Source organism: Accumulibacter sp., assembly GCF_029255125.1.
In the GTDB taxonomy this organism is placed as follows: domain Bacteria; phylum Pseudomonadota; class Gammaproteobacteria; order Burkholderiales; family Rhodocyclaceae; genus Accumulibacter.
Window position 1 is genome coordinate 1 of sequence record NZ_JAPUVR010000130.1, and the last position, 44,949, is coordinate 44,949.

Consider the following 44,949-nt stretch of genomic DNA (forward strand, 5'->3'; position numbering starts at 1 on the left):
CAAGAACCTCGTCCGCATAAAACCCGATCGCTCATTCCCAAGACAATTCACAGAAAAGCCACATCTATCACATGCTTACAAGAACGGTGTATGACTTTGTTCTGATACGTTGAGAGCATTGGTCTGGGAGCGGGTCGCGACAGCGCTGTCGGGGGAGGTCGGCCAGGAGCAATGGTGCATCGAATCGAGCATCGTCTGCGCCTGCCCGTCCTCTCGTCGGGGGCGGTTCAGGAAAGGCGTTTGCCGCACGGGCTCCTCAGTTCGATCCCTTTTTCGGCTTGCCGCGCATTGCTCCGACTCCCCAGCCGGTAAGGACGAGTGCGAGCAGCGCCAGGCTGGTCGGTTCGGGCAGCCGGCTATCGCCATCGGGTCGGGCAATCCAGTCGAGGAAACTGGTCGCACCCGCAGTCGGGTCGGTTCCGAAACCCAGGTTGTATGCATAGATCGTTCCGGCGCCGGTTCCACCGCCGTCGCGCGCGTAGAAGTCACCCCAAACCGGGGCCTGGGTCGTCGTGAATTGGACTACCGTTTCAGTCAGCGCGGTGTCCCGGGTGAATCTTACTCCCCACAGGGCGCTCGGCATGCCGACGTTCGACGCTCCGGTAGCGGGGCCGACATCGCCGGCAGTGACTGGGGCGATTCCAATATCGGAATAGTCTCCTTGTGTGTTGCTGACGAAAACACTTTCCCAATAACTTTCCAATGAGTTTCCATTGGCGTCGGTCGGCGACAATTCGAGAAGCCAGTGGCTCAATTGTGCACTTCCGCTGAGCGGTGTGTCGATGGTGTATCGGTAGGTGTAGTCGGCACCGTTATTGGTGATTTGCCAACTGATGCTGAAACCCCCGTCGCTCCATATTCCCGCCGCCGGGTTCCACTGCAGTCCGCCGCCACTGCCGCTTGTTCCGACGGTCGCTCGGCTGCCGACGTAGTTCGCTGAATCAACAAATACCGACGCCTGTGCGGCAGTGCACACGAGGAGAGCGGTGAAGCCCCAGCAAGTGACAGCCGCCATTCTCTTCATAATCATGAGCATTCTCCCTGAGAAAATATAGGCAAAAGCCTTGCCATCACTGTCCATAGACATGCTGATTGCGCTTCAACAGCAACTACTGGTGATCGTCAGTGGCTCCATTTTCGTTTCGTACTCCTCATGCCCGCGCAGAAGGAGGCGCGCTGCGGCGTGTTGGAAAACCCCTAACAACACAAGATACGGCGGTAGACGATGTCCGAGGGCAGAGCGCCGGACATCGTTGGTCGGTGAATGGATTTCTTATCGGCGAACGGATGGTAGCCCTCGGCCGATTCGCCGAAGAACAACTGTTCGTTATGTTTTACAGTGATAAAGCAGTCTGCTCGGAAGCCTTGACGGAGCGTCGGAAGCTATTAGAATGACGAGTCATGGAGAAGAAACTTTTTCGGTTTTTGACATTTTTTGGCGTAACGGCGGCATTTGTCGTGGCTTTGTGCGCTTGTGTCGATAACTATCAGGAATCGATTGCCAGCGCGCGTGCCGATTTGGCCAATGGCAATGCCGGGGCGGCTGCCGTACGCCTGCGCGGGTTGCTGCAGCGCGAGCCTGGCTACCGTGAGGCGCTCGTTCTGTTGGGGCAGATTCTGCTTGACAGTGGCAACGCGGCAGGCGCCGAGAAGGAACTGCGCAAGGCCTTGGAGATCGGCGCCGATCAGGAAATCGTCAAACCTTTGCTCGCCCGGGCGCTGGTCGACAGCGGTGACGGCAAGCGGGTGCTGAGCGAATTCGTGGCGTCGCAGCTCCGCTTGCCCGAGGCGCAGGTGGACATTCTGGTCAGCCAGGCGCATGCCCATCTGCTCGAGGGCGAGGTCGAGAACGCCAGATGGGTGGTGCGGCAAGTGGCTGCACTCGGCCCCCCTGGTGCGCGCCTGGCGATCGTCCAGGCCATGCTGAGTGCGGCCGAGAAGAAACACGATGTGGCGCTGTCGACGATCGACCAGGTCCTCGCCGAGCAACCGAATTCGATTGAAGCGCTGCGCGCGAAGGCGAATATTGCGTTGGGTGGCGGCAATCTCGCGCAGGCGATTGCGGCGCTGCAGGCCTTGACGCTGGCCATGCCGTCCGATGTCGGCGCGCAGTATGCGGCGAGTGTCCTGCTCTGGCAGGCGGGCCGCATCCCCGAGGCCAGGATTCAGCTCGAGCGACTGCGCGGGGTGGCTCCCACGCACCCGCGAACGGCGCACCTGGATGCGTTGTTTGCGTTGCATGGGAGGGACTTGCGGGCGGCGCGCGAGCATGTGGCGCAGGCGCTGAAGGCCGATCCCGCCTTCCTGCCGACGCTGCTGTTGGCAGCCAACATCGACGCCGAACTGGGCGAGTTCGAACGCGCGGAGAATGGGCTGAACGCGGTGATCGCCCAGGAGCCGGACAACATTCCGGCGCGCCGTGCGCTGCTCGCGCTGTTGCTCAAGACGCAGCGCAAGGAGAAGGCTTTGAGCGTTGCGCAGGATTTGCTGACGCGTGCTCCGGAACAGTCGGCGGTGCTCAAGCTGGCAGCCGCAGCGCACTTGCTGGCCGGCGATGCGAAAACCTCGCAAGCGTTGTTCGCCAAAGCGCTGGCGCTGGCGGCGCCCGATGCGCAGGTCCTGATGGGGCTTGGTCTCGCCCACATGGCGGGCGGCGCGACCGAGCAGGGAGTCAAAGCGCTGCTCCAGGCGTCGGCGGTCGACGAATCGAGCGTTTCCGCCGATCTGTTTCTGGTCCGGCATTACATCGACAGCAAGCAGTTTGACAAGGGCCTGCAGATCATCGCCGCGCGGTCTGAGCGGCATCCGCCGGATGGCCGCTTCGCGCTGCTCGAAGGCGAGCTTCTCGCCGCTGCCGGGCGCAAGCCCGAGGCGCTTGCCGCTTTCGACAGGGCGATTGCACTTGGTCCCGAGGTCGTCGCCGCGCTGCGCGAGCTGGTCCGTCTGGAGCGCCCCGAGGGCAAGGCTGAGCACGTGCGCCAGCGTTTTGTCGAAGCGCTGGCGCGGCGACCCAAGGACGCCGATCTCTTGCTGCTCTACGCGAATTGGCTCGACGAAAGGCCGGCCGAGCGCGCCAAGGTGCGCGCGACAATCGAGCAGGCGGTGGCCGTTGCGCCGGAGAGCGTCGAGGCGAGGATAGCCCTTGCCGCCTACTACGCCAGCCGCAAGGACCTGGACATTGCCCTGGACGTCGCCGAGGAAGCGGTCAAGGCAATTCCGGGCAATGTCCGCCTGCTGAGCGCGCTGGCCGAGCTCTACCAGCGCGCCGGCAAGCCCGAGGTGGCGGCGATGCGGCAGGCCGAGGCAGTCGCCGCGGCGCCCGCTTCGCCGGAACTGCTCGTTCGCCTGGCCGACTTCCAATCGACGGGCGGCGCGAAGGATGCCGCCGCCGCATCGTTGCACAAGGCTTTGGGCTTGCGCCCAGGCTACGAGCCGGCGATCGTGCGCGTCGTGGCCATGGAACTCGAGGCGGCTCGACCGGAGGCGGCGCTGGCCGCCGCACGCGACCTGCAAAGGTCCAGTCCGCTTGCTCCAATAGGCTACTCATTGGAAAGCAAGGTGCTGATTCAGAATGACCAGTGGCCGGAAGCCATGCGCGTGCTGAAGAGCGGGATCGAGCGCACGCAGAGCGCGCAACTGGTCATTGATGTCCACCGGACGCTGACCAAGGCAGGCCGCCAGCAGGAAGCCGCGGGCGCGCTGGCCGACTGGCTGCAGCGGCACCCGAAGGACTTCGCCGTGCGCAGTTACCTCGCCGATTCCGCCCTCGAAAACAAGGATTATTCGCGCGCGCTGCGGCTTTACAAGGAAATCGTACGCGACTTTCCGCGCAGTTTCCGTACGCTCAACAACCTGGCCTGGACCGCGCGCGTGCTGGGTGACGCGCGGGCGCTCGACTATGCGCAACAAGCCGGGCGGCTGGCACCCGACGACCCGGCGGTGCTCGATACGCTCGGTCTTCTGCTCGTCGAACGTGGGGATCTGGCGCGCGGCATCGAGATTCTCAGGCGAGCCACCGCCCTCGCGCCGGATCTTCCCGACGCACGCCGCAACCTGGCGCGCGCGCTGGCCCAGTCCGGCGACCGGAGCGGCGCGCAGCGCGAACTCGAAGTCCTTGCCAGGTTGGGCAAAGCGGACGCGGAGTTGAAGGACATCCAGTGAATCGGCGCTCGCTTGTCGCCGCGGTTGGCCGCCGGCTGCTCGGATCGTCGCCAGGCGAGCGCGACGAACACCGCCGGCCGGACGCAGGCACTGGGTGAACTGTCACCGGGCGACCGGCAAGCGCACGACGGTTTCCCGAATAGCCACAGGCAAGCGTAGAATCTCCTGACGGTTTCGTCGGTAAGAGCGCGCGTCATGACGTCCCTCGGTTTGCTGCTCTGGATTGTCCTCGGCATTGCGGTGCAGTTGGGGCTGTTCCTTGGCGTCAGCTTCTGGCGGCACTGGCAGGACTACCGACGGCTTGTGCAAGGGATGCCGGAAGCCGCCGAATTGGCGCCGGTGGCGGGTCTGCCCGACGAAGACAGGGCGGGCTGGTCAGGTTTTCGCAGCTTTCGGGTTGCCCGACGCGAGAGCGAAGACGCTGGCGGACAGATTTGCTCGTTCTATCTCGAGCCGGCAGACGGCCAGCCGCTGCCGTCATATCTGCCCGGTCAGTTCCTGACTTTTCGTCTGGAGCTGGGCAAGGCGGAGGGTCGCGGCAGCGCGTCGATCACCCGCTGCTACTCGCTCTCCGATGCCCCTGCGAGCGGCTACTACCGCATTTCCATCAAGCGCGTGCCGGCGCCGCCGGGGAGCGCTTATCCGGCCGGGCGCTCGTCGAATTTTTTCCACGACGATGTGCAGGTCGGCGCGACATTGCAGGTGCGTGCTCCGTCGGGGCACTTCTACCTTGCTGCGGGTAGTGCTCCGGTCGTTCTGGTTTCTGGTGGAATCGGGATCACGCCGCTGCTCAGCATGCTCAATTGGTGTCGGATACACCAGCCCGAGCGCGAGATCCGGTTTTTCCATGGGCTGCGCAACAGTCGGGAAGGCGCTTTCCTGGCCGACCTGCGTGCTGCGGCGGCGGCTGCGCCAAGTGTTCATCTGTACCTGTGTTTCAGCGATCCGCTGCCCGAGGATCAACTCGGGAGAGACTTTCAGTACCACGGGCGGGTCGGGGTGAATCTGTTCCGCATGGAACTGCCGTTGAAGCCTTACCACTACTACATTTGCGGTCCCGCGCCGATGATGGAAACCTTGCTGCCGGCGCTGGCGGATTGGGGCGTGCCGGATTCGCGCATCCACTTCGAGGCTTTTGGCCCGGCTTCCGGCCTGCGGCGTCGGGCGGAACCCGCCGCGCTGGCCGAGCATGCCTTGCCCGACCCGGCGAACGAAATCACCGTCACCTTCGCCAAGTCGGGCAAGAAGGCGCAGTGGTCGGCGCAGTCGGGCAATCTGCTGGATTTTACGGAAGCGCAGGGCGTCGCCGTCGACTCGGGCTGCCGCGCCGGAGGTTGCGGCACCTGCCAGACGACCATCGTCTCCGGTGAAGTCTCGTATCGGCAAACTCCCGACTACGATCCGCTAGCCGGCACTTGTCTGCTCTGCGTCTGCACGCCGAAGACGCATCTGACGCTGGAGGCTTGAATGGGTACAGCGGCGAGCGGCTCGCTCTGGCGCAAGCATATTCTTCCGTTCACGCTGCTGGTTACCCTGCTCGGGGTGGCGACGGTTGCCGGCGACTATCTGCTGCACCGCCTCGATCTGGTCTGGGTGGGGCGCTATCTCGGCATTCCTGGCACCCTGCTGATCATCGTGTCGCTGATCTACTCGCTGCGTAAGCGGAAGGTGATCAACGCGGGTAACGTCAGGGCGTGGCTGAGCATGCACGAGGCCGGCACCTGGTTGGGTTCGCTGATGGTCCTGATTCACGCCGGCATCCATTTCAACGCCATTCTGCCGTGGCTGGCCACCATCGCCATGGGCATCAACGTGATCAGCGGCATGGTCGGCAAGATGCTGCTGCGCCGCGCGCGCGAGCACGTTCAGGCGCAACGCGAGCATTACCAGTTGCGCGGTTTGTCGAAGACCGAGGTCGAGCAGGCGATGTTCTGGGAGTCGGTGACCTTCGACGCGATGACCCGCTGGCGCAAGGTGCACATTCCGATCTTCGTCGTCTTCGTCGTGCTGGCGCTCGGACACATCGTCAGCATTTTCCTGTTCTGGGGGTGGCGATGAGCAAGACCCTCAAGTTCGTTCTGGCGGCCAATCTCATCGCCCTGGCCGTCCTCGCCTTCGTCTATCCGCACCTGATGCTGGCCCCGGGCAAGCTGATTCCCGGTCACAGCAAGCTCGAAGCCGACTGTTTTGCCTGCCACGTACCGCTTCTTGGCGCGACGACCGAGCGCTGCACGGTCTGTCACAAGCCGGCCGAGATCGGCCGTGTCACGACGCTTGGCCAGCCGATTCAGCAGCCGCTGACCAGCGTCGCGTTTCATCAGAAGCTGATGCAGCAGGATTGCCTGGCGTGCCATGGCGACCATGCAGGGGTGAAACGCCTGCCCGGCGCCGGCCGCTTCAAGCACGCCTTGCTGCGCGCAGACGCGCGTCAGGAATGTCAGGCCTGCCATAAGTCGCCGAAGGACGCGCTGCATCAGCAGATCACCGGCAATTGCAGCCAGTGCCATAGCGACGAGAAGTGGGTTCCCGCCTCGTTCGATCACAACAAGTATTTCGTTCTCGATCGCGATCACAATGTGCAATGCGTCACCTGCCACCTGCGCAACGACCATGCCCGCTATACCTGCTATGGCTGCCACGAGCATACTCCCGAGAAGATTCGGCGTGAGCACATCGAAGAGGGAATCCGCGACTTCAGGAACTGCGTCGAATGCCATCGCAGCGCTGACGAGCACGACATCCGGATGCCGGGACGCGAGCGCGAACGCGAACGCGACCGAAAACACGGCCGCAAGCATGACGACGACTGAGCCTCGCGCCACTTGGGGCGGGGTGCTGCTGGCGCTGCCGGCCTTGCTGGCCCTGCTGGCGTTGACTCGCCTGGCGGCAGCACAGCCGCTGGCGAGCGACGGCGAAGTCGTCGCTGCGCTGCGTGCGCATGCCATTCCCGTCGTTCAGGCAGCGGCCGATTACGATCCGCTGCTTGCCTCGATCGGCGACGCGCAGGTGGTGATGCTGGGCGAAGCGACGCATGGCAGCGCCGAGTTCTACGACGAGCGCGCGCGTCTGACGCAGCGCTTGATCACCGAAAAGGGCTTTCGCGCGCTGATTCTGGAGGCGGGATGGGCGTCGGCGACTCGCCTGGACGATTTCGTCCAGGGAAAGCTGGGCGATCTGCCGCCGGCTGAGGCGTTCAGCCGGATGCAGAGTTTTCCGCGCTGGGTCTGGCGCAACCGCGAGTTCGCCGCTTTCCTCGCACGCCTGAAGGCGATCAACGACGCTGCGCCGGCCGGCGAGCCGCGCGTCTCGATTCATGGCATGGACCTGTACGGCGTTCCGGAAGCGGTCGCCGAAGTCGTGCACCACCTGCAACGGCGCGATCCCGCCGAGGCCAGGCGGGCGCGACGCGATTACCGCTGTTTTGCGCCGTACTCGCGCGCGCAGCTCGACCCGCAGCTCTACGGCCGCGATCTGGCGCGCGCGGCGATTCCTTCGTGTGCCCGCCAGGTGGAGCGTCGGCGCGCCGCGATGGAGCGCCGCGCCGAAGGCGATCCGGCGGCTTTCTCGGCGATGATGAGCGCGCGTTCGCTGGTCGCGGCCGAGGCCTACTACCGCCTGCTCTATAGCGAAGGCGCCCTGGTGAGCTGGAATTCGCGCGAGCGCTTTCTCGCCGAAACGCTTCGCCGCCTGCGCGAGCGGCACGGCAAAGTTGTCGTCTGGGCGCACAACACGCATCAGGGCGATGCGCGCGCCAGCGCTCAGGCCGACGTCGGCGAGCTTTCGCTGGGGCAACTGATGCGCGAGGAGTACGGCGAGGGCGCGTATCTGGTCGGTCTGACGACCTACCGCGGCAGCGTGCGCGCGGCGACCGGCTGGGCGACGCCGGATCGTCGGCGGAAGCTGCGGCCAGCCGTCGCCGGAAGCTGGTCGCACCTCTTGCAGCAAACCGGCATGGCGAATTTTCTGCTCATCTTCCGGCAGAACGAAGAATTGATCGACCAGCTCGACGTGCGCCGGCTCGATCGTGCGGTCGGCGTCAGCTATCTGCCGGAAGCCGAAATCGAAAACCACTATTCGCTGTCCTTGCCTGCGCGCCGCTTCGACGCGCTGATCCACCTGGGGGTGACCCAGGCGGTGACGCCGCTCCCCTGATCGCGCGCCGCGTGCCGGCATGCGGCGCGCTGGTGTCGGCGCTGCGTTCTCGTCCGGCTCGACGGCGGGCGGCAAGCGGTCAGGCGGATTGCCGGTCGGCTATAATCGTCGGCGCTCGTTCGCGCTGTCTTCCTCTCTTCGTCAACGCAGGCTTCGCCGCCCTTTCCCGCCGCCCATCATGGCCTACCTTCTCTTTCTCCGCGGCGCTTCAGCGCTCTCATCGTTCCGTTTGCAGCGCCTGCAGGGTAATGTGCAGGCGGTGGTCGCCCGGGCGCAGGTGGTCAGCGCCGTCCATTGGCACTTCGTCGCTACCCGTCGCCCGCTCGACGATGGTGAGCGCGCACAACTCGGCGCGCTGCTCGACGAGACCGCCGCGCCGGCGGACGAGCCGGGCGAGCTGTTTCTCGTCACGCCGCGCCTGGGGACGATCTCGCCCTGGTCGTCGAAGGCGACCGACATCGCCTGGAACAGCGGCTTGTCGGCTGTCGAGCGGATCGAGCGTGGCGTTGCGTATCGCATCGACGGCGGCCGGCGGACGCTGTCGGCCGAAGAGCGCGCGGCGATCTCCGGCGTACTGCACGACCGCATGGTGGACAGCGTTCTCGCCACCTTCGCGCAGACCAGCCAGTTGTTCGAGCATTTCCCGGCCAAGCCGCTGAGCACCGTCGACCTGATGGCCGGCGGGCGCGCTGCGCTTGCCCAGGCCAATCTGCGTCTCGGCCTGGCGCTGTCGGAGGACGAGGTCGATTACCTGAACGAGGTCTTCGGAAAGGCGCGACGCAACCCGACCGATGTCGAGCTGATGATGTTCGCGCAGGCCAATTCCGAGCACTGCCGGCACAAGATTTTCAATGCCTCATGGGTGATCGACGGCGAGGCGCGCAGCGAAACGCTGTTTGGCATGATCCGCGAAACGCATCAGGCCAATCCGGCGGGCACCGTCGTGGCCTATGCGGACAACTCGGCGGTGCTCGAAGGTGCACTCGTCGAGCGCTTCTACCCGGACGCCGCCGGCGCCTATGCCTATCATCAGGAAGCGACGCACATTCTGGCCAAGGTCGAGACGCACAATCATCCGACGGCGATTTCGCCTTTTCCGGGTGCGGCGACCGGCTCGGGCGGCGAGATTCGCGACGAGGGGGCGACCGGTCGCGGCTCGAAACCCAAGGCCGGCCTGTGCGGCTTTTCGGTTTCCAACCTCAACCTGCCAGCCGCGCCGCAGCCCTGGGAGGCGGCGACGGCGGCTTACGGACGCCCGCCGCGCATCGCTTCGCCGCTGGCCATCATGCTCGAAGGGCCGATCGGCGCGGCGGCGTTCAACAACGAGTTCGGTCGTCCCAACCTGGCCGGCTATTTCCGCACCTACGAGCAGTTCACCGGCGCCGGTGACGAGCGCCTGCTGCGCGGCTACCACAAGCCGATCATGCTCGCCGGTGGTCTGGGCAATATTGCTGCCGGCCAGTCGTTGAAGGCTGAGCGCCTGCCGCCGGGCACGCTGCTGATTCAGATCGGCGGGCCGGGGATGCTGATCGGTCTCGGCGGCGGCGCGGCGAGTTCGATGAATACCGGCAGCAACAACGAAGACCTCGACTTCGCCTCGGTACAACGGGGCAACCCGGAGATCCAGCGGCGCGCCCAGGAAGTCATCGACCGCTGCTGGCAGATGGGCGTTCCGCGCGGCGATGGCTCGACGGTCGGCGACGGCAATCCGATTCTCTCGCTGCACGATGTCGGCGCCGGCGGCATCTCGAATGCGCTGCCCGAACTGGCGCATGGCGCCGGCAGTGGGGCGCGCTTCGACCTGCGCGCGGTGCCGATCGAGGAACCGGGCATGTCGCCGGCCGAGATCTGGTGCAACGAAGCGCAGGAGCGCTACGTTCTGGCGATTGCTCCTGCCCGGTTGGCCGAGTTTACGGCGATCTGCCAGCGCGAGCGCTGTCCTTTCGCGGTCGTCGGCGAAACGACGGCGGAAGCACGGCTGCTCGTCGAGGATGCCCATTTCGCCAACCGGCCGGTCGACATGGAGATGGCGGCGCTGCTCGGCAAGCCGCCGCGCATGACGCGTCTGGCGGCGCATACCGCAGCTCTCGGCGTGCCGTTCGACGCCACCGCGGTCGATCTGCGCAGCGCCGCGTACCGTGTGCTGCGCCTGCCGGCAGTGGCCGACAAGACCTTCCTGATCACGATCGGCGACCGCAGCGTCGGCGGGCTGACCGCACGTGACCAGATGGTCGGTCCGTGGCAGGTGCCTTGCGCCGACGTTGCGGTAACCCTGATGAGCTTTCAGGGCTATCGCGGCGAAGCGATGGCGATTGGCGAACGGGCGCCGGTGGCGGTGATCGATGCTCCAGCCGCGGGCCGCATGGCGGTCGGCGAGGCGCTGACCAACATCGTCGCGGCCGACATTGCCACGCTCGCCGAGGTCAAGCTGTCGGCCAACTGGATGGCCGCAGCCGGCTGGCCAGGCGAGGACGCCAGGCTGTTCGATACGGTGCGCGCGGTGGTCGATCTTTGCCGGCAGATCGGCGTCGCGATTCCGGTCGGCAAGGACTCGCTGTCGATGCGTACGCTCTGGCGCGAGCCGGCCATTGCCGGCGAGGGATCGGCGAAACAGGTCGTCGCACCGCTCTCGCTGATCGTCAGCGCCTTTGCCCGCGTACAGGATGCGCGGCGCACGCTGACGCCGCAACTGGTGCTCGACGCCGGTGAGACCGACCTCTTGCTGATCGACCTCGGCGGCGGGCGCGATCGCCTGGGCGGGTCGGCGCTGGCGCAGGTGTTCAATGCCACCGGCAGCGAGGCGCCCGACCTCGACGAAGCCGCGCGCCTGCCTGCCTTCTTCGCGGCGGTGCGTCGGCTGGCCGCCGACGGTCTGCTCCTCGCGTATCACGACCGCGCCGACGGCGGACTCTTCGCGACCGTTTGTGAGATGGCTTTTGCCGCGCGTTGCGGCGTCTCGATCGACACCGACGGCTTGTGTTACGACGCGCTGATCAATGACGTCGACGGCAACGAGAAGCGGCCGAACCTGCTCGGCGGTCGTTCATTCGAAAAGCTGATACGCGCCCTGTTCAACGAGGAACTCGGCGCCGTCGTGCAGATTCGCCGGGCTGAACGTAGTCAGGTGATGGGCGTCCTGCGCGCCTGCGGACTCGGTGCGTGCACGCATTTCATCGGCGCGCCGAACGCGACTGATCACGTCCGCCTGATCCGCAACGCGCGCGCGGTGTTCGACGAGGCCCGGGTTGAACTGCAGCGCGCCTGGTCGGAAACCAGTTTTCGCATGCAGCAACTGCGCGACGATCCCGCCTGCGCGCAGGAGGAATACGACCGCATTCTCGATACCGCCGATCCCGGACTGTCGGTCAGCCTGCGCTTCGATCCGGCAGACGACGTGGCGGCGCCCTTGCTCAATCGCGGCGCGCGTCCGCGCGTGGCCATCCTGCGCGAACAGGGCGTGAACGGGCACGTCGAAATGGCGGCGGCTTTCGAGCGCGCCGGTTTCGCCGCAATCGACGTGCACATGAGCGACATTCTGGCCGGGCGCGTGGCGCTCGCCGACTTTGCCGGCCTGGCGGCTTGCGGTGGCTTTTCCTATGGCGACGTGCTCGGTGCCGGGCGCGGCTGGGCGAAGACCATCCTCTTCAACGAGCGCGCGCGCAGCGCTTTCGGCGAATTCTTTGCCCGTCCGGATACCTTTGCCCTGGGCGTCTGCAACGGTTGCCAGATGCTCAGCGCGCTCAAGGATCTGATCCCCGGCGCCGCCGCGTGGCCGGCTTTCGCGCGCAATCGCAGCGAACAGTTCGAGGCGCGCTTCTCGCTCGTCGAGGTGCTCGATTCGCCGTCGCTCTTCCTTTCCGGGATGGCCGGCAGCCGCCTGCCGGTCGTTGTTTCGCACGGCGAGGGCAGGGCGGTGTTCTCGCCGGGCGGGCAGGGCGAGGGGGCGCTCGTCGCCTTGCGCTACATCGATCACCAGGGCGCGGCGAGCGAAGTCTACCCGTACAACCCGAACGGTTCGCCCGGCGGCATCACCGGTGTAACGACGTCCGACGGTCGCTGCACGATCATGATGCCGCACCCGGAAAGGGTCTTCCGCAGCGTCCAGATGTCGTGGCACCCGGCCGACTGGCAGGCGCGCGGCTGGCACGATTCGCCCTGGCTGCGCATGTTCCGCAACGCGCGCGCCTGGCTCGGCTGACGCCTGCCGCCGGGTGCACCAAGCGACGTTCCCGGCGGGTCCGGCCGGGTGCCAGGGTGGGCATGGTAGAATAGCTTTTTGTTAGCTTGTGAGGCGTGCGATGTTTTCGGCTAAGGATACGCTGGCGAAAGTGGACCCCGAGATCTGGGGGGTGATCGAGAAGGAAAATCGCCGCCAGGAAGACCATCTCGAACTGATTGCTTCGGAGAACTACGTCAGCCACGCGGTAATGGCGGCGCAGGGTTCGCAATTGACCAACAAATACGCCGAAGGCTATCCCGGAAAGCGCTACTACGGCGGCTGCGAATACGTCGACGTCGCCGAGCAATTAGCCATTGATCGGCTGAAAAGGCTGTTCTCGGCCGACGCGGCGAACGTTCAGCCGAACTCGGGATCGCAGGCGAATCAGGCCGTGCTGATGGCTTTTGCCAAACCCGGCGACACGATCATGGGTATGAGCCTGGCGGAAGGCGGCCATCTGACGCACGGCATGCCGCTCAACATGTCGGGCAAGTGGTTCAATGTGGTCGCCTATGGGCTCGACAGCAAGGAAGCGATCGATTACGCGCGCATGGAAGCACTGGCGCACGAGCACAAGCCGCGCATCCTGATTGCTGGCGCTTCGGCCTACGCGCTGCGCATCGATTTCGAGCGCTTTGCCCAGGTTGCGCGCGACATCGGCGCCATTTTCATGGTCGACATGGCGCACTACGCCGGCCTGATTGCCGCCGGTTGCTACCCCAACCCGGTGCCGCACGCCGACGTGGTCACTTCCACGACGCACAAGACGCTGCGTGGTCCGCGTGGTGGCGTCATCCTGATGAAGGCGGAACACGAAAAGGCGATCAATTCGGCGGTCTTCCCGGGTTTGCAGGGCGGCCCGCTGATGCACGTCATCGCCGCCAAAGCGGTGTCCTTCAAGGAAGCGCTGTCGCCGGGTTTTCGCAAGTACCAGGAACAGGTGGTCGCCAACGCGCGTGTTCTGGCGCGCGTCCTGACCGAGCAGCGCGGCCTGCGCGTCGTTTCCGGGCGTACCGAGTCGCACGTCTTCCTGCTCGACCTGCGCAGCAAGCAACTGACCGGCAAGGAGGCGGAAGCGGCTTTGGGCGCCGCTCACATCACGGTCAACAAGAACTCGATTCCGAACGATCCGCAGAAGCCTTTCGTCACTTCCGGCATCCGCATCGGATCGCCGGCGATGACGACGCGCGGTTTCAGCGAGATCGAGTCCGAACTGGTGGCGCACCTGATTGCCGACGTGCTCGACGCGCCGAACGACGCCGAAGTACTCAGTCGCGTGCGCAACGAGGTCTCCGCGCTCTGTCGGCGCTTCCCGGTCTATGGCGGAGAACGCAGCGGATGAGGTGTCCGTTCTGCGGCGCGGACGATACGACAGTCGCTGATACGCGCATCAACGACGATGGGGACCTCGTCCGCCGCCGGCGCCGCTGCCTGAGTTGTGACAAGCGTTTTACCACCTTCGAGCGGGCCGAAGTGCGCGTGCCGCAGGTGATCAAGAAGAACGGTTCGCGCGTCGAGTTCGACCGTGAAAAGTTGACCGCCAGCTTCCGGCTGGCGCTGCGCAAGCGGCCGATCGGCAGCCAGGCGGTTGACGCGGCAGTCGGGCGCATCGAAGAAGCGCTGCGCGCTCTCGGCGAGCGCGAAGTGGCCTCGGAAGTCATCGGCGAAATGGTCATGCGCGAGTTGCAGAAACTCGACAAGATTGCCTACGTTCGCTTCGCCTCGGTCTATCGCAACTTCGAGGACGTCGACGAGTTTTCCCAGGTCGTGCGCGAAGTTTCCCACCCGCCGCAAGCGCTTGGTCATTGATGCAGGTGGAGTTCACCGCCGCTGACCATGACTTCATGGCGCGCGCGCTGCGCCTTGCCGAACGCGGTCTGCAGACGACGACCCCCAACCCGCGTGTCGGCTGCGTCCTGGTGCGCGCCGGACAGGTCGTTGGCGAAGGCTGGCATGTGCGCGCCGGCGAACCGCATGCCGAAGCGCTTGCGCTGGCGGCAGCCGGCGGCGCAGCACGCGCGGCGACCGCCTACGTCACGCTCGAACCCTGTGCGCATCATGGTCGTACGCCGCCGTGCGCGGAAGCCTTGCTGGCGGCCGGCGTCGAGCGCGTCGTCGCGGCGATGCAAGACCCCAACCCGCTGGTCGCCGGACGCGGCCTGGCGCGTCTGCAGGCGGCCGGCGTGCGTACTGAATGTGGCTTGCTGGCCAATCAGGCGACCGAGTTGAACGTCGGCTTCGTCGCCCGCATGCAGCGTTCGCGCCCATGGGTGCGTCTCAAGCTGGCGGCCAGCCTGGATGGCAAAACGGCTTTGCGCAATGGCAGCAGCCAGTGGCTGACCGGTGCCGAGGCGCGGCGCGATGGCCATCGCTGGCGCGCGCGCGCCTGTGCGATCCTGACCGGGATCGGTACGGTACGCGCGGATGATCCGCAGCTTACCGTACGCGCGCTCGCGCCGGCGACGGAAGCGCTTCGCCAGCCGTTGAAAGTCGTCGTCGACAGTCGGCTGCAATTTCCCCTGAGCGCCAGGCTCTTGCGCCAGGGGCGCCTGCTGCTGGCCGTGGCGGTTGCCGATCAGCAGCGGGTTGCCGCGGTCGAGCAGGCCGGCGTCGAGGTCGTCGTACTGCCCGGGCTAGACGGCCGGGTCGACCTGCCGCGGCTGCTCGGCGAACTTGCGCGGCGCGAAATCAACGAGCTTCACGTCGAAGCAGGCAGCCGGCTGAGTGGCGCTCTGCTGCACGCCGGTCTGGTCGATGAACTGCTGCTTTATCTGGCGCCGTGTCTGGTCGGCGATGCGGCGTACGGCATGTTCGACCTGCCGCCGCTCGTTTCCTTGCTCGACAAGCGCAAGCTGATCGTGCGCGACCTGCGCCAGATCGGCGACGATCTGCGGCTTATCGCTCGCCTGGCCTGAGCGCGCTGCCCGCGCAGACGGCGCACAGAGGGTCACGCGCGAACCTGACGCTGCGCCAGTCGAGCGTCAGCGCATCGAACAGGAGCAGGCGGCCGACCGCCGGGTCGCCGCTGGCGGTGAGCAGCTTCAGCGCCTCGGCCGCCTGCAGCGCGCCGATGATTCCGGTCAAGGGGGCGAACACACCGGTGACTGCGCAACGCAGCTCGTCGACGTCGTCGCCTTCGGGGAACAGGCAGTTGTAGCACGGCGCATCGTCGCGCCGGCTGTCGAAGACGCTGAGCTGCCCGGCAAAGCGGACGGCGGCGCCGGAAACCAGCGGGGTTCTTTGCCGCACGCAGGCCTGATTGACCGCGTGCCGCGTGGCGAAGTTGTCGCAGCAGTCGAGAACGACATCGGCGCGGTCGACCAGCCGCGTGAGCTGCTCGCCGCCGAGGCGGGCAACGACGGCTTCAACTTCGACCTCGGGGTTGATCGTGGCCAGTGTTTTCTTGCCGGAGGTCGCTTTCGCGGCGCCGATACTCTCCTGGCGATGAAGGATCTGGCGCTGCAGATTGCTCAGGTCTACGCTGTCGCTGTCCGCCAGGATGATTGTGCCGACGCCAGCCGACGCCAGATAGAGCGCAGCCGGCGAGCCCAGGCCGCCGGCCCCGACGACCAGCGCGGTCGCCGCGAGCAGCCGCTGCTGGCCCTCGATGCCGATCTCGTCGAGCAGAATGTGCCGACTGTAGCGCAGCAGTTGATGATCATTCATTCGTCGGCACTCCGCCTGGATAATGACCGGCAAACCGCGCGACCAGCAAACCGCGCGTCCGGCAAACCGCGTCGGGCCGCCCCGGGCAGGCGCATACCTTGGCTGGCAACTACTTGTATTCGCGCCACTCCGGCGGAGTATCGTCGTGATCGCCGTGCGGATGCCGCTCCCAGGCGTGCGTGTAGGCTTCCGATTGTGATCGCTTCAGCGGCCGATGCGGCGTGTCGAGATTGTGCAACTGAGTCTCTTCGACGTAATAGATCAGCGCCCGCATCATCTTGCTCATCAGCGTGTTGTCGAGGTGGTAACCCTGGTCTTCGAGGGCGCCTTCGATCTCTTCCAGCGTGTGGTCGCGCAGGTCGTAGGCGACGCCGACGACGCGGTCCTGGGACGGCGCGTCGACGGCCAGGCGGTCGATCGTGCTGAGGAAGTCGCGCGCCTCGGGAACCTGCCCGGGCGGAAATCGGGTGAACAGGATGGCCCTCTGTTTGCGGATCGGCGCCACTTCGGGGACGCGTGTTGCCGCTCGTTTCACGTCTTTTCTCCCGGCGCCGAACGCTAGCGGGGACCTTGCATGATCTGCATGCCCTTGAGCAGGTTGAGCGCCTGTGTCAGTTGATAGTCCTTCTTCGAAGCAAGCTCGCGGCTCGGCAGTTCGGCTGCTTCCTCCGCGTCGTCCTTCTGGCTGCTGGGCTTCGGTTTGGCGGTGCTCTTCGCCGGAGCCGCTTTGGCCGGCGCTTCCTTGGCCGGCTGGGGCGTATCCTTGCTTGCGTCCAGGTGATGTTCGAGATTGGCTTCGCGTACGCGTTGCGCCGATCCGCCGTTGGCCGTCTCTTCGACGACGATGTCGGGAACGATTCCCTTGGCCTGGATCGAACGGCCCGAGGGCGTGAAATAGCGGGCCGTCGTCAGCTTGATGGCGGTATTTCCGGGCAGGGGCAGTACGGTCTGCACCGAGCCTTTGCCGAAAGTCGTCGTACCGAGGACGATGGCGCGCTTGTGATCCTGCAGCGCGCCGGCGACGATCTCGGACGCCGAGGCCGAACCGCCGTTGACCAGGACGACCATCGACACCTTGCGCGCTTCCGGCGGCAAAGCCTTCAGGTAATCGTCGCGGCCGCCGCGCAGATAGTCGGTCGGCGATGCGTAATAGCGATGCTTGGCGTCCGGCGTGCGCCCGTCGGTCGAGGTGACCAGCGTATCCGGTGGCAGGAAAGCAGCCGATACGCCGACGGCGTTGTTCAGCAGGCCACCCGGGTCGTTGCGCAGGTCGAGCACCAGGCCTTTCAGCGGACCCGGTTTGAACAGGTCGCCCAGGTGCTTGACGACGGCCGCGCCGGTGTTCTCCTGAAAGGACGTGATGCGCAGATAGCCATAGCCGTCTTCGACCAGTTTCGACTTGACGCTCTGCACCTTGATGACTTCGCGCGTCAGCGTCACCTCGATCGGCTTGGCTTCGCCCTTGCGCATGATCGACAGCCTGATCTGCGACCTCGGCTTGCCGCGCATGCGCTTGACCGCCTCGTTCAAGGTCAGGCCCTTGACCAGCGTATCGTCGATCTTGAAGATCAGGTCACCACTCTTGACGCCGGCGCGATAGGCCGGCGTGTCCTCGATTGGCGAGACGACCTTGACCAGGCCATCTTCCATGCCGACCTCGATGCCGATGCCGCCAAATTCGCCTTGCGTGCCGACCTGCAAATCCTTGAAGGCGTCGGCGTCGAGGTAGCTCGAGTGCGGGTCGAGATTTGAAACCATTCCGCTGATCGCGTGCGTGATCAGCTTCTTGTCTTCGACCGGCTCGACGTAGCCGGTCTTGATCGCATTGAAGACTTCGGCAAAGGTGCGAAGCTCTTCGACGGGCAGTACGGCGCGGGTTTCCTTTTCGGCGAGCGCCGAAAACTGCAGGCTGATCAGCACACCGCCGACCACTCCGGCGCACACCAGTCCGGCCTGTTTCAACTTGCCCATTGGTCTCACTCCATTGCGTCCGCTACTTCAGGTTGACCCAGCTCAGCGGGTCGAGCGGCTTTCCCTGATGACGAAGCTCAAAGTATAAACCGGATTCCGGGTTGCCACCGCTGTTGCCGACGGTCGCGATCGCCTCGCCCGGACGCACGTTGTCGCCCACCTGCTTGAGCAAGGCGTCGTTGTTGGCATAGACCGAAAGGTAGGTGCTGCCGTGGTCGACGATCAGCAGGTTGCCGAAACCGCGCATCCATTCGGCGAAAACGACGCGTCCGGCAGCGATGCTGCGTACCTCGCTGCCGCTGCCGGCGCGGATGAAGACGCCCTTCCAGGTGCTTCCTTCTTGTCGGCTGGCGCCGAATCGATTGATGACGACGCCACTGGCCGGCGCACGCAACCCGCCTTTCAAGCGCGTCAGGCCGCTACCAGTTGCCGGAACGGCTACTTCGGTGGCGCTTTCTCTCGCTTTTTGCGGCGCTGGCGCCTGCTCGGCTGCCGACTCTTCCGGTGTGCCTCGCTCGGCGGTCGGCGCCGGGTCGCGAGGCGGCGCGGCGTCTGCCGCTTGCCGGTTGGCTGCCGCCTCTGCCGGCGGGCGGCTCGTTGCAGCGTCTGCCGCCGGGCGGCTGGCTGTCGACTCGGTTGCCAAGCGCCGCTTGCCGGTGAGCGCTGCGGCCGCCTGCCGTCGCGTCGCCGCCTCTGCCGCTTGGCGACGCGCTGCCGCCTGGCGGGCCGCCATTTCCTCGGCCGCCTGCGCGGCAATGATCTTCGACAGACGATCGATCAGTTCGCTCATGCGCTTTTCGTCGCGCTGCAAATTGCCGAGCTCCTGCCGTTGCGCCGCCAATTGGTCGGCAATTCTGCTCAGAACGATACGCCGCTGCTCGCGCTGCGCGAGCAGGCGGTCATGCGCTTCCTGCTGCCGGCTGAGGGCGAGCGACAACTCGTCGGTCTGCTGGCGGGTGGCGTTGGCGAGCGCCTGTTTGTCGTGCAAGGTCGCTGCCATTGCGACGAGAAGTTGCGATCGGGCGCGACCGATGGCTTCCAGATAGAAGAGGTCGCGCGCCAGTTGATTCGGGTCGTCGCCGTTGAGCAGAAGGCGCAGGGGATCGGGATTGCCGCGTTGATACTGACGGTGAAGGAGCTTTTCGAGTTGCCCCTGTTGTCCCTTCAGGCGTCGTTCGAGCTCGCGCGAGTGCTCGTCGTGTTCCTTCAGTTCGCGCTTCAGTTCGTTGATTCGGGATGATAATTCGTGCAACCCACGCTGCGTTTGGGAGATCGTGCGATCGACGTCCTGCAGGTCGTCGGCCGAATTCCGATGCGACTGCTCGGCGCTGAGCAGCGTGCGACGCAGCTTCTCGATCTGCGCGCGCAGCGCGTTCAGCTCGTTCTGGCGACCGGCGACCTCGCTCGCCGTTGCGCCTGGCGCGTCCTTGCTCGCCGGGCTGGCGGCAGTGGTTACGCCCGCGTCAAGCACGAGGGCGCTCAACAGGCCGGCAAGCAGCCAGCGCGCGCCTCTTCGGGCAAGGGATATCATGCCGCTAGCACGCTGTCCGCCAACGCCCGGCGGCGCCATCGGTCGACGGTGAGAAGAGCGCCGGCAGGGGCGAACACGCATGCATCGAGAATCTGGTTTATAATCGACAATTATATGATAATCGGTAACTATCACCTAACGTGCCTATTCCGACCAGCATCATCGACAAGCAGGAGCATATCGAGCAGGCGGCGCGGGCGCTGAAATCGATTTCGCACCCGCTGCGTCTGAAGATCCTGTGCGTCGTTGGCGATCAGGATGTCTGCGTGCAGCAGATCGTCAGCGCGGTCGGTACTTCGCAGAGCAATATCTCGCAGCACTTGGCGATCTTGCGCGAAAAAGGCGTCTTGCTGGCCCGCAAGGAGGCCAACCGGGTCTATTACCGGGTCGGCGATGCCCGCACGCTGCAGTTGATCGGTATGATGCGCGAGGTCTTCTGCGGCGACAGCTAGGCCGGCCGAGGTCGCGCGGCGATCTTGTCGGAAATTTCTCGATGCCCGTCAGTTTCTGGAGTTGCGCTTGGAATTCATACAACAGAACATCCTCCTGATTGCCGTCGCCATGGTCAGCGGCTCCCTGCTTCTCGTGCTTTCGCTGCGCCGACCGGGCGGTGCGCGCGGCGTCACCCCGGCGCAGGCGACGATGTTGATCAACCGCGAGAACGCCGTGTTGATCGACGTGCGCGAGGCGAATGAATACGCTGGCGGGCACCTGTCGGCAGCGCGCAACATTCCTGCCGGGGCGCTGGCCGAACGGGGCGGCGAACTCGAACAGTTCAAGGACAAGCCGGTGATTCTTGTCTGCCAGACCGGTGCCCGTTCGTCGGCGGCGTGCTCTTCGTTGGTCAAGCTCGGCTTTTCGCGCGTCCACACGCTGGAAGGCGGGATCGGCGCATGGACCGAGGCTGGCCTGCCGTTGAAGAAGGGAGGCCGTCGATGAGCGAAAGGCCACGTGTTCTGATGTACGCGACTGCGGTATGTCCTTACTGTGTGCGCGCCGAACAGATTCTGCGCGCGCGTGGCGTCGGCGAGATCGATAAAGTGCGCATCGACCTCGACCCTGGCCGGCGCGACGAGATGATCGAACGTACTGCCCGGCGAACCGTGCCGCAGATTTTCATCGGCGATTTCCATGTCGGCGGCTGCGACGACCTGATTGCACTCGATCGAGCGGGCAGCTTGTTGCCCCTGCTGGCGGGCGACGGTGCGTGACGCGGCAAGCCCACAGCCACGGCCGCCCACGACGCTTGCGCCGGAATGTCCGGTTCTTACCGCCCACTCTCCACTCCCCACTCCCTAACCTGGTGAAATAGCCGACCATGAGCGAACAAGAAAACCCCGTATTTGCCATCGAGAAGATCTATATCAAGGACCTCTCGGTGGAAGTGCCGAACGCACCGCAGATCTATCTGGAACGCGAAGCGCCAAAGATCGGCATCCAGTTGCAGAGCAATGCCCAGGGCATAGGCGAGGGGCTTTTCGAGGTGACCCTGACGACCACGGTGACTTCCAAGATCGAAGAGAAGACGGTCTTCCTCGTCGAAGTCGGGCAAGCCGGCATCTTCCGCGTGCAAAATGTACCGGACGAGAACATGGAGCCGCTGCTGGCGATCGCTTGTCCGAATATCCTGTTTCCCTATGCGCGCGAAGTCGTCTCGGACGCGGTCACGCGCGCCGGTTTCGCGCCGGTGATGCTGCAGCCGGTGAATTTCGAGGCGCTTTACGTCGCCCGCCTGCAGCAGCAGGCCGGTGAGGCGGAGACCGACGGTGCAGCGACGGCGCAGTAGCGTACCGCCGGCGATGATCCGCCTGCTTGTCGTTCTCGCCTGGGCAGCAGCGGGCGGCTCCGCGCTGGCCGCCGAGTACCGCACGGTGGAGGCGGCTTCAGTGCTCTACGATGCGCCGTCGCAGAAGGGGACCAAGCTCTTCGTCATTCGCCGCGGAACGCCGGTCGAAGTCGTCGTCCGACTCGATGGATGGTCGAAAGTGCGCGACGCCGATGGCGGCTTGGCGTGGATCGAAGCCCGATCGCTGGCCAACCGGCGCAGCGTGCTGGTGACAGCGGCACGCGCCGTCGTCCGGCAAAACGCCGACGAATCGGCGCCGGTCGTTTTCGAGGCCGAGAAGAGCGTTGCGCTCGACTATCTTGATACGGCGCCGGGCGGCTGGGTGAAAGTGCGCCACCGTGACGGCCAGGTGGGCTACGTCCGGGCCAATCAGGTCTGGGGCGTCTGAATCATGCCATGAAGATTGCCGTTCTCGGTGCCGGCGCCTGGGGGACTGCGCTGGCCATCGCTTTCAGCCGTCAGCACACGGTCAGCCTGTGGGCGCGCCAGGCGAGCGAGCGACATGCTTTGCGCGCCGAGCGCGAGAACCGGCGCCGGTTGCCCGGCCACCGCTTGCCCGATGAGCTGGCGATTGCCGACGATTTCTCGGAGCTCGTCGCGAGCGCCGATCTGGTGCTGGTGGCGACGCCGCTGGCCGGCCTGCGACCGTGCCTGCGCCGCATGCGCGAGGATAGTCTGGCGCGACCCGTGGTCTGGGCGTGCAAGGGACTCGAGGCCGAGACCGGGCGTCTGCCGCATCAGATCGTGGCCGAAGAACTCGGCGCCGAGGCTTTGTGCGGTGCGCTGTCCGGACCCAGTTTTGCGGCCGAGGTCGCGTGCGGTTTACCGGCGGCGGTGACGCTGGCGGCCAACGACGTCGAGTTTGGTCATCGCATGGCGCGCGCGCTGCACAGTGCGCACTTTCGCGTTTATGCGAACGACGATCTGACCGGTGTCGAGGTCGGCGGTGGTGTCAAGAACATCATGGCAATTGCGACCGGCGTGTGCGATGGGCTCGGGCTGGGGCTGAACGCGCGCGCCGCGCTGATCACGCGCGGATTGGCCGAAATCGCCCGTTTCGGCGTGGCGCTGGGTGCACACCCGCAAACCTTCATGGGGCTGGCCGGGATGGGCGACCTGATTCTGACCTGTACCGGCGACCTGTCGCGTAATCGCAGCGTCGGTCTGGCGCTGGCAGCAGGGCGCCGGCTGCCGCAGATCCTGGACGATCTCGGACACGTCGCCGAGGGCGTCAGCACGACCCGGGAAGTGGCGCGGATGGCCGAGCGGCTGGGGATCGACATGCCGATCACGCGTGCGGTCGACGCCATCCTCTATCGTGACGAGCCGGCGGCGCAGGCGGTCGACAAACTCCTGCGGCGCGATCCGAAGATCGAAGCGAGTTGATCGTCGGCGCCTGTCTCAGGGCGTGCCGAGGAACAGGTAGAGATTGGCGTAACCGCCGCTCGATCCGGCGTTGGAATAGCCGTAGCCAAGGTAGATCGGGCCCAGCGGGGTTTCGCCGCCGATGTAGATGGCGCCCGAGGTGATCCAGCCGCGCAGATGGGTTTCAGTCGTCGGCCGGCCAACCTTGGCCGTCTCGATGGCGGCTCCCAGGCGCAGGTCGCCGCGCAGCCCCAGAGGCAGTTGGCCGACGATTCTTTCGGCGCGCAGGTGGCCGTAGCGGATATCGTCGCCCTTGAGTTGGCCGGGCGAGAACGCGGTCATGTTGAGCATTCCGCCGAGATTCCCGATGTCATGAAACGGGCGCTGCCCTTGCGGTGAACCCTGATACGACAGCCGGCTGCTCAGCACCCAGTCGGCGACCCGCGCGTGGCCGGTCGCGCCGGCGTCGAGCGTGCTGTAACTGTCGCTGCGCGAGGCGAAGTAGTGCAGGTGCGTCGACCAGCCGCTGGTCGGAAAGTACAGCCGGTCGGTCTGATCCATGTCGAGCGCCGCCGTCCAGCCGCCGTGGCGCAGCGACAGCTCAGGAAAGATGGGTAGTCCGGTGTCCCTTTCGGCGCTGTACCAGGTTTCCTTCCAGCCTGTCCGCACCTGGCCGAGCAGGCCGAGGTTGCGGCCGACGCCCAGGCGGAAAGTCTTCTCGGTGATCTTGTAGTCGGCAAGCCTTTGATCGTCGAGATAGATGCCGCTCAGGCGGCTGCCAATCTTCACGCTGCTTTCGGCGAAGTAGCGCTGCGCAGCGTCGATCGGCTGGTAGTAGTCGAGCGTGATGCCCGGCTGCGAACCGATTTCTGCCTGGCCGATGAATTCGCCGCCCAGGCTGTTGAGCCAGGTCTTGTGATAGGCGACGCGCAAGCCGTAGCTTGAATTGGCCGAGAAGTTGGTATCGAGGTTGATGCCGTAGCGCAGGTAGTCCGGTCCCCAGCTCTTTTCCAGCGGCGAGATACGCAGGATGTTTCTTCCGCGCAGACTACGGGTCAGCGCATAGTCGACCTGTTCGTAGTAGCCGTCGCCGTAGGCGCGCAGCAACTGCGAATTGACCGCCGCCGGGTCCATCCGGTCGCCCGGTCGGACTTCCAGGTGGCGCTCGACCGCCGCCGGGTTGACCAGCTTCAGTCCGGCGATTTCGATCTGATCGATGCGCGGAGCGTCGCGCCGGGCGATCTGCAAGCCTTGCGACCAGGCGGTGTAGCTGGCCTCGTCCACGGCCAGCGCGCGCAGGCGGTCGGCCGCCGCGCGAGCGGCCAGCGCGCCGCGATCCGCCGTTTCGCCGGTGCGCTGGAAGTCGGCGGCGGTGATTCCTTTGAGATCCGGTTTGAGGTAGATGTCGCCGGCGGTCAGTCTGGCCAGCGAGCGGGTGACGTTCTGCTCGGTCAACAGGTTGACCATCTGGGCCGAAACGCTGACCAGGCCGCTGATCTCTTCTGCGGTCAACAAGGGCGAGCCGACGTTGACGGCGATCACGACATCCGCCTGACAGCGTGCGCGTACCTCCTCGATCGGCACGTTGTCGACCAGACCGCCGTCGACGAGCTTCCTCCCGTCAACCGCGACCGGCGACATCAGGCCGGGAACCGACATGCTGGCGCGCATCGCCGAGGTCAGGCTGCCGCTGCGCATGACCACGCGCTCGCCCTTGACGATGTCGGTGGCGATGATCGATAGCGGCAGCGGCAGCGTTTCGATCATTCGTTCGCCCAGGTCGGAATGGACCAGTTGGTTGAAGAACAGCTTGATCTTCTGACCGGAAATGATTCCCGTCTGATACTTCACGCCGTGCGCGCCGACCCCCGTCTCCGACGCCGGGAGGAAGCGCCTGTCGGCGGCTTTGCGGCGATAGCTCTGCTCATAGAACGCGGGATCGTCGCGGAATAGATCGTTCCAATCGGCCTTGGCGAGTTCGGCGCGCATCTGTGCCGGCGTCAGGCCAGCGGCAAACGCGCCGGCGACGAGCGCTCCCATACTCGTTCCGGCGACGCAGTCAACGGGCACGCGCAGTTGTTCGAGCACTTCGAGGACGCCGATATGCGCCGCGCCGCGCGCGCCACCGCCGCCGAGGACGAGACCGACGCGCGGTCGCGGTGAATCGGCGGCGCTGGCGAGACCGGCGTCGGCCAGAAGGGCGACGAGTAAGAGGCGGAGGAACAGGCGCAGGACCAGGTTCGGTTTCATGTTGACCGTTCAGCCGGGGGGCGCAGCCTGCGCAGGGCGCCGACGAGCGGAGACCGGCTGGCCGGCCGGCCGCTCCAGCTGGCGCCGTCTGCGCACTTCAGGAACTGCACGAGAGCATCGAACACCCGGCGCGATGCCGCGCCCAATCGGGTCGTTTGGCGCTGAACGCCTGGCGTCCGGGCTGTTCGTCGTAGGGTTGGCGAAGAACCTCGAGCAACTCGTGGATCATCTGCTCGTCGCCCTGTTCGGCGCGGTCGATCGCCTGCTGCGCCAGGTAGTTACGCAGTACGTAGCGCGGGTTGACGCGATTCATCGCGGCCGCGCGCTGCGCTGCCGGCTGCCCATCCTGGCGTGCGCGCGCAGCGTAACGTGTGAGCCAGTGCGACAGATCGCCGGCGAAGCGTCGCGCCAGGTCGGCGCGATAGAACGCCGCCTGCAGCGTCGCGCTGTCCGGGCGCTCGAGGTCGACTTGCGCCAGGCCGCGGAAGAATTCGGTCATGTCGATCTCGGCCAGGCGCATCAGCTCGAACAGGTCTTCGAGCAGTTGCGCATCGTCATGCTGCCAGGCGCGCAGACCCAGCTTGGCGGCAAAGGCAGCGCAAAACTCGCCTGCATAGACCTGATCATAGCGTTCGAGGCCGGCCGCCAGATCGCTGGCGGCGGGCGTCAGCGTGCTCAGTGCGTCGGCCAGACGTTCGAGGTTCCAGTGTGCGATCGCCGGCTGACGGGCAAAGCAGTAGCGCCGGCTGGCGGCGTCGGTCGTATTCGGCGTCCAGCCGGGATCGAAATTGTCGACCCAACCGTACGGGCCATAGTCTATCGTCAGGCCGATGATCGACATGTTGTCGGTATTCATGACGCCATGCACGAAACCGACGCGCATCCAGTGCGCGAGCAGGCGCGCGGTGCGCTGGCAAATCTCGACAAACCACGCGGCGAGGCGCTCCTCCGGGCGTCCAGCGGACAACTCGGGGAAATCGCGGGCGATCGTGAAATCGACCAGGCGTTGCAGCAGTGCCTGATCGCCGCGTGCGGCAAGCAGCTCGAAGTGTCCGAAACGCGTGAACGACGGCGCTACCCGGCAGACGATGGCGCCCGGTTCGTCGACCGGGTGGCCGTCGTAGAACATGTCGCGGACGACTGTCTCGCCGGTGGCGACAAGGCTGAGAGCGCGCGTCGTCGGTATTCCGAGATGGTGCATCGCCTCGCTGCACAGGAATTCACGGATCGATGAACGGAGGACGGCGCGCCCGTCGGCGCGGCGCGAGTAGGGCGTTGGTCCGGCGCCCTTCAGTTGCAGTTCGAAGCGCTCGCCGCGTCGATTGATCGCTTCGCCCAGGAGAATCGCGCGGCCGTCGCCGAGCTGGCCGACCCAGTGGCCGAATTGGTGGCCGCCATAACAACTGGCGTACGTCGCCATGCCGGGCAGCAACGCATTGCCGGCGAGCGCGGCGACCAGCTCCGGCCGGCTGAGCAGGTCGTCGTTGAGGTCGAGGGCAGCGGCCACCTCGCGCGAATATGCGATCAGGCGCGGTGCGGCGACCGGCGTCGGGTCGACCGGCGACCAGCACGCGCCGTGCACCTGGCGCGGTTCGTTGCGCCGGTCGGCGTCGCCGGGCAGTTCGCGCAGGAAGCGATTGTCGAAAACCAGCATCCGGTTGTCAGTTCTGCCTGACCAACTGGACGATCTGCGCTGCATCGAGCGAACGCGCTCGCGTCTGCATTTCGGGCAGATAGCGCGCCTGCAGTCCGCGCGCCTCACCGAGCATGTCGTCGAACGATTGGCGCAGCATCTGCGTCGTCAGGCTCCGCCCGCCGGCGTAGTAGCGTCGTGCGACATGGCCCAGCGCATAGGTGCTGGCGAAGCTCATTCCCGAACTGACGGCCTGTTTGCCCAGGCCGCCAAGCAGTCCGCCGCCGAGCTTGCCGAGCAGGCCGCCGAGCAGTTTGCGGCCGGCCTGTTCGAGATACTGCGAGGTCAGACCGACGCCGAGCGTCGCCAGAAAGTCCTTGACATGCCCGCGGTCGAGCTCGAAGCCGTACGCCTGGCCAAGGCGGTAGACCAGCTTCATCTGCAGCGGGATGATCGCCATCGTGGACAGCGATTCGGGCAGCAGTTCAAGCGCGCCGTTGAGAATCGCCGCGTCGAGGATCAGTTTGTCGATCTCGGTCGGGCTCAGCGTCGCCGCGTGCATGACCGGCTGCTCGCCGGTCGCCGCCGCTGCACTGGCCGACGCGCCGGCGGCACCGGCAGGAGCCAGCGGCGCGCCAGCGATCGTCTCGGCCTGGCGGGCGTAGGCCGTCGACATCTCGGCATCGAGCCCCAGCGCCCGGCGCAGCTCGGCCAGGTAGGCTTGCTCCGGCGCCGACTGAACACCATCGGCGTTGCAGACGCAGACGGCCATTTCAAAGGCAAGCTGGCGCGTTTCGGGCGTGCTCAGGACGCTCGCTGCCGAGGCCAGCGAAACGCGCTTGAGCAGCACGTCCTGATAAAGCGCAGCCAGGTTGATCGTTCCTTCGCCCGCCAGTGCATCGGCGATGCGCTTGATTTCGGCACGTTCTGCTTCATCCTTGGCGCCGTCGGCAAAAGCCGCCATCAGGCTCAAGGTGAGAATGGCTTGCTGCTCGTTTTCGTTCATGCGTGTCTGTCTCCCGGTGGATGGGTCTCATGGCACAGGGGAGTATCCACGAGTTCCCGGTCGCCGGCAACTAAACTCGCCGTGCCGTCGGCGGGCGCGCCTACTCGCCGTGTCGGCCGGCGCCGCGCGCGGCGCGCTGCAGGCGATCGGCTATCGCCGCCCACGCTGGCGCTGCCGGCGGCGCCTCGACGATGATCAGATCGGCCGCCAGATTGTCGAGACGACGCAGCGCCGAATAAAGTCCCTCGGCGTACTCGGCGGGCTGGTCGGACAGGCGCTGGCTGATGCTTGCTGCCGCATTGTCGGGCAGGCGGCTGTGGCAAAGGATGGCGCAGCGCCGGCCGCCGGCGCGTGCTTCGTCGATCGCCTGCTGTACTTGCGGCGTCGGCACCACACGCAGCGGCGTGTGCGGCGCGTAGTGTGCGGCGAGCGATCCGGAAACCCGTGGCGGTGTGGCGCTGCCGGGCGCCACGGTGGGCAGCGCACCGCTCACCGCGGCGATCTGTTCCGGCGTGATGTGCCCGAGACGCAGCACGCGCGCGCCGACCGACGCCACGCACGAGAGGTCGAGAATGGTCGATTCGATGCCGATCGTGCAAGGTCCGCCGTCGAGGATCAAGGGTACGCGATCGCCCAGCTCGGCGCGCACGTGCGCCGCCTCGGTCGGGCTGATCCGCCCGAAGCGATTGGCCGAAGGCGCGGCAATTCCGCACTTTCCGCCGGCTCCGCCACCGGCGCGGGCAAAGGCGTGCAACAGCGCGAGCGCCAGCGGATGCGCCGGCACGCGCAGGCCGATCGTCGGCTGGCCGCCGGTGACGGCGAGCGGCACCCACGCTGCGCGCTTCAGGATCAGCGTCAGCGGGCCCGGCCAGAAGGCTGCAGCAAGCTTGTGGGCGAGTTCGGGAACCTCAACCGCCCATTGCTCGAGGTCGTCGGCGCTGGCCAGATGGACAATCAGCGGGTGATCGGCCGGCCGGCCTTTGGCCGCGAAGATCTTGCCGACGGCCGCCGGACTGGCGGCGTCGGCGCCCAGGCCGTAGACCGTCTCGGTCGGAAAAGCGACGATTTCGCCCGTCTGTAGCAGGCTTATCGCACGCGCCAGGGCGGCTGGCTCAATCGGCATCGCCGATACCGATTGCCGCGCGCGCCTGCATGGCGAGCCGGCCGGCGTTTTGTGGGTCGTCGTCAAGCAGCGTGAAGTGTCCCATCTTGCGCCCGGGCCGCGCGTGGTGCTTGCCGTAGAGGTGCAGCTTGAGCGTCGGAAAGGCATACAGCGCGGCCCAGTCGGGTTCGCGATAGCGGGTTCCGGCAGGTGTGCTTTCGTACCAGAGATCGCCGAGCAGATTGACCATTGCCGCCGCTGAATGTGCGCGGGTTGACGCAAGCGGCAGGCCGCACAAGGCGCGTACCTGTTGTTCAAATTGGCTGCCATGGCAGGCGTCGAGCGTGTAATGACCGCTGTTGTGCGGTCGCGGCGCCATTTCGTTGACCACCAGGCGGCCATCGACGACGAAGAACTCGACCGCCAGCGTGCCGATGTAAGTCAGGCGCTCGGCGATCGTGGCGGCGATCGCGGCCGCGTCGTGGCTCAGTTGCGGCGCGATTGCGGCGGGCGCCAGCGAAACGTCGAGTATGCCTTGCCGGTGGCGGTTGCCGGCCGCCGGAAAGCTTGCCACCAGCCCGTTCTCGTCGCGCACCAGGACGATCGACAGCTCGTCATCCAGGCGCAGTTTCTTTTCGAGCACGCAGCTTTCGCTGCGCAAGTGTTGAAACGCGGCAAGCGCCTGCTCGCGGTCGGCGACGACGGCCTGTCCCTTGCCATCGTAACCGAAGCGGGAGACCTTGAGAATGGCCGGGAAAAGCCCGGGATCTGCGGTGCGCAGGTCGTTCTCGCTGTGGATGGCGGCGAAAGGTCCGTGCGGTAGCTGATGCTCGCGCAGAAAGCTTTTTTCGGCGATGCGGTTCTGGCAGACGGCGACCGCCGCCGCCGAAGGGCGGACGACGACGAACTTGGCCAGGTAGTCCAGGGTTCCGGCCGGGACGTTCTCGAACTCGGTAGTGACTGCCGCGCAGGTTTCGGCCAACTGGTCGAGCGCGGCATAGTCATCGTAGGCAGCGACCAGATGGCGGTCGGCCAGCAGTCCGGCCGGGCTGTGCGGGTCAGGGTCGAGGACCCAGACGCGATAACCCATTTCGTGCGCGGCACCGACGAAGAAGCGGCCGAGCTGGCCGCCGCCGAGCATGCAGAGTGTGGCCGGGGGAAGAATCATCGGAGGCGACAGGGCTTGACGCGCAGCCTCACACTTCGGGCAGTTTCATCGCCATTACCTTGTCCGCCAGCGCGCGGCGAAAATCGCTCAGCCGCTGCGCCAGTTCGGCGTCGCCGCTGGCCAGCATGGCGACCGCGAAAAGTGCGGCATTGGCGGCACCGGCTTCGCCGATGGCAAAAGTGGCGACCGGAATTCCTTTCGGCATCTGGACGATCGACAGCAGCGAATCCTGTCCGGCGAGTGCTTTCGACTGCACCGGGACGCCGAGCACGGGAACGATACTTTTGGCGGCGAGCATTCCCGGCAAGTGCGCGGCACCGCCAGCGCCGGCGATGATCGCACGCAGGCCGCGTGGCGCGGCACTCGCGGCGTAGGCAAAGAGCAGGTCGGGCGTGCGGTGCGCCGAGACGACACGCGTCTCGAAAGGCACGCCGAATTCCTTGAGCAGCACGGCTGCCGCCTGCATGGTCGGCCAGTCGGAGTCGGAGCCCATGACGACGCCGACCAGGGGCGTTCCTTCAGCCATCGCGGCCAACCTTTCTTTCGGCCGCTTCCAGCGTGTTGGCGAGGAGCATCGTGATCGTCATCGGACCGACTCCGCCGGGTACCGGGGTGATCGCCGAAGCGATCTGACTCACCGCCGGAAAGTCGACGTCGCCGCACAGCTTTCCATCCGGCAGACGGTTGATTCCGACATCGATCACGACAGCGCCCGGCTTCACCATGTCGGCGGTGACAAAGCGCGCCTTGCCCAGCGCGGCGATCAGGATGTCGGCGCGGCGCGTATGGAAGGCGAGGTCGCGCGTCTGCGAATGGCAGACGGTGACCGTCGCGTTCGCCTGCATCAGGAGCATCGCCATCGGCTTGCCGACGATGTTCGAGCGCCCGAGAACGACGGCCTCCTTGCCCTTCAACTCGATTCCCGCTTCGCCAAAGAACTTCATCACGCCGTAGGGCGTGCAGGGAATGAAGCGCGCATGGCCCTGCATCAGTGCGCCGACGTTCTCGGCGTGAAAACCGTCGACGTCCTTATCCGGAGAAATGGCGGCAAGCACCGCGTCGCTGTCGAAGTGCCTGGGCAGCGGGAGCTGGACAAGGATGCCGTGAATGGTCGGGTCGGCGTTGAGTTCGGCGATACGCGTCAGGACGCGCTGCGGCTCGACATCCGCCGGGTAGGTGATTTTCTCCGAGCGCAGCCCGGCCTGCGCGCAGGCGTTGACCTTGTTGCGCACATAAACCTGCGAAGCGGCGTCTTCGCCGACCAGAATGACCGCCAGGCCAGGCTGCGCGCCGCGCGCGGTCAGCGCGTCGGCGCGTGTCTTGAAGTCGGCGCGCAGCTTCTGGGCCAGCGCGTTTCCGTCGAGGATCAGGGCGGTCATCTGGGCTATTCCTGAGACGAGAGAGGGAAGGGAGGGAAGGGAGCGGAGAGCGGGAAGCTGCAGCGGCGCCGGCTGCCGGCGCCGGCCGCAAGGGTGAAGATTCTTTTGGCGGGCATTTCCTGGCTGGCGATCAGGCCGGCGCGGCAGCTTTCTCGGCCTCTTCGGCCGCTTGCCGGCCGGCCGCGAAAGCCTTGCGGTTGAGTTCGACGAGGGCCGGCTTCTTGCTCGCAAAGCGTTGCAGAATGCAGCGTTCGAGGACCTCGGCGGGAAACGGCAGATGGTCGGAAATGGCTCCCAGCATGACCGTGTTGCCGAGCCGGATGTCGCCCAGCTCGAGCGCAATGGCCGAGGCGTCGAAGGAAACGACATGCGTGCCGGCGGCGCGGATTTCGCCGACCGGGTCGGCCGGATACGCGTAGAGCCCGAGTTCGACGATCGGTGGGACAAGACGGCCGGAATTCATCAGCACCAGCCCGCCCGGGCGCAGCATGTGGCGCCAGCGCATCGCCTCGGCTGCTTCAAAACCGAGGACGACATCGGCCGACCCCGGCGTGACCTGTGGCGAGAGCACCTTGCGGCCAAAGCGCAGGTGCGAGGAGACGACCCCGCCGCGCTGCGCCATGCCGGCGACTTCGGTCTTCTTGACGTCGTGGCCGAGCGCGATTGCCGCTTCGGCGAGGATTTCGGTCGCGGTCATCACGCCCTGACCACCGGTTCCGACGACGAGGATGTTGGTGGTCGCGAAGTGGCCTTCTTCAGACATCGGATTACACTCTCTTCCCACAAGGACAGGCGCGCCGAGCGTTACCGCAGCGTGCCGGGTTTCAGCTTGTCTTGACGATCTTGATCGGCATTGCCAGCGTGTCGACATGCACGATTGCGTCCGGTGCGCAGGGCTTCAGGCAGAGCCCGCAACCAGTGCACGCGGCGCTCTCGATGCGCACGAAAGCGAGGTCGACTTCGCGCCCGCTCGCCTTCCTGACCCGGTCGCGGCGCGTGACGTGGATCGCCGGGCAGCCGACATCAACGCAGTTGCCGCAACCGGTGCACTTGTCTTCGATCACCGTATAAGGCTTCAGCGCGTGGTAGTCCTTGATCAGCACACAGGGCTGACTGGTGATGATCACCGACGGCTCGGGGATCTTGGTTTCTTCGCGCAGCGTGCGCAGCAACACCGGCAATTCGTAGGCATTGACCAGGTGGACGCGCTCGTCGCGCACGCCGAGAGCCTTGACCAGGCGAACGAAATCGACTCGCGGCGCGTCCTCGCCGTGGATGTCGCGCCCGCTGCCCGGGTTGTCCTGGCCGCCGGTCATGCCGACCGCGCGGTTGTCGAGGAGCAGGACGGTGACGTTGCCGCGGTTGTAGACGATGTCGAGCAAACCCTGCATTCCCATATGCAGGAAAGTCGAGTCACCGATGACGGCGACGATCTTCTGGCCCTTTTCGGCGTCGCTACGTCCCTTGTCGAGGCCGAGCGCCATGCCCATCGAGGCGCCCATCGAGATGCACGCGTCGAGCGCGTTCCATGGTTGGCCGAAGCCGAGCGTGTAGCAGCCGATATCGCCCGAAATGGTGACGTTGCGCAATTGCGAGAGCGTGTAGTACACGCCGAGATGCGGGCAGGCGACGCACATCGTCGGCGGTCGCGGAAAAACCGGCAAAGCGGGGGTGGGCGCCGCCGGCGGCTCGGGTTCGCCGAGCAGGCGGGCAATCGCCGGTTTCAGTATCTGCGGCGACAATTCGCCCGAAAGGGGCAGGATGTCCTTGCCGGCGACGGCGATTCCCTGTGCCTTCAGCTCGCTTTCGATCAGCGGCTCGACTTCCTCGACGACGACGATTCGTTCGCACTGTTCGGCAAAGGCGCGCAGGCGATCGAAAGGCAGCGGATACGAGAAGCCCAGCTTGAACACGGGGGCCGCTGGAAAGCTTTCGCGCACGTGCATGTACGCCGGCCCGCTGGTAATGAAGCCGACCCGCCGGTCGCTGCCCGTCTCCGCGAAGTTCAGCTCGGAGGTCTCGGCTGCGCTGCGCAAGTTGCGCTCGCGTTCAAACATCAGCGGCAGGCGGCGGCCGGCCGCGCTCGGCACCATCACCCAGCGCCCGACATCCTTGCGGAATCCGGCGACCGCCGGCTCGCTGCGCTCACCCACCGTCACCAGTCCCTTGACGTGGCAGATGCGCGTCGTCAGGCGGAGGATGACCGGCACCTCGAAACGCTCGGAGAGGGCGAAGGCGGCCAGCGTGAACGCGTGCGCTTCCTGCGAATCAGCCGGTTCAAGCAGCGGCACGTGCGCGAAGCGGCCCCAGAAACGCGAATCCTGCTCGTTCTGTGACGACGACAGGCCGACATCGTCGGCAATCGCGATCACCAGGCCGCCGACGACGCCGGTCAGGGTCATCGTCATCAGCGCGTCCGACGCAACATTCATGCCGACATGCTTCATCGCGCAGAAGCTGCGTGAGCCGGCCATGGCGGCGCCGAGCGCGACTTCCAGCGAGACCTTTTCGTTGACCGACCACTCGCTGTAGATGTCGGGGTAGGTGGCCAGGGCTTCCAGGATTTCGGTTGATGGCGTTCCCGGATACGCCGCAGCGACGCGCGCACCCGCTTCCCAGACGGCACGTGCGACCGCCTCGTTGCCCGACATGAGAAGGCGGCTGGCTGCCGCTGGCCGCCGGGTGCTTACTGACGCTGCCGTGCTCATCGCCTCTCCTAGCGAAGGTCTTCACGCAAAAACAATGGGCTAGCTTGCGCTAACCCATGTTCTTATGGCACGCCCGGAGCGATTCGAACGCCCGACCCCTTGGTTCGTAGCCAAGTACTCTATCCAGCTGAGCTACGGGCGCGTTGCCATGGGTCGCCATTGTACACAGGCCGCCGGCGCGGCTCAAGCGGTATCTCGTCAGGCAAGCGCGGCCTGCCATGCGGGGTGGGGCAATTCCTTGCCGCCGTCCGGCTTGCCGCGTGCCCGATCCTACTCGTCGGCGCCGACCAGTTCGACGGCAAGTTCGCCGATTCCCGTGACGCCAGCGGTCAGCACGTCGCCGCGCAGCACGGTAGACACGCCGGCCGGTGTCCCGGTGAAGATCAGGTCGCCGGCGGCGAGCCTGACATAGGTCGACAGATTGGCGATGATTTCAGCGATCTTCCACGACATCTGCGCCAGATCGCCCTGTTGGCGGACCTGACCATTGACCGCCAGCCAGATCGCACCGCTCGCCGGGTGACCGACCCGCGCTGCCGGCTGAATGGCGCCGAGCGGTGCGCTTTCGTCGAAGCCCTTGCTCATGTCCCACGGGTGGCCCTTGTCCTTCGCCCGCTTCTGCAAGTCGCGGCGGGTCAGGTCGATGCCCACCGCGTAGCCATGGACGAGTTCGAGCGCGCGTGCCGGCGCGATGTCGGAACCGCCACCGGCCAGCGCGACGACCAGTTCGACTTCGTGCTGGAGATCGCGGGTGGCCGGCGGATAGCGTACTTTGCCGCCGCCGGGGACGATCGCATCCGCCGGTTTGCTGAAGAAGAACGGTGGTTCGCGCGTGTCGGCGCCCATTTCGGCGGCATGGTCGGCATAGTTGCGGCCGACGCAATAGACGCGGCGGACCGGAAACAGCGCGTCGCTGCCGGCGATCGGGACGGCCGGCAGCGCTGGCGGGGGGAAAGCGTAGGACATGAGTTCTCCTGTTCGGGAAAGGGGGTCAGACGGGATTGTCAAGATCGACGAAGTCGCAGTGCAGGCCGCAGTGTTCGGCCAGGTGTTCGGCCAGCGCGCGGACGCCGTAGCGTTCGCTGGCATGGTGCCCGGCGGCGATGAAGGCGGTGCCCGATTCGCGCGCCAGGTGCACAGTCTGCTCCGAGATCTCGCCGCTCAGATAGGCGTCGACGCCGAGGGCAATCGCCTGCTCGAAGAGATTCTGCGCGGCGCCCGAGCACCAGGCGATTCGGCTGATCGTGCAACTCGCCTCGCCGATGACCAGCGGTGCCCGCTGCAGGCGGCTGCTAACGTGCTTGGCCAGCTCGCCGAGCGTCGTCGGGACGGCGAGATGCCCGAACCAGCCGATGTCCTGCTCGCCGAAGCGGCCATCAACCCGCCAGTCGAGCTGCCCGGCGAGCTGCGCGTTGTTGCCCAGTTCGGCGTGGCTGTCGAGCGGCAAGTGGTAAGCAATCAGGTTGATCTCGTGCGCCAGAAGCAAGTGCAGCCGCTTGCGCCGGATGCCGACGATGCGCGCGTCTTCACCACGCCAGAACCACCCGTGATGAACCAGAATGGCGTCGGCATTACGTTCGATGGCCGCTTCGATGAGCCCGGCACTCGCGCTGACGCCGGCGACGACGCGCTCGATTTCAGGCCGTCCTTCCACTTGCAGGCCGTTTGGGCAATAATCGCGCCAGCGTCCTGCGTCCAGCAGGCCATCCAGATAGCGTGTCAGTTCGTCGCGCTTCATTTTTCGGCTCCCCCATTTTCCCATGCGCAGGCTCTGGCTGATTTTTGCACAAACGGTGACGATTGGTTTAGCCATTCTTTTCGTCATCACGACACTCAAGCCCGAGTGGCTGGGAAAAGAGACGGGCGATAGCCGTCCCGAGCCTGCTCCGCTACCCGCGCCGGCGCGCGTCGAGCCGGCGCTTGCCGCCACCTCGTACCGGCAGGCGGCGCAGAAGGCGCTGCCGTCGGTGGTCCACATCTTCACTGCGCAGAAGATCAAGGAGCGTCGTCATCCTTTCCTCGACGACCCGATCTTCCGCCATTTCTTCGGTGAAGGCGGTGGGGGTGGCGAAAGCCCGCGCACTTCCGGCTTGGGTTCGGGCGTGATCGTCAGTGCGAGCGGTTACGTGCTGACCAACCTGCATGTCGTCGAGGCAGCCGATCAGATCGAGATTGCCCTGAGTGACGGGCGCAACCTCGATGCTCGCCTGGTCGGCAGCGATCCCGAATCCGATCTGGCAGTCCTGCAGATCAGCGAACCCAACGGCAAGCAACTGGCTCTGCCGGCCATCTCGCTCGGTCGAATGGAAGATGTCGGCGTTGGCGATGTGGCGCTGGCAATCGGCAATCCCTTTGGCGTTGGACAAACGGTGACCATGGGGATCATCTCGGCGCTCGGGCGTTCGCATCTGGGAATCAATACCTTCGAGAATTTCATTCAGACCGACGCGGCGATCAATCCGGGGAACTCGGGCGGTGCGCTGGTCGATAGCGAGGGTCGACTGATCGGTATCAACACCGCGATCTATTCGCGCTCGGGCGGTTCGCTCGGCATTGGTTTTGCCATCCCGATTTCGATTGCCCAGGACGTCATGCAGCAGATCATCCAGACCGGCAGCGTGACACGCGGCTGGATCGGCGTCGAGGCGCAGGAGATTACCGTCGACCTGGCTGAATCGTTTGGCCTGCCGGATACCAATGGCGCGCTGATCGCTGGCGTCCAGCGCGGCAGCCCGGCCGATGCGGGAGGGATCAAGCCGGGCGACATCATGCTCGCTGTCGCCGGCCGGGCGGTACGCGACCCGCAGGGAATGCTCGACCTGATTGCCGGTCAGAAACCGGGCGAGACGGTCGCCTTTACTTTGCGCCGCCAGAAGAACGTCGTCGAAACGACCGTGCGCATCGGCAAGCGGGCGCCGCAGCGGCGCGCGCGCGAATAGGGCGGCGAGAGGGCGCTGTCGTGTGTCAGTTGCTCGGCATGAACTGTAATGTTCCGACCGACATTTGCTTTTCGTTTGCCGGCTTTCAGGTGCGTGGCGGTGCTACCGACGTGCATGGCGACGGTTGGGGAATTGCCTTTTTCGAAGAGCGCGGTTGCCGCGTCTTCCTCGATCCACAGCCTTCCTGCGCGTCGCCGGTGGCCGAACTCGTGCGCAGTTACCCAATTCACTCGAAGAATGTCGTCGCGCATATTCGCAAGGCGACGCAGGGTGCGGTCGCGCTCGAAAACACGCATCCCTTCATGCGCGAGCTGTGGGGGCGTTACTGGATTTTTGCCCACAATGGGAACTTGCCCGACTTCGCCCCCACGCTCGACGGCAGCTTCACGCCGGTCGGACAGACCGACAGCGAACGTGCTTTCTGCTGGCTTCTGCAGTGCTTGCGCGAGCGTTTCGGCTGCCGACCACCCGATCAGGCGACGCTCTTTTCGGCGGTGCACGAGTTGACTGTTGAGCTAGGCTCGCGGGGTTCGTTCAATTACCTGTTGTCGAATGGCGATTGTCTGTTCGCGCACTGCTCGACCCAGCTCAGCCATATCGTTCGCCAGGCGCCATTTGCCGTGGCGCACCTGAGCGATCAGGATCTGAGCATCGATTTCAGCGCGGTGACGACACCCGACGACCGGGTCGCGGTGATTGCGACGCTGCCGCTGACCGACAACGAACGCTGGACGACGATGCCGGCCGGCAGTCTCTGGCTGTTCGTCGACGGGGCGCCGCTACGCCAGCGGCTGACCGTTCCAGGACCGGCGCGAGTAGTCGAGGTCTGAGCGGCAAGCGGACGAGTCGCGGCGACGCGAGAAAGGCCGATGATCGGGCGGCGCGCCAGGGCCATCACGGTGCCGCCGCGCCTGACCTGGCCGGGGGGCATTCCCGGCCAGGTGGCGGTCGATCCGAGCCTGCGCAGGCCTATTCGTTGGTCAACTCGCGCCACGAGACGCGGCGCGGTACCGGCGGCGGGGTTCCCGCCGGCGGAGAATCGCTCCGGATAGACGGGTTATCAAGGCCGGTTTCGAAGACCGGTCGTCCCCCGCCCGACGTCTGCCCGAGCTTCGCGCTGGTGGCCAGTACGTCACCCAGCTTGCGCGCGACTACGCCCATCGTGGTCTCGAGTGCGCCACCCGTACGGTAGTCGAGCCAGTACTGGTAGCTGACCGCAACCGGCACGCACCCCCCGCCTTCGAGCGGACGATTCGTGTTGAAAACCAGTATCCCTTTGGTCAGGCCCGGATCCGTGTTGGCTTGCTCGCCGTCGCCGGGAAGGTCGAGGTACCAGCCGTCGTTGTAGGCTCCGAACGCCTGGCGCAGCATCGCTTGCCGCGTCTGCTGCTGGCGCGCGGCGTAGGCCTCGTCGGTTTCACCGCTTTCGCGCGGCAGCGCAGCCGTCTGGACAATGGGGTCGCCTGCTTGGCAGATCGGGTTTACCGTCGAGCAAGTACCGGCAGTCAGAACCCAGCGCGTGAAATTGCTGACCTGGGTCGTACCTGTACCGGTACCCGTGGGCTGCGCAACTGTCGTAGTGCGCGGGTCGCCAAAGTCAGTGTCGGTAAGTCTGTCCTTGATGGCGTAAAACGACTGTTGCTGGAAGCGCGGCGTCGACTCGTGGATTGGCAGGAAATCGCTGGCGCCCAGGAGTTTGCCGGTGCCGACGAAGACAACGGGTTGATAAGCAATGCGGCCGAGTTCCGGCCGGGTCGTAATCGGTTGTGGATTACCCGCCGCGTCTTTCAGCGTGGCCAAGCGCTGCGCGTCGTAGACTGGTGGGTCGGCGGTCTGCGGGATTTCGCCGTTGACATCGAAACGCCACAGATTTCCGGCCAGGTCGCCCCCGTAGACGCGCTCGGCGGTGTTATTGAGGTCGGGAAAGTTGGCCCAGGCAGAGATCTTCGCCAGGCCGCTCGGCGCGTCGACGCTACCTACACCCGTGCTGATCGATCCGCCGTTGATTGCGGCGACGAGTTGCCCGCTGTTTGCGTTGACGATGAACAGTCGTCCTTGGCCATCACCGGGAGTGATATTGTTGTAGCCCGATGCGAAGAGGACGACCCAGGTGCCGTCGCGCAGCTTGGTGATCACCGGATTGCCGAAGCTGTACCCCAGGTTGTCGTGGGTGAACTCCCAGAGAGCCTTCGGGTGTTCCGGGTCGGTGATATCAAGCGCGTAGTAGCCGCGGCCGCCGTTATTCAGGCCGCCGACCAGAATCGTTTTCCACAACTCCGGAGTGCTGGCGGCCCGGCAGTTGGCCGGGGTGTCGGCACAGATGTCGCCCATCACCGGCGTGCCATCGACAGTGTACTGGTGGCGCGTCGGGTAGCGCTTGTCAGCCAGGTGCGCCAGCCGAGGGAACGCGAGTCGTGGGACGTAGGCCCAGGCTTCGTCGCCGCCAATGATTCCGGTGCCCCCGTCGGCAGCATAGAATGCATGCAGCATGCCATCATTCGCGCCGACATAGATCATGGCTTGGCGGTTGCTCTTGCTTTCGCGAAACTGAGCGTACTGCTGGTCGACGTAGTTCCACGGCGGAGCTTGAACATACACCGGCTCGGAACCAGCGATGTCGCCGAGCGGACGGTGGACGTCGCTGCCGCTTGCCGTTCGCTTGCGGTAGAGCGCGATCCGGTTGTCGACCGTGCCTTCGTTCGTCGCATCGCCGCGCAGGAAGTTGAGTAGCGTCTCTCCGCCGGCGTTCGCGCGCACGCCTGGGTCAAGGCAGACCACATCGCTTTCGCTGACGCAAGCCGTTTGCGACAGACGCTCGGCGTTGACCCATGGCGACTGCAGATACGCTTTTTCGCTATCGGAAAGGCTGCTCCAGACGAAGGGTTTGAGCCGGTCGCCCGCACCGGTGGCGCTTTCGCCGCTGGGATTGAAGGTATAGATGGTTCGTCGCCGATGGTCGGCGGCCGCGGCGCCTTCGTTGGTCAGCTTGCGGCGCAAACGCTCCTCGGCCGACCACGTGATGCTATTCAAAACCACCCCGGTCGCACCATCGACGGGTCTTCTGATCACATCGCCGGCCCAGACGCCGACTTCGAAAGACGATTGGAAAACGCCATTTCCGTCCCCCGCGACCAGATTTGGCGAAGTCAGGGTAACCGCGGCGACCGAACCGCGCGCCGAACCAATGTCGGCCAAAGCGGCACCGATCGCATTCGCCAGACCGGTCGGGTCGCGCGCGCTGAAGTAGGTGCCGCGGCCATTGACCGCCGCGTGCCAGAGGTCGTCGATGTTTGCCTGTTGCCGCGAGTTCTGGTTCGGTTGCGGCGAGTTCTCGTTCGGTTGCGGCCAGTTGCACTCGCCAGCCGTCTGCCACGAGCAAATGCCCATTGCCGGATCGGCCATGGTCGTCCATTTGATGCTGGCAAAATCGCTCCCGTCACCCTCACGGGCTTCCTGGTAGCGGCTGTCGTACTGCATCAGACCGGAGGCGCCAAGGCCCAGCGTGTAGGTGTTCATGCGCTGGATCTCGGCATCGGCTCCGCTGCCGTCCGGGCCTTGGCAGACGTTGCGGGTCGTATCGCCGTTGGAGTAGCAGTTCCCCAGCGTCGGCGTCCGCAAGTCGGTCATGTAGTAGTACTGGGCGACATCGGCCAAGGTGTTTGGGGTGGGACCAAGTGAGCGCGCACTGCACTCGATGCGTTCGCAGAGGTCGGGCTGGGACTCATCTGCCGGACAGTTCTGCGGCTCGCTTGGCGTGCAGCTGTCCACGTCTGCGGGACTGGTTCGAGTCGTTTGGTAGGTCGTGGCAACGCCACCGTTCGCATCCGATGCAGGCTCATCGACCGGCTGTGAACACGTTGGGCTGCCGGTAGACGGGCAGCCGGCGACGTATTGCCTGGTGACTTGCGGAACCACCGTCGTGCAATTGATCGTTTCCCCGTTGCTGGTTCCTGGCGTACAACTCGCTACGTCGTGCCAATCCTGTCCGACGATCGTTCGGCACTCCCTGCCGTTGGTCGAGTAAGCTGGTCCATTTTGTCGTGCCACCGGTGTGCATTCCGCGGCATTTGCCCACTCGCCTTCGACATAGCTGCATCTGCGGGTGCTTCCGTCGTCGGTACAGGTGGTCGCGTCGTGCCATGATCCCCACCTGGTCGAGCACGTCTTGGCGACAGGAACCGTATAGTTCGGACCGGTAGACGGGGCGACCGCGGATTCAGGGCAACCAGGGTCGTCGGCGGGTTGCGTTTCTCCTGCGTACCGGCATTCTCGCCCAGGGCCAACATAGTCATCGCCGTTCCGGCTGGTCACGGTGCAGCCCGCGTTGGCCGTTGTCCAGGCGCTCCAGAAAACGGGAGAGAAGTCCGCCAGGTAGTTGCACTGAACGGCCAAACCGACGGTGTAAGGCGACGACGTGGACTGTGCCAGGCTGGTGCATGCGGTGATGTTGTTGGCAAAATCCAGGAACTGGTAGGAACAAACGCGAGCGATTGGCACCGTGTAGGGCGAACCGTTCGATGCGGCCGCAGTCGTGCAGCTATCGACCGCTCTCGACGTTGTGGCGGGGTTGTATCGACATTCTCGGATGCCGGCTTGCACCGTGCAGGAATCGGTATCCGACCAGTCAGTCCAGGTCGTGCCGCAGACGGTGTCCGCGTTCGGCGTGCATGTGCCACCCGTTACCGTGGGTGCCGTCCAGGCGTACGAGCAGGTCTTTGCCTGGGTAACCGAATACGTCGGTCCGGTTGATTTGGCGCTTGCCGAACCGGGGCACGTGGCATCATCGACCGCCGCCGTCGGCGGGGCGTAACGGCATTCGGTTGCTCCTGCTGCGGCAACGCAGGTCTGATCCGTGTCTGCCCAGTCGGTCCATGTCTGCCGGCATTCAGAGGTGGCGGTGAGAACCGTGTAAGGCGAACTGTTCGACGGCGCTTGCACGACGCACGGCGGCGACGCCGTGTTGGCCCAGTCCGAATAGCTGCTGTAGCGGCACTCTCGCGCCGTCACCACCGTGTAATTGCTGGGATCCTCGGCCGTGGCCGTGCACGCGCTGCTGGCGTCCGACCAGTCCGAGAAGCCCGTGTAGCGGCACTGCGTGGCCTGCACGATGGTATAGGCGCTGAGGTCTTGGGGGCGTGGCGTGCACGTTCCGGTTGCGTAGGTCCACTCGCCAAAGTCGCCATAGCGGCACTCGGTCGCACTGAGTACCGTGTACGGCGAAGATGTGGAGCGTGCCTGCGGAGTGCACGCTGCCGTCGCGTCCGACCAGCCGCTGCTCACATAGTCGCACTCCCGCGCGGTCAGGACGTTGTAGGGACTCCCGCTAGAACGCTCGACCCGGGTGCACGCTCCAGTTGCATCGGCCCAATCGCCGGCTGCGTACCGGCATTCGGTCGCCGGCCCTTGGAAGACCGAGCCCTCGCCCGAATCGATCGATGGTGCGCGGGCAACGCAGGTCGTCGTCGCAGTCTGGAAGCCGCTTGCGCTGCCATAGGTGCACGACGAGCCGGTCACCCAGAGTCGCGTCTCGCTGTCTGTTCCTTGGTTGATCGTCTGGTTTTCTACGGCGGCGCTGACCCTGCACTCACTTACCTCGCGGGTCACGGTCGGCAGCATTCGGCATTCCCGCAGGCTGGAGCCTCTGGTGTCTTCTTCGCAGCGGTCGACGTCCTGCCATTGGCTCCAGGACTCGCCGCCGTTACTCGATGTCCGTGCCTGGACCTGGCGCAAGGTCTGCATCAACGGGCTGGTTTGCACCTGGAGCGTGTAGGTCAGGGTTCGCAGCGTTGCCGTTTGTTTCTGCAGGGCAGAGGTTTTCGTCTGCAGATACGATTGCCTGAGCTGAAGCCTCGCCGTCTTGCCTTGCCAACTGCTCAGTGTGCGCTTCTGCAGTTGTTCGATACTAGACTGTGGTCGGTCGCGCGTGCTGATCGTCGGCAGTGTGTTGGTCCGTTGCTGCAGGTGGTTGGCCGATTCCCACAGCTGGTATCTGATTTGGATCAGTGCCGATGTCCTCGTCTCCAGATTGCGGGTAGTCGATTGCGGGACCGTCGTCTGTTCCTGGAGCTGCCATGTCTTGCTCTGCAACTGCTCCGAGCGCATCTGGGTTTGCGTCGCGCGCGTTGGCGTGCGGGTCTGCAGCGTTTTACTGACCACCCGCAGCGCTTGTCCGGCACCACCGTCGTACTGTGGCCGCGCTACGGCGCCGTCCTGGTCGCCAACAGCGCCACCGGTGAGCGTGAAGCCAGCCTGCTGATTCCAGTAACCGTCGGTCGACAGAATGGTGAAATTCTTCTGGCAGTAATACTGCATCGGATCGACCACCGTCTCACCGTTGAACTGCTGCCCGTTCTTCAGGCCGGCGTAGATATGCCCGGCGTTGGAAAGTGCCTGGCGCAGCGGCGTATCCGCGCCGCTCACCGGGACCGCGGAGAAGAGCTTGTTGTACCAGGCGTTCTTGTTCGCCGGGCTGAACTCCTGGATATTTCGGAAGTCCCTGCCGGTGTTGTTGTTGATCGTCATGTAGCCGACCCGACGTTGCTCTCCGACACTTGCAAACGCCAGACTGGTCGCCGTCTTCATCGTCTGCATGCGGGTACGGTAGTAGGCCCACCAGTTTGCGTAGTTGGTCATCTCCTCATCGTAGGTGCAGGTCGTGTCGGTGCTGGTCCCACAGTCGAGGCGGGTTGCCGCTTTCGGGTAAGTGGTTCGGGCCTCGGTGATGACGTTCAGGACGACATCTCCCGGCGCCTGGTTTTCGCCCTCGGTTGTCGAGCGGCCGAACGCGGTTACCTGGAAAGTCCCCCCGCCTTCAACCGACGGCTGGGTCGGGGTGGCGAAAGCCGCCGGTGCGCTGATCGTCACGACGTTTCCGGAAGCTGACGCGCGATAGCCGACGGTTTGGCAGTTGCCCTGAATGCCAAACGAACATGCGTTGATCCCTGCGACGATGCTGGTCGCCAGAGCCTCGGCACCGCTCGACGGGATGGCCGCCGGGAGGATTTTCTGGTTGTTGACACTGATGTTTGCAACTGAACCGCCGACGCTGATCGTCAGCTTGCTGGTGTGCGGTTCAGGCATTCGTGGATACTTGTAGCCGTTGTCCGTATAGAGCGCGCGGCACGAATTTTCCGGCGGCGTGGCGGCGAGCGAAGCGGCCAGGCTGTTGCACCAACGCAGCGTTGCAGGTACCGGGTGGCTGGTACTCGGCGCATTTGCCGCGACGCAGTTGCGCAGGGTACGATCGGTGCAGTACTCGCCGACGACCGTCGTATAGTAGTACGCACCGTGCGTCAGGTTGCTATTGCCGGTGGTTCCGGTATCGCCCCGGCGCTGGACGCCGTAGCCGTCGTCGGTGACGTTCGTCCAGCCGCTGGTCGCGGCGCGCGTCCTGCTTGGGTAAGTCGTCGTATCGGGCGCACCCGTTGTCGAGTAATACGCAGGCGGTATGTAGCGCGTTGCCGGGTTGTACGTGATCCCGTTGAAACCCGGGTTGCGCACCAGGTGCAGGGGTGTGACGTTGGCCCAATCGGGTAGCGCCTCATCGTTCATGCTGTAGGAGTCGTCGAGCACGAACATGATGTTCGGGTAGACCTGAATCTCGGATGCGCCCGAAAGCGGTGCCGTGGCGAGGTCGGTGGTTGCCGCCTGAACGCCGGCGGCCAGCGCGAGCGCGGCGGCAAGCAGCGAGTACCCTCGGGCGATCGGTGGGCAGAGAGCGTGCATGGCGAACTCCTTGAAGCGGGTGCAGCGTGTTGCAGTGCGCCTAGATGGCGACGATGGTTTGGACATAACTGACGGTATTGCGCGGCCCGACGATGCGCGTCGTGATGCGGTAGTAAACCTGTTTTGGC

The 44,949-nt window shown here is 65.4% G+C and carries 34 protein-coding genes and 1 tRNA gene; 17 read left to right on the plus strand and 18 right to left on the minus strand.

All coding sequences use genetic code 11. From position 1 onward, the window contains the following. Positions 1 to 256: 256 nt before the first annotated feature. Positions 257 to 1,030, minus strand: a complete 774-nt coding sequence (locus Q1L59_RS13845; RefSeq protein ID WP_300333196.1) for a PEP-CTERM sorting domain-containing protein — start codon at positions 1,028 to 1,030, stop codon at positions 257 to 259. Positions 1,031 to 1,401: 371 nt separating this feature from the next. On the opposite strand from Q1L59_RS13845, the gene prsT reads away from it, so the two are divergent. From prsT to ribD, 9 genes are all read left to right on the plus strand, one after another. Further along, a complete protein-coding gene (prsT, locus tag Q1L59_RS13850) occupies positions 1,402 to 4,161 on the plus strand; it encodes an XrtA/PEP-CTERM system TPR-repeat protein PrsT (RefSeq protein WP_300333198.1) in 2,760 nt (919 codons plus the stop codon). Positions 4,162 to 4,356: 195 nt separating this feature from the next. Further along, on the plus strand, positions 4,357 to 5,628 hold the full coding sequence (locus Q1L59_RS13855; protein ID WP_300333200.1) for a 2Fe-2S iron-sulfur cluster-binding protein: 1,272 nt from the start codon (positions 4,357 to 4,359) through the stop codon (positions 5,626 to 5,628). Next, on the plus strand, positions 5,629 to 6,219 hold the full coding sequence (locus Q1L59_RS13860; RefSeq protein ID WP_300333201.1) for a hypothetical protein: 591 nt from the start codon (positions 5,629 to 5,631) through the stop codon (positions 6,217 to 6,219). Further along, the gene (locus Q1L59_RS13865; RefSeq protein WP_300333202.1) at positions 6,216 to 6,971 is read left to right on the plus strand and encodes a cytochrome c3 family protein; all 756 of its coding nucleotides are present in this window, start codon (positions 6,216 to 6,218) and stop codon (positions 6,969 to 6,971) included. Before Q1L59_RS13860 ends, Q1L59_RS13865 begins: the two co-directional genes overlap by 4 nt. Continuing rightward, a complete protein-coding gene (locus Q1L59_RS13870; protein WP_300333204.1) occupies positions 6,958 to 8,313 on the plus strand; it encodes an erythromycin esterase family protein in 1,356 nt (451 codons plus the stop codon). Before Q1L59_RS13865 ends, Q1L59_RS13870 begins: the two co-directional genes overlap by 14 nt. 178 nt (positions 8,314 to 8,491) lie before the next feature. Beyond that, positions 8,492 to 12,511, plus strand: coding sequence for a phosphoribosylformylglycinamidine synthase (purL, locus tag Q1L59_RS13875; protein WP_300333206.1), 4,020 nt, complete (start codon positions 8,492 to 8,494; stop codon positions 12,509 to 12,511). Positions 12,512 to 12,611: 100 nt separating this feature from the next. Beyond that, positions 12,612 to 13,874, plus strand: coding sequence for a serine hydroxymethyltransferase (gene glyA, locus Q1L59_RS13880; RefSeq protein ID WP_300333208.1), 1,263 nt, complete (start codon positions 12,612 to 12,614; stop codon positions 13,872 to 13,874). Further along, a complete protein-coding gene (gene nrdR / locus Q1L59_RS13885; protein ID WP_300333210.1) occupies positions 13,871 to 14,341 on the plus strand; it encodes a transcriptional regulator NrdR in 471 nt (156 codons plus the stop codon). Before glyA ends, nrdR begins: the two co-directional genes overlap by 4 nt. 5 nt (positions 14,342 to 14,346) lie before the next feature. Beyond that, positions 14,347 to 15,447: a bifunctional diaminohydroxyphosphoribosylaminopyrimidine deaminase/5-amino-6-(5-phosphoribosylamino)uracil reductase RibD gene (gene ribD, locus Q1L59_RS13890; protein ID WP_300333260.1), complete on the plus strand. Its 1,101-nt coding sequence runs from the start codon at positions 14,347 to 14,349 to the stop codon at positions 15,445 to 15,447. On the opposite strand, the gene moeB is transcribed toward ribD, so the two are convergent. From moeB to Q1L59_RS13910, 4 genes are all read right to left on the minus strand, one after another. Further along, a complete protein-coding gene (gene moeB / locus Q1L59_RS13895; protein WP_300333211.1) occupies positions 15,428 to 16,198 on the minus strand; it encodes a molybdopterin-synthase adenylyltransferase MoeB in 771 nt (256 codons plus the stop codon). The two genes, ribD and moeB, sit on opposite strands and share 20 nt — an antisense overlap. A gap of 109 nt (positions 16,199 to 16,307) precedes the next feature. Continuing rightward, entirely contained in the window at positions 16,308 to 16,733 is a 426-nt protein-coding gene (locus tag Q1L59_RS13900) for a hypothetical protein (protein ID WP_300333213.1), read from the minus strand. A gap of 23 nt (positions 16,734 to 16,756) precedes the next feature. Beyond that, positions 16,757 to 18,169: a S41 family peptidase gene (locus tag Q1L59_RS13905; protein WP_300333214.1), complete on the minus strand. Its 1,413-nt coding sequence runs from the start codon at positions 18,167 to 18,169 to the stop codon at positions 16,757 to 16,759. A gap of 22 nt (positions 18,170 to 18,191) precedes the next feature. Beyond that, a complete protein-coding gene (locus tag Q1L59_RS13910) occupies positions 18,192 to 19,700 on the minus strand; it encodes a peptidoglycan DD-metalloendopeptidase family protein (protein ID WP_300333217.1) in 1,509 nt (502 codons plus the stop codon). A 140-nt stretch (positions 19,701 to 19,840) separates the two neighbouring features. On the opposite strand from Q1L59_RS13910, the gene Q1L59_RS13915 reads away from it, so the two are divergent. From Q1L59_RS13915 to Q1L59_RS13940, 6 genes are all read left to right on the plus strand, one after another. Then, on the plus strand, positions 19,841 to 20,152 hold the full coding sequence (locus Q1L59_RS13915) for a metalloregulator ArsR/SmtB family transcription factor (RefSeq protein ID WP_300333219.1): 312 nt from the start codon (positions 19,841 to 19,843) through the stop codon (positions 20,150 to 20,152). A 67-nt stretch (positions 20,153 to 20,219) separates the two neighbouring features. After that, positions 20,220 to 20,639, plus strand: a complete 420-nt coding sequence (locus Q1L59_RS13920; RefSeq protein WP_300333221.1) for a rhodanese-like domain-containing protein — start codon at positions 20,220 to 20,222, stop codon at positions 20,637 to 20,639. Then, positions 20,636 to 20,911 (plus strand): glutaredoxin 3, encoded by a 276-nt coding sequence (gene grxC / locus Q1L59_RS13925; protein ID WP_300333223.1) that lies wholly within the window; start codon positions 20,636 to 20,638, stop codon positions 20,909 to 20,911. Before Q1L59_RS13920 ends, grxC begins: the two co-directional genes overlap by 4 nt. A 107-nt stretch (positions 20,912 to 21,018) precedes the next feature. Next, positions 21,019 to 21,486, plus strand: coding sequence for a protein-export chaperone SecB (secB, locus tag Q1L59_RS13930; protein WP_300333225.1), 468 nt, complete (start codon positions 21,019 to 21,021; stop codon positions 21,484 to 21,486). After that, on the plus strand, positions 21,467 to 21,934 hold the full coding sequence (locus Q1L59_RS13935) for an SH3 domain-containing protein (protein WP_366145662.1): 468 nt from the start codon (positions 21,467 to 21,469) through the stop codon (positions 21,932 to 21,934). The genes secB and Q1L59_RS13935 overlap by 20 nt, the downstream gene beginning before the upstream one ends. A gap of 8 nt (positions 21,935 to 21,942) precedes the next feature. After that, entirely contained in the window at positions 21,943 to 22,932 is a 990-nt protein-coding gene (locus Q1L59_RS13940) for an NAD(P)H-dependent glycerol-3-phosphate dehydrogenase (RefSeq protein ID WP_300333227.1), read from the plus strand. Positions 22,933 to 22,947: 15 nt separating this feature from the next. Here Q1L59_RS13940 and Q1L59_RS13945 read toward each other — a convergent pair whose 3' ends face one another. The 12 genes from Q1L59_RS13945 to Q1L59_RS14000 all read right to left on the minus strand — a co-directional run bounded on the left by Q1L59_RS13945 (position 22,948) and on the right by Q1L59_RS14000 (position 35,895). After that, positions 22,948 to 25,161: a patatin-like phospholipase family protein gene (locus Q1L59_RS13945; protein WP_300333230.1), complete on the minus strand. Its 2,214-nt coding sequence runs from the start codon at positions 25,159 to 25,161 to the stop codon at positions 22,948 to 22,950. Between the two features lie 97 nt (positions 25,162 to 25,258). Beyond that, entirely contained in the window at positions 25,259 to 26,815 is a 1,557-nt protein-coding gene (locus tag Q1L59_RS13950; RefSeq protein ID WP_300333233.1) for a protein adenylyltransferase SelO, read from the minus strand. A 7-nt stretch (positions 26,816 to 26,822) separates the two neighbouring features. Next, positions 26,823 to 27,800: a DUF533 domain-containing protein gene (locus tag Q1L59_RS13955; RefSeq protein ID WP_300333235.1), complete on the minus strand. Its 978-nt coding sequence runs from the start codon at positions 27,798 to 27,800 to the stop codon at positions 26,823 to 26,825. 100 nt (positions 27,801 to 27,900) lie between these two features. Further along, entirely contained in the window at positions 27,901 to 28,923 is a 1,023-nt protein-coding gene (locus Q1L59_RS13960) for an L-threonylcarbamoyladenylate synthase (protein WP_300333237.1), read from the minus strand. Further along, on the minus strand, positions 28,913 to 30,070 hold the full coding sequence (locus Q1L59_RS13965; RefSeq protein WP_300333239.1) for a 5-(carboxyamino)imidazole ribonucleotide synthase: 1,158 nt from the start codon (positions 30,068 to 30,070) through the stop codon (positions 28,913 to 28,915). The genes Q1L59_RS13960 and Q1L59_RS13965 overlap by 11 nt, the downstream gene beginning before the upstream one ends. Positions 30,071 to 30,098: 28 nt before the next feature. Continuing rightward, a complete protein-coding gene (gene purE, locus Q1L59_RS13970) occupies positions 30,099 to 30,596 on the minus strand; it encodes a 5-(carboxyamino)imidazole ribonucleotide mutase (RefSeq protein WP_300333240.1) in 498 nt (165 codons plus the stop codon). Further along, complete coding sequence (gene folD / locus Q1L59_RS13975) at positions 30,589 to 31,449, minus strand: bifunctional methylenetetrahydrofolate dehydrogenase/methenyltetrahydrofolate cyclohydrolase FolD (protein WP_300333242.1); 861 nt, start codon at positions 31,447 to 31,449, stop codon at positions 30,589 to 30,591. The genes purE and folD overlap by 8 nt, the downstream gene beginning before the upstream one ends. Positions 31,450 to 31,579: 130 nt before the next feature. Continuing rightward, the gene (locus tag Q1L59_RS13980; protein WP_300333243.1) at positions 31,580 to 32,212 is read right to left on the minus strand and encodes an indolepyruvate oxidoreductase subunit beta; all 633 of its coding nucleotides are present in this window, start codon (positions 32,210 to 32,212) and stop codon (positions 31,580 to 31,582) included. A 61-nt stretch (positions 32,213 to 32,273) separates the two neighbouring features. After that, positions 32,274 to 34,157 carry a thiamine pyrophosphate-dependent enzyme gene (locus tag Q1L59_RS13985; RefSeq protein ID WP_300333245.1) on the minus strand — a complete coding sequence of 628 codons (1,884 nt, stop codon included), beginning with the start codon at positions 34,155 to 34,157 and terminating at the stop codon, positions 32,274 to 32,276. A gap of 65 nt (positions 34,158 to 34,222) precedes the next feature. After that, positions 34,223 to 34,299, minus strand: a tRNA-Arg gene (locus tag Q1L59_RS13990). Positions 34,300 to 34,427: 128 nt separating this feature from the next. Further along, entirely contained in the window at positions 34,428 to 35,123 is a 696-nt protein-coding gene (locus tag Q1L59_RS13995; RefSeq protein ID WP_300333247.1) for a fumarylacetoacetate hydrolase family protein, read from the minus strand. A 25-nt stretch (positions 35,124 to 35,148) separates the two neighbouring features. After that, positions 35,149 to 35,895, minus strand: coding sequence for a Nif3-like dinuclear metal center hexameric protein (locus Q1L59_RS14000; RefSeq protein ID WP_300333249.1), 747 nt, complete (start codon positions 35,893 to 35,895; stop codon positions 35,149 to 35,151). A gap of 22 nt (positions 35,896 to 35,917) precedes the next feature. On the opposite strand from Q1L59_RS14000, the gene Q1L59_RS14005 reads away from it, so the two are divergent. Beyond that, complete coding sequence (locus Q1L59_RS14005; RefSeq protein WP_300333252.1) at positions 35,918 to 37,096, plus strand: trypsin-like peptidase domain-containing protein; 1,179 nt, start codon at positions 35,918 to 35,920, stop codon at positions 37,094 to 37,096. Positions 37,097 to 37,116: 20 nt separating this feature from the next. Next, positions 37,117 to 37,926 carry a class II glutamine amidotransferase gene (locus tag Q1L59_RS14010; protein WP_300333255.1) on the plus strand — a complete coding sequence of 270 codons (810 nt, stop codon included), beginning with the start codon at positions 37,117 to 37,119 and terminating at the stop codon, positions 37,924 to 37,926. A gap of 139 nt (positions 37,927 to 38,065) precedes the next feature. Here Q1L59_RS14010 and Q1L59_RS14015 read toward each other — a convergent pair whose 3' ends face one another. Next, positions 38,066 to 44,821, minus strand: coding sequence for a PilC/PilY family type IV pilus protein (locus Q1L59_RS14015; RefSeq protein ID WP_300333258.1), 6,756 nt, complete (start codon positions 44,819 to 44,821; stop codon positions 38,066 to 38,068). Positions 44,822 to 44,949: the final 128 nt, after the last annotated feature.

Excerpts from the sequence above, each read along its gene's own strand:
- Q1L59_RS13845 (WP_300333196.1), bottom strand. The coding sequence starts at position 1,030 with ATGATTATGAAGAGAATGGCGGCTGTCACTTGCTGGGGCTTCACCGCT.
- prsT (WP_300333198.1), top strand. The coding sequence starts at position 1,402 with ATGGAGAAGAAACTTTTTCGGTTTTTGACATTTTTTGGCGTAACGGCG.
- Q1L59_RS13855 (WP_300333200.1), top strand. The coding sequence starts at position 4,357 with ATGACGTCCCTCGGTTTGCTGCTCTGGATTGTCCTCGGCATTGCGGTG.
- Q1L59_RS13860 (WP_300333201.1), top strand. The coding sequence starts at position 5,629 with ATGGGTACAGCGGCGAGCGGCTCGCTCTGGCGCAAGCATATTCTTCCG.
- Q1L59_RS13865 (WP_300333202.1), top strand. The coding sequence starts at position 6,216 with ATGAGCAAGACCCTCAAGTTCGTTCTGGCGGCCAATCTCATCGCCCTG.
- Q1L59_RS13870 (WP_300333204.1), top strand. The coding sequence starts at position 6,958 with ATGACGACGACTGAGCCTCGCGCCACTTGGGGCGGGGTGCTGCTGGCG.
- purL (WP_300333206.1), top strand. The coding sequence starts at position 8,492 with ATGGCCTACCTTCTCTTTCTCCGCGGCGCTTCAGCGCTCTCATCGTTC.
- glyA (WP_300333208.1), top strand. The coding sequence starts at position 12,612 with ATGTTTTCGGCTAAGGATACGCTGGCGAAAGTGGACCCCGAGATCTGG.
- nrdR (WP_300333210.1), top strand. The coding sequence starts at position 13,871 with ATGAGGTGTCCGTTCTGCGGCGCGGACGATACGACAGTCGCTGATACG.
- moeB (WP_300333211.1), bottom strand. The coding sequence starts at position 16,198 with ATGAATGATCATCAACTGCTGCGCTACAGTCGGCACATTCTGCTCGAC.
- Q1L59_RS13905 (WP_300333214.1), bottom strand. The coding sequence starts at position 18,169 with ATGGGCAAGTTGAAACAGGCCGGACTGGTGTGCGCCGGAGTGGTCGGC.
- Q1L59_RS13910 (WP_300333217.1), bottom strand. The coding sequence starts at position 19,700 with ATGATATCCCTTGCCCGAAGAGGCGCGCGCTGGCTGCTTGCCGGCCTG.
- grxC (WP_300333223.1), top strand. The coding sequence starts at position 20,636 with ATGAGCGAAAGGCCACGTGTTCTGATGTACGCGACTGCGGTATGTCCT.
- secB (WP_300333225.1), top strand. The coding sequence starts at position 21,019 with ATGAGCGAACAAGAAAACCCCGTATTTGCCATCGAGAAGATCTATATC.
- Q1L59_RS13940 (WP_300333227.1), top strand. The coding sequence starts at position 21,943 with ATGAAGATTGCCGTTCTCGGTGCCGGCGCCTGGGGGACTGCGCTGGCC.
- Q1L59_RS13945 (WP_300333230.1), bottom strand. The coding sequence starts at position 25,161 with ATGAAACCGAACCTGGTCCTGCGCCTGTTCCTCCGCCTCTTACTCGTC.
- Q1L59_RS13950 (WP_300333233.1), bottom strand. The coding sequence starts at position 26,815 with ATGCTGGTTTTCGACAATCGCTTCCTGCGCGAACTGCCCGGCGACGCC.
- Q1L59_RS13955 (WP_300333235.1), bottom strand. The coding sequence starts at position 27,800 with ATGAACGAAAACGAGCAGCAAGCCATTCTCACCTTGAGCCTGATGGCG.
- Q1L59_RS13960 (WP_300333237.1), bottom strand. The coding sequence starts at position 28,923 with ATGCCGATTGAGCCAGCCGCCCTGGCGCGTGCGATAAGCCTGCTACAG.
- Q1L59_RS13965 (WP_300333239.1), bottom strand. The coding sequence starts at position 30,070 with ATGATTCTTCCCCCGGCCACACTCTGCATGCTCGGCGGCGGCCAGCTC.
- purE (WP_300333240.1), bottom strand. The coding sequence starts at position 30,596 with ATGGCTGAAGGAACGCCCCTGGTCGGCGTCGTCATGGGCTCCGACTCC.
- folD (WP_300333242.1), bottom strand. The coding sequence starts at position 31,449 with ATGACCGCCCTGATCCTCGACGGAAACGCGCTGGCCCAGAAGCTGCGC.
- Q1L59_RS13980 (WP_300333243.1), bottom strand. The coding sequence starts at position 32,212 with ATGTCTGAAGAAGGCCACTTCGCGACCACCAACATCCTCGTCGTCGGA.
- Q1L59_RS13985 (WP_300333245.1), bottom strand. The coding sequence starts at position 34,157 with ATGAGCACGGCAGCGTCAGTAAGCACCCGGCGGCCAGCGGCAGCCAGC.
- Q1L59_RS13995 (WP_300333247.1), bottom strand. The coding sequence starts at position 35,123 with ATGTCCTACGCTTTCCCCCCGCCAGCGCTGCCGGCCGTCCCGATCGCC.
- Q1L59_RS14000 (WP_300333249.1), bottom strand. The coding sequence starts at position 35,895 with ATGAAGCGCGACGAACTGACACGCTATCTGGATGGCCTGCTGGACGCA.
- Q1L59_RS14005 (WP_300333252.1), top strand. The coding sequence starts at position 35,918 with ATGCGCAGGCTCTGGCTGATTTTTGCACAAACGGTGACGATTGGTTTA.
- Q1L59_RS14015 (WP_300333258.1), bottom strand. The coding sequence starts at position 44,821 with ATGCACGCTCTCTGCCCACCGATCGCCCGAGGGTACTCGCTGCTTGCC.